The organism is Methylobacterium sp. NPDC080182 (genome assembly GCF_050281105.1).
GTDB lineage: Bacteria > Pseudomonadota > Alphaproteobacteria > Rhizobiales > Beijerinckiaceae > Methylobacterium.
Genome location: NZ_JBNNWO010000001.1, coordinates 273869 through 329109, shown reverse-complemented (window position 1 = coordinate 329109; position 55241 = coordinate 273869). Strand labels below are relative to the sequence as shown.

The following is a 55241-nucleotide window of genomic DNA, read 5'->3' as shown; positions in this document are numbered from 1 at the left end:
AGGTGCGGGACGTCCCGGCCCCACAGGTCGGGCCCGTTCCGGTCGAGGGGCGCGCCGGCGGCCAGGCCCGCCTCCAGCGCCGCCGGGCCGGTCCCGATATCGGCGAGGCTGAGCTGGCCGCACAGGCCCCGCCCGGGCTGGAGCAGGTGCCCGGGCTTGAAGGTCACGAAGGTCACGGTCTCCACTGCCCGGATGGCGGCGCCGCGCACCGCGCCGGTATCGCCGTCGACCCCGCTCGGCACGTCGACGGCGAGCACCGGCATCCCGGTCTCATTCACCGCCTCCACGAGCGCGCGGGCGGCGCCGTCGAGGTCGCGCGACAGGCCGGCGCCGAACAGCGCGTCGATCACGAGGTCGCCGGACGGCAGCGCGCCGCCCTCGGCCGGGTGCACCGGCCCCGTCCAGGCCGCGGCCGCGAGCGCGGCGTCCCCCGTCAGCGCCGACACCGCGCCGAGGCAGAGGAGTTCGACCGCGTAGCCGGCTTCGGCCAGCAGGCGCGCGGCCACGAAGCCGTCGCCGCCGTTGTTGCCCGGCCCGCACAGGACGACGACGCGGCCACCGGCCGGGAGCCTCGCCCGGGCGCGCCCGGCCACGGCGGCCCCGGCCGCCTCCATCAGCGTCAGGCCCGGCACGCCGCCCTCGATTGCCGCGGCATCGACCCGCCTCATCGCCGCGACCGTCAGCAACCGCATATCCGTCTCCGCCTCTGCCCGTGCACCGATCAGCCCTGACTAAAATCGCGCCAGATTCCGGTGAAGCGCTCTAAGGATGTGCGTGCATCGCACAGCAAATAGGCACTATGGTCGGACACGCCGCGAAAACGGCGTGGCGAAGGCGTCACGAGGATGTTAGAAATGCCAGGCACCGCAGCGCAGGCCCGAGCGGCATGAAGAAGATCGAAGCGATCATCAAGCCTTTCAAGCTCGACGAGGTGAAGGAGGCGCTCCAGGAGGTCGGCCTCCAGGGCATCACCGTCATCGAGGCGAAGGGTTTCGGCCGTCAGAAGGGCCACACGGAGCTCTACCGGGGCGCCGAGTACGTGGTCGACTTCCTGCCCAAGGTGAAGCTCGAGATCGTCCTGTCGGACGCCCTGGTCGAGGGCGCCGTGGAGGCGATCCGCAAGTCGGCCCAGACCGGGCGCATCGGCGACGGCAAGATCTTCGTCTCGACGATCGAGGAGGCGATCCGCATCCGCACAGGCGAGACCGGCACGGACGCGATCTGACCCGAGCCCGCCCGCGGTCCAGGACCGCCGGCGGCCGCGCACCGCGCGACACTGCCTAAGATTTCGCACTGCGCGAATGTCCGGCATCGGCGCCTCCGGCCCTGGAGCGCCGCTTCCCGCACCCCACATCATCGGGAACGACCGGCCCGACCGGCCGCTCGAACCGGATGCAGGAGGAAGTGCGATGGCCGCCACGGACCCGCGCGAGACCGCCAAGATCTACGATCTGTCCGCGTTCCGACGCGCGCGCGAGACCGCCCGGGCGGCTCCGGAGGCGAAGCCTTCGCCCGTGCCGAGCTTCGGCGGGGGCGCTTGGTACCACGAGGCCGCCATCCGCGAGGACGAGCGCCCGCGGCGGTCCTGAGGCGGAGGAATTCGGGAGCGATGGCGCCCCTGCGGCCGTCGAGCAGGCCCGACGAGCTCCCTCACCCGACCCACTCATCCTGACGTGCCCGCGCCAGCGGGCCTCGAGAGGGCGCCCGGCGGTCCGCGCGATCCCCGGAGGCCTCCGTCGAGGCCTGCGCCGTGCTCCAACCCCCAGGACGGGGTAGATCGGAAGCCCGTTACCCCGGAAACGGCGAAGCCGGACCCGAGGGCCCGGCTTCGCATCGTCTGTCGAAGCTCCGCGTCTTACGCGGCTGCAGCGGCCTCGGTCGGCACGGAAGCGATCGTCTTCAGCACCTGCGAGGCGATCTGGTAGGGGTCGCCCTGCGAGTTCGGACGGCGGTCCTCCAGGTAGCCCTTGTAGCCGTTGTTCACGAAGGAGTGCGGCACGCGGATCGAGGCGCCGCGGTCGGCCACGCCGTACGAGAACTCGTGGATCGAGGCGGTCTCGTGCTTGCCGGTCAGGCGCATGTGGTTGTCCGGACCGTAGACGGCGATGTGCTCCTCGCGGGCGTTCTTGAACGCCTCCATGAGCTTCTCGAAGTAGGCCTTGCCGCCGTGCTCGCGCATGAACGCGGTCGAGAAGTTGCAGTGCATGCCCGACCCGTTCCAGTCGGTGTCGCCGAGCGGCTTGCAGTGGTACTCGACGTCGATGCCGTACTTCTCGCAGAGGCGCTGCAGGAGGTAGCGGGCCATCCACATCTCGTCGGCGGCCTTCTTGGAGCCCTTGCCGAAGATCTGGAACTCCCACTGGCCCTTGGCCACCTCGGCGTTGATGCCCTCGTGGTTGATGCCGGCGTCGAGGCAGAGGTCGAGGTGCTCCTCGACGATCTTGCGGGCGACGTCGCCGACGTTCGAATAGCCGACGCCGGTGTAGTACGGGCCCTGCGGCGCCGGGTAGCCGGAGGCCGGGAAGCCGAGCGGGCGGCCGTCCTTGTACAGGAAGTACTCCTGCTCGAAGCCGAACCAGGCGCCGGCATCGTCCAGGATGGTGGCGCGCTTGTTGGACTCGTGCGGGGTCACGCCGTCCGGCATCATCACTTCGCACATCACCAGCACGCCGTTCTTGCGGGCCGGGTCGGGGAAGTGGCGCACGGGCTTCAGCATGCAGTCGGAGCTGCCGCCCTCGGCCTGCTTGGTGGACGAGCCGTCGAAGCCCCACATCGGGAGCTGCTCGAGGGTCGGGAAGCTGTCGAATTCCTTGATCTGCGTCTTACCGCGGAGGTTCGGGGTCGGCGTGTACCCGTCGAGCCATATGTACTCGAGCTTGTATTTGGTCATTCCGGTTCTCTCGTCCGTATCGATGCGCGACCTGGGCAACCCGGGAAGACGCGAACGGCTTGCCGCCTCGTCGACGGCTGCGGCCGCATTTGCATGGATCGTGCCAGGAAGGCCATTGCCGGAGAACAACGGTGCCCTAGAAACGGAGCTGCCGATCACGGTTACGAGATCGGGTGCGCGAACGGGCCGATCGTTTCATCCGTCGGCTGATTCCGCTGCCCGGCGGGTGGCAAGGTACGCCCGCGCCGGATATCAAGCGCCGCTTGCCGGCGCGCAACCGCGTGCGGGTGCGCCACGAGAGCCGATTCAGAGATCCCTGGAGGATGCCCACGATGACGACTGCGGCCGAGGTGCTGAAGACGATCCGGGACAACGACGTGCGTTACGTGGACTTCCGGTTCACCGACCCGCGCGGCAAGTGGCAGCACGTCACGTTCGACGTGTCGCTCATCGACGAGGAGATCTTCGACGAGGGCACCATGTTCGACGGCTCCTCGATCGCCGGATGGAAGGCGATCAACGAGTCCGACATGCTGCTGATGCCGGATCCCGTCACCGCCACGCTGGACCCGTTCTTCTCGGCCGCGACCATGTCGATCGTCTGCGACGTGCTGGAGCCGGCCACCGGCGAGCCCTACGGCCGTGACCCGCGCGGCACCGCCAAGCGCGCCGAGGCCTACCTGCAACAGACCGGCATCGGCGACACGATCTACGTCGGCCCCGAGGCCGAGTTCTTCGTGTTCGACGACGTGAAGTTCGGCGCCGACCCGTACCGCACGGGCTTCGAGCTCGACTCCACCGAATTGCCGACCAACGGCTTCACCGATTACGAGGGCGGCAACCTCGGCCACCGGGTCCAGACCAAGGGCGGCTACTTCCCGGTGCCGCCGCAGGACTCGGCGCAGGACATGCGCGGCGAGATGCTCGCGGCCATGCAGTCCATGGGCGTGAAGGTCGAGAAGCACCACCACGAGGTGGCCTCGGCCCAGCACGAACTCGGCATGAAGTTCGACACGCTGACCCTGCTCGCCGACCACATGCAGATCTACAAGTACTGCATCCACAACGTCGCGCAGAGCTACGGCAAGTCCGCGACCTTCATGCCCAAGCCCGTCTACGGCGACAACGGCTCGGGCATGCACGTCCACCAGTCGATCTGGAAGGACGGCAAGCCGGTCTTCGCGGGCGACAAGTATGCCGGCCTGTCCCAGGAGTGCCTCTGGTACATCGGCGGCATCATCAAGCACGCCAAGGCGCTGAACGCCTTCACCAACCCGTCGACCAACTCGTACAAGCGCCTGGTGCCGGGCTACGAGGCGCCGGTGCTGCTCGCCTACTCGGCGCGCAACCGCTCGGCCTCCTGCCGCATCCCGTGGACCAAGAGCCCGAAGGCCAAGCGCGTCGAGGTCCGCTTCCCCGATCCGATGGCGAACCCCTACCTCGCCTTCTCCGCGCTGCTGATGGCCGGCCTCGACGGCATCCGGAACAAGATCGACCCGGGCCCGGCCATGGACAAGGACCTGTACGAGCTGCCGCCGCGGGAGCTGAAGAAGATCCCGACCGTGTGCGGGTCGCTCCGGGAGGCCCTGAACAGCCTCGACAAGGACCGGGCCTTCCTCAAGGAGGGCGGCGTGTTCTCGGACGACCAGATCGACTCGTTCATCGAGCTGAAGATGACCGAGGTGCTGCGCTACGAGATGACGCCGCACCCGATCGAGTTCGTGCAGTACTACTCGCTGTGATGTGAGAGCCGGCCGGGCACGAGGCCCGGCCCGGCACGCACTTCCGGGCCGGGGCCTCTCGCGGGGCCCCGGCCTTTTTCTTGGGGACGCTCAGACGTTACCCCTCGCCGCCTCACCCGAGGCAGCCCGTGAGCGCCGAGACCGGGTCGGGACCGGTGCGGTCCCGGGCATGCCCGGCGGCCGGCTGCATAGGTGCCCGCGCACACGGAGCCCGAACGATGCTCACCCTCGACCACCTCGTCGTCGTCGCGCCCGACCTCGCGGAGGGCGTGGCCCATGTGCGGGACTGCCTCGGCCTCGCCATGCCCGAGGGCGGTCGCCACCGCGAGATGGGCACGCGCAACCACCTGCTGCGCCTCGGCGACGCCCTGTTCCTGGAGGTGATCGCCGTCGATCCGGAGGCGCCGCCGCCGTCGGGCGCCCGTTGGTTCGGCCTCGGCGACGCGGCGCGGGTGCGGGCCGACTGGGATTCGGGCCGGCGGCTGCGCGGCTTCGTCGCCCGCGCGGACGATCTCGACGGCCTCCTCGCCGCACACGGCGCGCTCCTCGGCGCGGCGGCGACGATGACCCGGGGCGACCTGTCCTGGCGCTTCGCGGTGCCCCCGGGCGGGGCGTGGCCGGCGGACGGGGCCGCGCCCTGCGCGATGGCGTGGGGACCGCGCGGCAATCCCGCCGCGACGATGCCGGATCTCGGCGCCGGTCTGGAGGCGCTCGTCCTGACGCACCCGGATCCCGACGCCATCGCGGGGCTTCACGCGGCGCTGGGCCTCGTCGCTCCACCGCAGGTTGTGGCCGGCCGGGGCCCGCGCTGGACCGCCCGGATCAGCACGCCGTCGGGCCCGCGGACCCTGACCTGAGGGCGACGGACCCTCCTCGCCGGCCTGATCGGGTGGGCGACCGGCGAGGAGGGCCTGGCCGGGACTCGGAAGCCCAGGCAGCCACAACCTACCAGCGACTTATCGCGGTGCGGTGACAGGAAAGTCTCACTCCGCACAGGAAGTGTGCAGGCTCCGCCGGACGATCAGGTGTGCGCGAAGATGTCGGTCTCGGGCCAGCCGTCGAGATCGAGGCGCGCCCGCGTCGGCAGGAAGCCAAAGCAGGCGGACGCGAGGTCGGTGCGACCCTCCCGGACCAGCATCGCGTCGAGCCGCTCCCGGGCCGCGTGGAGGTGGAGGACGTCCGAGGCCGCGTAGTCGAGCTGGGCCTGCGACAGGGTCTCGGCGCCCCAGTCCGAGGATTGCTGCTGCTTCGACAGGTCGACGCCGACCAGCTCGCGGACCACGTCCTTCAGCCCGTGGCGATCCGTGTAGGTGCGCGCGAGCTTCGAGGCGATCTTGGTGCAGTAGACCGGGCTCGGCATCACGCCGAGGGCCCTGTACAGAACCGCCACGTCGAACCGCGCGAAGTGGAAGATCTTCAGGATGCCGGGATCGGCCAGGACCCGCTTGAGCACGACCGGCTCTGGCCCGTCCTGCGGGATCTGCACCACGTCGGCCGTGCCGTCGCCGGTGGAGAGCTGCACCACGCAGAGGCGGTCCCGATGCGGGTTGAGACCGAGCGTCTCGGTGTCGATGGCCACCGCCCGCCCCGCGTCGTAGGTGGCGGGCAGGTCGCCGCGGTGGAGACGTACGGTCGGGCTCGGCATCGTTCTCGGACCTTGCGGGTTTTCGGCCGGTAGCATCGGTGCCAAGTGCCGGCAAGCCGCGGACGATCCGCGCGGCCGGGATCGACAGGGAGCTGGACATGACGGCAGCCGAGGTGATCGCGACCCTGGGGTTGAAGCCCCATCCGGAGGGCGGCCATTACCGCGAGACGTTCCGCGATCCACGGACCGTCGACGGCCGTTCGGTCGGCACCGCGATCTACTTCCTGCTCGATCTCGGCGAGGTCTCGGCGTGGCACCGGGTCGACGCCACCGAGATCTGGCACTGGCACGCCGGCGCGCCGCTGGTGATCACCACGAGCCCCAACGGGCACGACGCCGAGGCCCGGCATCTCGGGCCGGACCTCGCCGCCGGGCAGCGCCCGCAATGCGTCGTGCCGGCCGGCCACTGGCAGACCGCCACCAGCCTGGGCGCCTGGACGCTCGTCGGCTGCACGGTCTCGCCGGGCTTCGACTTCGCCGGCTTCGAGATGGCGCCGCCCGACTGGCGGCCGACGCCGCGCGGATGATCCGCGGCTATCATGGCGGCGGCGCGCCGGGGCGTGCGGGGTCACGCCCCTGTCACCGTCCCCCTATACCGGCGGCCTGAAACGGGAGGTTCGCGATGCGTGCGATCATGTTGGGGCTGGGGCTGCTTCTGGGAGCGGGCCCCGCGCTCGCCGGCGAGGCCGCCCAGCTCGGCCCCCGACCCTTCTATCTCGTCGACCATCTGAAGCCCGGCCCGCTCAAGGAGAGGCTCGCCGCCTGCGGCGTCGACCGGACCTACACGCCCCGGACCTTCTCGATCTCGCACCGCGGCGCGCCGCTGATGTTTCCCGAACACACCCGGGAGGGCCTGCTCGCCGCGTACCGGATGGGCGCCGGGATCATCGAGTGCGACGTGGCCTTCACCAAGGACCGCCAGCTCGTCTGCCGCCACAGCCAGTGCGACCTGCACACGACCACCGACATCCTCGCCCGGCCCGAGCTCGCGGCGAAGTGCACGCAGGGCTTCACGCCGGCCGACCCGGCCACCGGGCGGAAGGCCTCGGCCAAGTGCTGCACCAGCGACCTGACGCTGGACGAATTCAAGTCGCTGAACGGGAAGATGGACGCGTCCGACCCGGACGCCACCACGGTGGCGGCCTACATGAACGCTACGCCGCGCTGGCGCACCGACCTCTACGCCGGCACCGGCACGCTGATGTCGCACAAGGAGTACATCGCGCTGGTGAAGGGGATGGGGCGGAAATTCACCCCCGAGCTGAAGGCGCCCCAGGTTCCGATGCCGTTCCAGGGCACCTACACGCAGGACATGTATGCCCAGCAGCTGGTCGACGAGTACCGGGAGGCCGGGATCGCGGCCTCCGACGTCTACCCGCAGAGCTTCCAGCTCCGCGACATCCTCTACTGGTTGGAGAAGGATCCGGAATTCGGCCGCCAGGCGATCTTCCTCGACGACCGGGACGAGACCGCGAAGGGTTTCGACCCGGAGAAGCCCGCCACGTGGCAGCCCGGCATGGCCGAGCTCGCCCGGAAGGGCGTGAAGATCCTGGCGCCGCCGCTGTGGATGCTGGTCCGGCCGGGCCCGGACGGGACGATCGAGCCCTCGACCTACGCCCGGGAGGCCAAGGCGGCCGGGCTGGGGCTGATCGCGTGGTCTCTGGAGCGCTCGGGCCCCCTGAAGGGCGGCGGCGGGTACTATTACCAGTCGATCAAGCCGGTGGTCACCGGCGACGGCGACATCCTGCGGCTGCTCGACGTCCTGCACGGTCAGGTGGGCGTGCTGGGGGTCTTCTCCGACTGGCCCGCGACCACGACCTTCTACGCCAACTGCGTCGGCGCTCCGTAACGCCGCCGCTCAGTCGGCCCAGAGGGCCACGAGGGAGAAGAAGCCGGCCATCACGAAGTTCACGATCAGGAAGCCGGTGATGATGAGGGCGAGCGTCATGGTGGCCTCGGAGGCGGAGCGGTCTGGGGGATGGGGGCGCGGCGCGGCCAGGTCTTCGTGGACCTGCACCGCCCGCCGATGAGCCCCGCGGCGCGTCCGCGGGGCCGTGCGCGGTGTCCGCTTAGTGCGGGCTCAGCACGTGGAGGAGGTTGAACAGGTACTCGCCGCTCAGCGGCTTCCAGCCGAGCCGCCGCCGGATCAGGCCGTAGCCCGCGCAGGTCAGAGCGGCGGAGCCGAGGACCGCGAGCGTGAACCAAGCGAGGCTGGCGGTCGCGAACCCGACGGCGATGCCGATCAGGGCGACGGTCACGAAGATGATCCGGCTCGGGTTGCGCGGGCCGCGCGTCGTCATGTCGGACATGGGGACCTCCCTCGATCCGGATCAGCGGGCGCGGCAGTTCGGGCCGTACCAAGTCATGGTCCGGCGATCCATGCCGCCGTCCGAGGAGGCGCCGCAGACGGGGAACCGCGCGTCGCCGGTGCGCTGCAGGCTCATGACCTTGTAGAGGTCCTGCTGCGCCTCGCGGCGGCGGTTCTGCTCGGCGAGCTGCGCCTGCCAGTACAGGTTGCTGTTGGACTGGGCCACGGCGCGCTGCTGGTGGAGCCCCATCATGCACTCGGCGAAGCCGTCGGTGCCGGGCTCGAAGCCGAAGGCGTAGCACTGGTTCTGATCCAGCGTGTGGCGCTCCTGCGGGGTGACGCAGGCCGCCAGCCCCAGGGCACAGGCCGCCGCGAGCCCGAGCTTCGCGATTGCGGGCAGCGCGGGGCGGCGGGCCGCGGAGCGGTCGTCACGCATCGCGGTCGTGCGGGAAGAACAATTCTGGCTCGCGCCGATAAACTGAACGCCGAATTTACCGTGAAACCAGTTGTTCATGATCCTCGGGACCTCGATTTCTATCGGCAGGACCATCCGTGAGCCGATGGAAGGAGGTCTATACGAGGCCGTTCGAATTGTTCGTGTCTCAGAACACGCGGGCCGGCGGCTCGATCGCTGCCCGCAATGCCCGTTATCCCGCCCGACGCGCGATTCCGCACGCGGGGAAGGACTTTCGTCACGCTTGATGGGTCGGATGGTCCGGGCTCGCGACCACGGCCGGCGGCGCGCGCGGCGCGTGGGCCGAACCGGCGCGGCCCGGGACGGTCGCCGGCAGGTTGGGCCGGCGCGGGGAGCGCCGTCGTCGGGCTCGGCCGCGCGGAGTGTCGGAAGGAACGCTCACCGGACGGAGAGTTGCGCGTCCGGCGCGGTGGGGCGGCTCGCCCACAGGGCGGGCGCGCCGGGTCGAACCGGCGCGCCCGCGGCGATCAGACGAAGTGCTGGCCGCCGTTGATGGTCAGCGTCGAGCCGTTCACGAAGCCGGCCTCGTCGCTCGCCAGATACTCGACCGCGTGGGCGATCTCGTCGGCCTCGCCGAGGCGGCCGGTCGGGATCGTGGAGATGATCTTGTTGCGGATATCCTCCGCCACCGCCATCACCATCTCGGTGGCGATGTAGCCCGGCGCCACCACGTTGACCGTGATGCCCTTCGAGGCGCTCTCCTGCGCGAGCGCCTTGGCGAAGCCGATCACACCGGCCTTGGCGGCCGAGTAGTTGGTCTGCCCGGCCTGGCCCTTCTGGCCGTTAATCGACGAGATGATGATGATGCGGCCGAAGTTGCGGCTGCGCATGCCCTCGATCAGCGGACGGGTGCAGGTGAACATCGAGTCGAGGTTGGTCTTGATGACCGCCTGCCACTTCTCGAACGTCATCTTGTGGAAGGCACCGTCCCGGGTGATGCCGGCGTTGTTCACCAGGATGTCCACCGGGCCGAGCTCGGCCTCGATCGCCTTGATGCCGGCCTCGCAGCTCGCGAGATCGCCCACGTCGAACTTGAAGACGGGGATGCCGGTCTCGGCCTTGAAGGCGTTGGCCGCCTCGTCGTTGCCGGCGTAGTTGGCGGCGACCTTGTAGCCCTTGTCCTTGAGCCGCTTCGAGATCGCCGCGCCGATGCCGCGGGTGCCGCCCGTCACGAGGGCGACGCGTCCTTGAGCCATTGTTTCCTCCTGTTCGCATCACTTGATGCCGCGTGCGGATGGCGTCCGCACGCGATTTTTTCTGACTTCGGCCTTAAGTCTATGTTGTGGGCCGATACTGTCGTGACAGACCGATCAGGTCCGCTCGACGCACATCGCCACGCCCATGCCGCCGCCGATGCAGAGCGTGGCGAGGCCCTTCTTGGCGTCGCGGCGCTTCATCTCGTGGAGCAGGGTGACGAGGACGCGGGCGCCCGAGGCACCGATCGGGTGGCCGATGGCGATGGCGCCGCCGTTGACGTTCACCTTCGCGTCGTCCCAGCCCATATCCTTGTTCACGGCCAGCGCCTGGGCCGCGAAGGCCTCGTTCGCCTCGATCAGGTCGAGGTCAGACGGCTTCCAGCCGGCCTTCTCCAGGGCCTTGCGCGAGGCGGGGATCGGGCCGGTGCCCATCACCTTCGGGTCGACGCCCGCGGTCGCCCAGGACTTGATCCGGGCGAGCGGGGTCAGGCCGCGGCGCTCGGCCTCCGAGGCCGACATCAGCACCAGGGCGGCGGCGCCGTCGTTGAGGCCCGAGGCGTTGGCGGCCGTGACGGTGCCGTCCTTGGTGAAGGCCGGCTTCAGCTTGCCCATCGCCTCCATGGTGGCGCCGTCGCGGATGTACTCGTCGGTGTCGACGACCGTGTCGCCCTTCTTCCCCGGCACCGTGACGGGGACGATCTCGTCCTTGAACCGGCCCTCCTTGCGGGCGGCCTCGGCCTTGTTCTGCGAGCGGGTCGCGAACTGGTCCTGCTGCTCGCGGGTGAGCTGGAAGGCCTGGGCGACGTTCTCGGCGGTCTGGCCCATATGGTAGCCGTTGAAGGCGTCCCAGAGCCCGTCCTTGATCATGGTGTCGACGAGCTTCACGTCGCCCATCTTCTGGCCGCCGCGCAGGTACTGCGCGTGGGGCGACAGCGACATCGATTCCTGGCCGCCGGCCACGATGACCTTGGCGTCGCCGTTGGCGATCTGCTGCATGCCGATCGCGACCGTGCGCAGGCCCGAGCCGCAGACCTGGTTGAGGCCCCAGGCGGTGGCCTTCTCGGGGATGCCGGCCTTGATGGCCGCCTGCCGGGCGGGGTTCTGGCCGGCGCCCGCGGTGAGGACCTGGCCGAAGATCACCTCGTCCACCTCGTCGGGCGAGACCTTGGCGCGCTCCAGGGCGGCCTTGATCGCCGTCGCGCCGAGCTCGTGGGCCGGCACCGCCCCGAAGGCGCCGCCGAACGAGCCGACCGGCGTGCGCGCCGCCCCGACGATGACGATCTCTTCGCTGCCTGCCATGTGAACGTTCTCCTCTCGCGAGCCGGCGCGCCTTCCACGTCCCGGGGCGCGCTCTGTGCCGGCCCTGGGATGAAGGGCCTGAGGTGGGCGAAGTCAAGGTTGTGGATCAACGCGCCAAACGCGCCGATGACGCGACCGCGAGACTGAAATGGCGCGACCGCCCCGACCGCTCTGCATTATTCTGCGTTGAACAGCTGCAGTTTGCTGTTTTCTGCGCCCGGGGAAGGCTTTAAGGATCGTGTTGCGGGCGCGAAGACAGCCCCCGTCAGACAGCACCGCGCGTCTGCAACGCCCCCCGGTCCCGAGTCCAGAAAGGCCGTTCCCGATGGCGGATACCGTCAAGGCCACCCAGACCGTCATCAAGAAGTACGCCAACCGGCGCCTCTATCACACCGGCACCTCGACGTACGTGACGCTGGAGGACCTCGCCACGATGGTGCAGAACGGCGAGGATTTCGTCGTCTACGACGCGCGCACGGGCGACGACATCACCCGCTCGGTCCTGACGCAGATCATCTTCGAGCAGGAGAACAAGGCCGGCGCCGAGAACCTGCTCCCGGTGGCGTTCCTTCGCCAGCTGATCCGCTTCTACGGCGACAGCATGCGCACGATGGTGCCGAGCTTCCTCGAATTCTCGATGGCGAACTTCGCCAAGGACCAGGACGGCCTGCGCGAGAAATTTGCCCAGAGCTTCGGCCCGGCGGCGTTCCAGAACGCCATCGAGCAGCAGGTGCGCACCAACATGAACTTCTTCGGCGATGCCATGAAGATGTTCACGGGCTTCGCCCCGCCCGCGCCGGGAGCCCAGCCGACCGCGCCGGCCGCGACTCAGCCCGCGTCTTACGGGGGCGGCGAGCTGGACGATCTCAAGCGCCAGATGCTGGAGATGCAGCAGCGCCTGGAAGCGCTCGCGAAAAAGTAATTCGGCCGGACCGACCGGACGAAGGGTTGACGATCGGTAAACGTCGGCCCCACCTTTGCGACACGGGCACGGAAACGTGCGGAGAATGTGCGCATGGTGCGTATCGGAACAGTCAGCCGTCTCGGCCCGACACAGGTCCGCTCCACCCGGCGTGCGCCGGTCCGGGACGCGGACACCTCCCCCGAGACGGCGCGGACGGAGGTCCACGCGCTCGCCCTGATCGACGGGGGACTGTCCGAAGCGCCGTCGGGCACCCGGACAGCAGAACGCGCGGCCGCGGGAAGACCCCGCGCCGGCTTCATCGCGCAATTGCTGACGGCCGACGATCCGACGCTGCTGCCGTCGCGCCTGGAACGGACCCGGATGGCCGCCGCGCGCTACGCGGAGGCCGCGCGGCGCCTCGCCTGAGGCGCCGCCCTCGCGAGGCTCAGGCCTCGGCCGACTTCACCTTCAGGACCTGACGGCCGCGGTACATGCCGGTCTTCAGGTCGATGTGGTGCGGACGGCGCAGCTCGCCGGAATCCTTGTCCTCGACGTAGGTCGGCGCCTTGAGGGCGTCGGCCGAGCGGCGCATGCCGCGGCGGGAGGGGGAGGTCTTTCGCTTCGGAACGGCCATGGCTGGATCCTTCGTGACGCCGCGGACAAAGCGGCGCGCGGGCGGCTCCTCGATCGAGGATCGCCACGCACACCGCGGGATACGGATGAGGCCGGGCTTATAGCTCCGGCGCCGGCCCGTGACTAGGGGTGCCGGACCACAACCGTTAAGGGCGGGTTCAAGCGGAGCGGCGCAGATCTGGCCGGACGGCACCGCGGTGCGGGCCGCGCCTCTCGGGAGAACGCCATGGCTTCCTCCACCAAGACCCTCGCCCTCCTCGCCCTCCTGTCGAGCCTCGTCGCGGCCCCGGCCCTGGCGCAGGCGCCGCAGGCGCCGACGACCGCGGCACCGACGGCCCCCGCGAAGCCCGCCGCCCCGAGCGCGCCCGTCGCCGGATCGCCGAACGCCGCCAAGGGGGCGCTGATCGATCTCAACAGCGCCAGCACCGAGGAGCTCGACGCGCTGCCCGGCATCGGCGCGGCGCGCGCGGCCGCGATCATCAAGGGACGGCCGTATCGCGGGAAGGACGATCTCGTCTCCAGGAAGATCATCCCGCAGAACGTCTACGACGGCATCAAGGACAAGGTCATCGCCAAGCAGAAGTAGCCGCTACTCGGCGATCGCCCCCTGAGGCATGGAGAAGCCGGGGGGCGTCTTCGGGGCCGCCGCCGCCTTCGGTGCCGCCTGGCGGGGCGCCTTCTTGCGGGCCTCGGCCTTCGGCACCTTCGGCGCCTTGACGGCGGGCGGCGCCTCGCAGGCGCGGAAGGTCAGCTGCGCCAGGGGCGTCCCCTCCTCGCTCACGATCGCGATCGGGTCGGGGAAGGTCGGCAGCGTCGGCTCCCAGTGGATCGGGCTGCCCAGCATCGCCTCGACACCCGACGCGGCGCCGCCGCGCCGCAGCGTGGTGAAATCGGGCCCGTAGGCCGTGGCGACCTTTCCGGCGATCACGACCTGGAGAACCTCGTTCACCTCGGGCGTGAGCGGCCTGAGCGGGTTCGTCGTGCGGACCTGCCCGGCCCGCGTGATCACCATCTTGAACCCCTTGGCGCTCTCGAAGCGGGCCGCCTGCGTCCCGCAGGGCTGCTCGAGGGTCGGGCCGGCGGCGGGCGTAGGGCTCGCCGCCTGAGGGGCGGCTTGGCCCGGCGGCGCCGTCGCGGCGGGCGCGGCCGGCGCAGGCGCGACTTGCGCGGGCGAAGCCTGGGGAGGCGCGGCCGCCGCCGGCTTGCCGGCGGGCGCGGCCGTCGCCTGCATCGTCGACAGGCAGAGAGGACCGGCGAGCAGCAGCCCGGCCACCCCGCGCGCGCATCGCTTCATCGCCCGGCTCCCGGCGGATCTCCGCGGAGCGCCGCGTCGCGCTGCGTCCGGTCGAGGGCGCGGATCGGCTCCAGTTCGATCGCGTCCAGATCGAGCACGCGCGGGTCGAGCACCTGGGCGCTGCGGTCGATCGGGCTCTTGCGCGGTCCGACCGAGCCGATGACGAGGTCCTCGTCCTCGATGTCGAGTTCGGAACCCATGCGCAGGGGCTCGCGCCGGCCGCGCGCCGCCATCGCGGCCACGGCGACGATGGCGACAGCGATGACCAGAATAGCCAGGATGATGAACAGGCGCTCCATCAGGAGGTCAGCTCTAGCCTGCGGTTCAGGCCGCCGCCACCCCATCCCATCGTCGATATCGCCCCGCCGCGTCGCGGTTGTGTGTCCCCTCACGTCCAACGTCACGTCCCACGTCACGTCCTCGGTCAGTAGCCGGTCAGTCCCGGGTCACGTGCGGAACGCTCCTTGCGTGGGCCGGCGGACCGGGTAGATGCGGGCAGACCGGAGCCGGGACCGACCGATGCAGCACGAGCCGAGCCGCGAGCCCGAGGAACTGGAGGCGCACCTCCTCGGACTGATCGAGGCCGCCCGGGATCAGGCCCGGGAGGACCCGTTCCGCAACCCCGTCCTGGCGGTGACCCTGGCGATCACCCGGCGCTTCGACCGGAACGAGATCTCGACGGGCGACCTGGACGGCCTGTTCGTGCGCCTGCGTGCCGCAGCGCTGGCGGCGCGGGCGGAACGGCTGCGGGCCTATGTCGGGCTCGATGCCGGGCCGGAGGATCCGCAGGCGGCGATCCCCGCGCGGCTCGTGGCGGCGGCACCCGACCGGCCGGACGGCGTCGAGGCCTTCGCGGCCCTGATCCACCGCACCGCCTTCGCGGTGGTGTTCACGGCCCACCCCACCTTCGGCATGCCGCGGGCCGTCGCGAGCCTCCTCGCCGAGGCCGCGAGCCTGCCCGACGCCAGGGACCGCGCCGGGCTGGTCGCGCGCGCGGCGGCCCTGTCGACCCGGCCGGACGCGCCGATCACCCTGGATGTCGAGTTCGAGCAGGCCTGCGCGGCGGCCAATAACGGCCGGCTCGCCCTCGACGCCTTCAACGGCGCCCTGCTCGACGCCGCCCGCGCCCGCTGGCCCGACCGCTGGACCGAGCTGACGCCCCGCCCCTTCGCCATCGCCAGCTGGGTCGGCTGCGACACCGACGGGCGCACCGATATCGGCTGGTGGGACACCCTGCGCTACCGGCTGATCTCGAAGCGCATGCAGTTCGACCGGGTGATGCGCGACCTGCCCGAGATCCCCGCCTGCCGCGAGGTCCGGGCCCTCGCGGAGAACGCCCTGGCGGCCGTGAACCGCCAGCTCACCGTGGCGCCGCGCCTCGGCGACCAGCCGTCCCTGGAGGCGGTGCACCGCTTCGCCCTGGCCCTCATCATCGAGCGGGAGCGCGCCCAGACCGATGCCGGCGTCCTCGTCGCCGCGCTGACCAAGGCCCTGGAGGCCGCCGACGACGCGGCCGACCAGCGCCGGATCGCCGTCCTGCGCGCGGGCGTCGCGACGCACGGCCTGTCGAACGCCCTGCCGCATTTCCGGCTGAACGCCAGCCAGATCCACAACGCGGTGCGGCGGGTGATCGACCTGGAGGGCGAGCCCACCGACGCGGCCCGGCGCCGCTCGCACCTCGCGACGATCCACACGCTGCTGAACGACGTCCGCCCGGTGGCGGTCGATTTCGGGGCGCTCGCGGCCGAGCGGGCCTCGGCCGCGCGGCTGATGATGACGATCGCCCAGATCCTCAAGCACGTGGACGGCACCCATCCGGTGCGCTTCCTCATCGCCGAGACCGAGACCGGCTACACCCTGCTCGCCGCCCTCTGGCTCGCGCGCCACTACGGCATCGCCGACAAGCTCGAGATCACGCCGCTGTTCGAGACGGCGAGCGCGCTGGAGCAGGGCATCCGGGTGCTCGACGACGCCCTGCGCAACCCGCACTGGCGGCAGTACCTGAAGCGCATCGGCCGCCTCACCGTGCAGTTCGGCTACTCCGATTCGGGCCGCTACGTCGGCCAGCTCGCGGCGACCTTCTGGATCGAGCGGCTGCGGCTGCGCATCACCGAGATGCTGGTCCAGAACGGCCTGTCCGACGTCGAGCTCGCGATCTTCGACACGCACGGCGAGTCGATCGGGCGCGGCGCGCATCCGACCTCCCTGCGCGACCGCCTCGCCTACCTCGCCCCGGAGGATGCCCGGGACCGGGCCCGCAAGGCCGGCATCCGGGTCCGGCTCGAATCGAGCTTCCAGGGCACCGACGGCTACCTGCTGTACGGCACCGAGGCGCTGGCGCGCGCCAGCGTCGCCCGCATCGCCGAGCACGTCTACGCGCTCGACGTGACGGAGGAGGATTCGTTCCCGGACTACGCCCTGAACGACCGGCCGAAGGCCTCCGACGGCAAGGTCGACCCGATCTACGCCGAGCCGGATTTCGCCCTCGAATTCTTCACCGCAGCCCGCCAGGACATGGAGTCGCTGGTCGACGACCCGGGCTACGCGGCGCTCCTCGGCACCTTCGGCCCGAGCCTGATCGACCGGACCGGGTCGCGCCCGGTGGCGCGCCAGACCGACAATGGCGGCCCGGCGCGGATCACCCATCCGCGCCAGATGCGGGCGATCCCCAACAACGCGATCCTGCACCAGCTCGGCTTCCTGGCGAACTCCCTCCACGGGATCGGCCGGGCGGCCCAGCGCGGCCCCGACCTGTTCCGCGACATGCGGCGCGATTCGGTACGCTTCTCCCGGGCCTTCCGGCTGGTCCAGCACGCCGCCTCAGTCGGCGACCTCGACGTGCTGCGGGCCTATATCGACACCCTGGACCCGGCCGTGTGGCTGGAGCGGGCGCGGCGCACCCAGAAGGATTTCCGCCGGGACGAGCTGGTGGTGATCTCCGGGGCGCTGGAGCGCCTCGACCTCGCCCCCGCGCTGCGGAACCTGTTCGGACGCCTGACCCGGGACTGGCTCGCCCTGAGCGCTGCCGCCCCGGACCTGCCCGCCATGTCGGCCCGGCTGACGCTGCTCCACGCCCTGCGCCTCGCGCTGATCCACCGGATCTGGTTCCTGGCGGTGCACATCCCGGGCTTCCGGCCGCAGGCGGGCATCTCCCGCGAGCAGCTGCTGGAGCGCTTCCTGCGGCTGGACATCGACGGCTGCCTGAAGCTCCTCGACGCGATCTTCCCGGTCACGCCGGACCCGACGCTGGGCCTGAACTTCGGCGAGCCGGCCGGCCCGCGCGACGTCGGCACCTACGAGGCGGAGCACGCCAACCTGTTCCAGCCGATCCGCCGGATGTTCGATCAGGTGCGGGAGATCTCGGGGATGATCCAGCACGAGGTCGGGGCGTTCGGGTAGGCGCGGTCCTCAGGCCGCCTCCACCCGCAGGACCGTGCCGCCGATCCCGGTGACGCGCACCCGGCGACCGGCGGGCAGGTCGGGCCCCTCGACCCGCCACAGCGTGTCGTCGAAGCGGATCCGGCCCGCGCCCCGCACGATCGGCTCGTCGAGCACGCCCTCGCGCCCGATCAGGCCGCGGTCGGCGCGGTTCAGGTCCGGCCCGGCCCGCCTGCCGCGGTGCTGGAGGCGCGCCGCGAGCGCCACCAGGGCGACGGCGAGACCGGCGAACAGCAGGGTCTGGCCCTGCCAGGGCATGGGCAGCGCCGCGGCCGCGAGGCCGGTCGCGACGGCGGCGAGGCCGAGCCAGATCAGGAACACGCCGGGCAGCAGGATCTCGGCACCGGCGAGCACGAGGCCGGCGATGACCCAGCTCCAGGCCGCCCCGAGGGCCCCGAGGGTTCCGGCGAGGGAATCGAGCGTCACCGGCGTCAGGCCCGCGGCGCCGCGACGTTCGGCGGGGTCCCGGTGCGCCGGGGCGCGGCGCCGCCGTCGCCGAAGACCGAGCGGGTGAGCTCGCCGATGCCGCCGAGCGTGCCGGCCAGGGCCGCCGCCTCGATCGGCACCACCACGACCCGCTGGTTCGGCGCGGTGGCGATCGCCCGCACCGCGTCGACGTACTTCTCGGCCACGAGGAAGTTCGCCGCCGCGATGTCGCCCTCGGCGATCGCCCGGCTGACCATCCCGGTCGCCGCCGCCTCGGCCTCGGCCGAGCGCTCCCGCGCCTCCGCGTCGCGGAACGCGGCCTCGCGCCGGCCCTCCGCCTCCAGGATCGCCGACTGCTTGCGCCCCTCGGCCCGCAGGATCTCGGCGGCGCGCTGCCCCTCCGCCTCCAGGATCGAGGCGCGCTTCTCGCGCTCGGCCTTCATCTGCCGGGCCATCGCCCCGGCGAGGTCGGCCGGGAGCACGATGTCCTTGATCTCGATCCGGTTGATCTTGACGCCCCAGGGCGAGGCCGCCGCGTCCATCACCCGGAGCAGGCGCTCGTTGATCTCGTCGCGGTGGGCGAGGAGCTGGTCGAGATCCATCGAGCCGACCACGGTGCGGATGTTGGTCATGGTCAGGGTCGTGGCCGCGAGGTCGAGGCTCGAGACCTCGTAGGAGGCGCGCGCCGCGTCGAGCACTTGGTAGAACACCACCGCGTCGATGGTGACGCCGGCATTGTCGCGGGTGAAGGCCTGCTGGCTCGGCACGTCGATGACCTGCTCCATCACGTTGACCTTGCGGCCGATCCGCTCGACGAAGGGCGTGATCAGGCCCAGGCCGGCGTCGAGGCTGCGGGCGTAGCGGCCGAAGCGCTCCACCGTGTAGACGTGGCCCTGGGGCACGATCTTCACGCCCGCGGCCAGGGTGATGATCGCCAGCACCGCCAAGCCCACGGCGAACACGCTCAGCCCCAACGGAAGCCCCATCGACACCCCTCCCCTGACGGCGCCACGGCCGGCGCGGCCGCGCAGCCTAACAGGCCGATCGGGGCTCCGCGACCGCGTGTCCGCGGGGCAGCCCGGAGGCGTGCCGCGCCGCGGCGTGAACGGTCACCCGCGGATGTCGATCATCAATGGTTCAGGCCGCCGCGCTTAGGAAGCCGGCAAGCGTCGCGTTCGTCGTCGCTCGGACCCCGTCAACGCAACGCTTGTTGAAGAAATATTCGGCATGATCCCCGCCACCCTCGCTGCGGAAAGAAGTCCTTTCGCGCCGCTGCGGGCGGCAGAAATCCCCACCCAACCGGACTCGGTGCGCGCGTGAAGATCGCTGTCCTCGCACATCTGAAATACCCGATCGGCCAGCCCTACGCCGGCGGCCTGGAGATGCACACGCATCTCCTGACCGTCGCGCTGAAGCGGCACGGGCACGACGTCACGCTGTTCGCGAGCCGCGGGTCCGACCCGGCGCTCGACCCGGTCATGCTCTGCGATCCGACCGGGGACGCGCTCCTCGACCCGGAGCGGGAGGAGGCGATCGACCGGGAGGAGGAGGACGCCTACCGGCGCATGATGGAGATGGTCGCGGCCGGAGGCTTCGATCTCGTCCACAACAACGCGCTGCACGCCCTGCCGCTGCGCGAGAGCGCCCGGCTCGGCCTACCCTGGGTCACCGTGCTGCACACGCCGCCCTTCGACTCCCTGGTCGGCGGCGTCGTCCAGGCCGACCCCGACATGGCCTTCCTGGCGGTGTCCCCGTCGCTGGCGCAGGAATGGGCGCATCTCGTGCCCGGCGCCCAGGTGGTCGACAACGGCGTGGACCTCTCGACCTTCGCGTTCTCACACGCTGCCGACGATACGCCCTTCGCCTTCTGGTCGGGCCGGATCGTGCCCGAGAAGGGGCTGCACCTCGCGATCGACGCGGCCCGCGCCGCCGGGCTACCGCTGACCTTCGCGGGTCCCAAGCTCAATCCCGGCTACTGGGCCGCCGAGATCGCCCCGCGTCTCGGGCCGGACCTGACGCATCTCGGCCATCTCTCCCACCGGGACCTCGCCCATCATCTCGGCCGGGCCCGCGTGGCGATCGTCTCGCCCCGCTGGGAGGAGCCCTTCGGCCTCGTCGTGGCAGAGGCCCTGGCCTGCGGCACGCCGGTCGCCGCCTTCCGGCGCGGCGCCATGCCCGACATCCTGGACGCGTCCTGCGGCCGCCTCGCCCGCCCGGACGACCCGCAGGATCTCTCGGTAGCGATCCGGGAGGCCGCCGGCCTGTCGCGCCGGGCCTGCCGCGACCGCGCCGAGGCGCTCTACGACGCCGCCGCCATGACCGGGCGCTATCTGGAGGCCTACGACGCCGTGATCGCGCGCTGCGCCGAGCGGGCACGGCCGGCCCTGCGCGTCGCCGGAGGACGCGGCTGAACGGCGCGGATCCGCGCGCCGCAATCCGCACCCGAGCCCGGAGCCCGGCGGCATGACGGGCCGCCCCTGACCTCCGCGGCGCACGAGGGTGCCACGGGAGACCTGCCATGACCACCGACGCCGACCATCCGGCCCCACCGCCCTGCGTCGTCTGCATCCCCGCCCGGAACGAGGCCGAGCGCCTGCCGCGCCTGCTCGCCTCCCTGGCCGCGCAGAACGGCGTCTCGGCGCGGGCGCCCCTGCGCGTCGTGGTGCTGGCCAACAACTGCACGGACGGGACCGTCCAGGCGGTGCGGGACGTCGAGGCCTCGGGCATCCTCGCGACCCTGAGCCTCCGGCTGATCGCGGTCGAGCTCGGCGGCGCGGACGCCCATGTCGGCACGGCGCGGCGCATGGCGCTCGATGCCGGTGCCGAGTGGCTGGAGGCGGACGGTGAGCCGGACGGCATCCTCCTGACCACCGACGCGGATGCCCGCCTGCCGGCCGAGTGGGTCGCGGCCAACCTCCGCGCGCTGGAGGCCGCCGACATCGTCGGTGGCCGGCTGGTGATCGACGACGACGGCACGCCGGACCCCGCCCTGACGGACCTGCACGCGCGCATCGAGCGCTACTGGTCCGGCGTCCGGCGCCTGGAGGATCTGCTCGACCCGCCGCCCTACGATCCCGCCCCCCGTCACGGCGACCATACCGGCGCGAGCCTCGCCGTTCCCGCGATCCTGTACCGGGCGGTCGGCGGGCTGCCGGCGCTGCCCTGCGGCGAGGACAACGCCCTCGTCGGGCTGCTGCGCGCCAACGGCGCGCGCCTGCGCCACTGCCCGGACGTGCAGGTTCTGGTCTCGTCCCGCCACCAGGGGCGGGTCTCGGGCGGCATGGCCACCGAGATGCTGCGCCGGACCCGCGTCCTCGACGGGGAGGCCTACCTGCTGCCGGAGGCCGCGCACTGGCAGGCGCTGATCCTGCGCCGCGCGGCCCTGCGCCGGGCCTTCCACCTCGACCCGCAGGCCCGCGCCGCGGCCTGCGCACGGCTCGGTCTCGACGCCGACGACCTCGCCGCCGTCGGGGCCTGCCCGAACGACATCGCCTTCGTGGAGCGGGCCGACCGGATCCTCGAGTCGCGCAGCCCGCCGGCGCGGGACTGCGCCCTCGACCAGGCGGTCGCCGATCTCGACGCCCTCGCGTCGTCCCTGAGGGACGCCGCGTGACCCGCGGCATCGGCTGGTACGTCCATCACCAGGGCGCCGGCCATCTCCAGCGGGCCCGGGCCGTCGCCGGTGCCCTGGACCGGCCCTGCACGATACTCGGAACCCTCGCCGAATTCGACACGTCCGGCCTCGACATCGTCGACCTGCCCGACGACCGCCCCCTCGGCAACGGAGCCTTCGACGGCCGGGACGGCGCGACCGGGCGGCCCGAGGCCCTGCACTACGCGCCGCTCAACCATCCGGGGGTCCGCGCGCGGATGGCGCGCATCGCCGCCTGGGCGGAGCGGGCCGAGCCGGCCCTCCTGGTCGTCGACGTCTCGGTGGAGGTGGCGCTCCTGGCGCGCCTCCTGTCGGTGCCTACCCTGGTGGTGCGGCTCGCGGGGACGCGGACCGACCGGCCGCATCTAGAGGCCTTCCGCGGCGCGACGCGGCTGCTCGCCCCCTTCCCCGCGGCACTCGACGGCGCGGCCGTGCCGGACTGGGTCCGGGCCAAGACGCTCTACGCGGGCTTCCTGGGCGCGCCGGCGCAGGCCCCGATCGAGGCGGGACGCGAGATCGTGGTCGTGTTCGGCCGCGGCGGCGCGGGGGGCGACCTCGGGGATCTCGCCGCGGCCGCGCGGGCGGTGCCGGACCGGCCGTGGCACGTGTTGGGACCGGTATCAGGCTCGGGCGCCGTCCCCGGCAACCTGCACCTGCACGGCTGGGTCCCGGACGTCGAGGCGCGGGTCGCCCAGGCGGCTTTGCTGGTGGGCGGCGGCGGCGACGGCGTGGTCGCCCTGGCGGCCGCGCAGCGGAAGCGCTTCGTCTGCCTCCCGGAGGAGCGTGCCTACGGGGAGCAGACCGAGAAGGCCGAGGCTCTGGCCCGGCTCGGGGCCGCGATCGTTTATCCCGGCTGGCCCGCGGCCGCGGCGTGGCCTGGCCTCATCGCGGCGGCCCTCGCCATCGATCCATCGGTGATCGGCGGCCTGCACGACCCGGACGCGGTCCAGACCTGCGCCGCGACGATCCAGACCCTGATCGCGGATCTCTGAACGGCCGGGCCGCGACGGAGCGGGCGGTCGCCGCGCCGGCGCGGGTGCCTCAGTCCGCACTCATATCCGGACTCATGTCCGGACTCAGGAGATCAGGTCGAGCTTCGCGGCCTCGATCCCGTCGGCGCGGATCGTGTCCGGCAGGGACGAGAAGTCGCGATAGCCCGCCTCGCGCGCCATGGCGTCGAGGGCCGTCTGCTCGTCGTCGGCCGCCCCCGTCCAGAGCACCGCGCCGCTCTTCGTCTGCCTAATCTGGAAAATGCTCATCGACCCCTCCCCGGTCCCGAGAAGACCATCGGCCTATTAACGTCGCTATTCGTGGCTGGTTGCAGGTTGAGCGCCGTGAACGGCCGCGCTCCGGCCGCCCCGATCACCTGCGGCGCGAGGCCCGGCGACGGCCCCGCCGGATGGCGCTATGCTCGACCTCCGGTGGAGTGGCTCGCCATGAAAACGCCGACCTGCCCAGCGAGGGAGAGGCAATACCAGTCCAGCGCCGCTTGCGAGGCCCCCGTCGTGAACTCCGTCCGTTGGCGCGCGCCCCGCCTCAGTCTCCTGTGCGGGCTCGCGATCCTCGCCGGGGCGCCGGCCAGGGCCGTCGAGACCGCCGCCGTTCCCGACGCGGCCGCCATTGCGCCCGCCGTCACCGTGGTCCCGGCCGAGAACCGCGAGATCGTCGAGCGGGCCGTCGTTACCGGCACGCTGGTCCCGCGCGACGAGATCCTCGTCTCCCCCGAGGTCGAGGGCCTGCGCATCACCGATCTCCTCGTCGAGGAGGGCGACCGCGTCACCAAGGGACAGGTTCTCGCCAAGCTGTCGCTGGAGATGATCGTCACCCAGGAGGCGTCGAACGCCGCGGCCATCGCCCGGGCCGAGGCGGCGATCGTCCAGGCCCTGAGCCAGATCGTCCAGGCGGAGGCGGCCAACGTCGAAGCCAAGCAGTCGCTGGAGCGGGCCCAGGCGCTCGCCAAGACCGGGAACGCCACCGCGGCCGTGCTGGAGCAGCGCGTCTCGGCGGCGCAGGGGGCGGAAGGGCGCCTCGCCGCCGCCAGGGGCGGCCTGCAATCGGCCCAGGCCGACCTCGCCACCGCCCGGGCGGCCGGCGCCGAGATCGCCCTGCGGCGTGCCCGCACCGATATCCGGGCGCCGGAGGCCGGCATCGTCAATCGCCGCACCGCCCGGATCGGCGCCACAGCCACCGCGGTGGGCGAGCCGCTGTTCCGGCTGATCGCCCGGGGCGAGATCGAGTTGGAAGGCGAGGTGCCGGAGACGTCGCTGGCGCGCATCCACGTCGGCAACCCGGCGAGCCTCGACCTCGACGACGGCCGCCGCCTCGCCGGCAAGGTGCGCCGGGTCTACCCAGAGGTCGACCGGGCCACGCGGCTCGGCAAGGTGCGCATCCGCCTCGGCGACGATCCGGCCCTGCGCATCGGCGCCTTCGCGCGCGGCAACGTCGAGATCGCGCGCCGCACCGGCGTGGCCGTGCCGGTTTCCAGCCTGCTCTACGCGGCCGACGGCCGCGCCAGCGTGCTCGTGGTGAAGGACGGGCGCGTCGAGGCGCGGTCCGTGACCGCGGGGCTCTCCGCCGACGGCTTCACGGAACTCCGCTCCGGCGTGGCGGCCGGCGAGAGCGTCGTGGCCCGCGCCGGAAGCTTCCTGCGCGACGGCGACCGGGTGCGCGCCGTGCCGGCTCCGACCGGCACGCCGATCGCCGACGCGGCCCCGCGGTAGGACGAGACGAAGGATCCGGCCATGCGCCTCAACGTCTCCGCCTGGGCGATCCGCAGGCCCCTGCCCTCGGTGGTCCTGTTCCTGGTCCTGATGATCCTCGGGCTGGTGAGCTTCCGCGCGCTGCCGATCACCCGGTTCCCCAACATCGACATCCCGATCGTCTCGGTGACGATCACCCAGTCGGGCGCCGCGCCCGCCGAACTCCAGACCCAGGTCACCAAGTGGGTCGAGGATTCGGTCGCCGGCGTGAAGGGCGTCAAGCACATCCTCTCGACGATCACGGAGGGCACCTCCACCACCACGATCGAGTTCCGCCTGGAGGTGAACCAGGATCGGGCGACCAACGACGTCAAAGACGCGATCGCCAAGATCCGCCAGAACCTGCCGCGGACGATCGACGAGCCGATCGTCTCGCGCGTGGAGATCGCCGGCCTGCCGATCATGGTCTACGGCGCCTCAGCGCCCGCCATGACGCCCGAGGACCTGTCGTGGTTCGTGGACGACGTCGTCGCCCGGGGCCTCCAGAGCGTGAAGGGCGTCGGCGGCGTCGAGCGCCTCGGCGGCGTCGCCCGCGAGATCCGCGTCACCCTGAAGCCCGACCGCCTGCTGGCGCTGGGCATCACCGCCGCGGACGTGAACCGGCAGCTGCGCCTGACCTCGGCCGACATGGCCGGCGGCCGGGCCGAGGTCGGCGGCCAGGAGCAGTCCATCCGGGCGCTGGCCGCCTCGGCGAGTCTCGAGACGCTCGCCAAGACCTCCATCGTGGTGCCGGGCAACCGCAAGGTCCGCCTCGACGAGCTCGCGACCCTGTCGGACACCGCCGAGGAGCCCCGCACCTTCGCGCGCTTCAACGGCGAGCCGGTGGTCGCGTTCGCGATCTCCCGCGCCAGCGGCGCCAGCGACGCCGACGTGTCGGTGGGCGTCGCCAAGAAGATCGCGGCGCTCCACGCGGCCAATCCCAACGTGCGGTTCGACCTGATCGACACCAGCGTCGTCAACACGATCGGCAACTACCACTCGGCCATGATGGGCCTGATCGAGGGGGCCCTCCTCGCCGTCGTGGTGGTCCTGCTGTTCCTCCGGGACTGGCGCGCGACCCTGATCGCCGCGGTGGCGCTGCCCCTCTCGGTGCTGCCGACCTTCTGGGTGATGAGCGCCCTGGGCTTCTCGCTCAACGCCGTCAGCCTGCTGGCGATCACGCTCGTCACCGGCATCCTGGTGGACGACGCGATCGTGGAGATCGAGAACATCGTCCGGCACATGCGGATGGGGAAATCGCCCTACCGCGCGTCCCTCGAGGCCGCCGACGAGATCGGCCTCGCGGTCATCGCCATCACGGCGACGATCATCGCGATCTTCTCGCCGGTGTCGTTCATGGGCGGCATCGCCGGCCAGTACTTCAAGCAGTTCGGCCTGACCATCGCGGCCGCGGTGTTCATGTCGCTGCTCGTGGCGCGCCTGATCACGCCGCTGCTCGCCGCCTACTTCCTGCGCGACCACGGGCCGGACCACGAGCGGGACGGCGTCGTCATGCGCGGCTACACCCGCCTCGTGGCGTGGTCGGTCCGGCACAAGTTCATCACGCTGGTGCTCGGCCTCGCGTGCTTCGCCGGTTCCATCGCCTCCACGGGCCTGCTGCCCGCGGGCTTCCTGCCGGCCGAGGACCAGGCCCGCACCCTGTTCGTGGTGGAGCTGCCGCCGGGCGCCCGGCTCCAGGACACGGTCCGGGTCACCGACCGCATCGAGGAGAAGATCCGCGCGCTGCCCGAGGTGAAGAGCGTGTTCGTGGACGGCGGCCGTCAGCTGCCGGCCAAGAAGGAGGTGCGGCTCGCGAGCCTCACCATCAACCTCACGCCGAAGAACAGCCGCGACAAGACGCAGAAGCAGATCGACGCCGAGGTCGCGGCGATCCTCCGGGAGGAGCCGGACCTGCGCTTCTGGGCCCTGCGCGAGGGCGGCCAGCGCGACCTCGCGCTGATCATCGCCGGCCCCGACAAGGCCGTGGTGGCCGAGACGGCGGCCAAGCTCCAGCGCGAGGCCCAGCAGGTCCCGCACCTCGTCAATGTCATGTCGACCGCACCCCTCGACCGGACCGAGGTCCGGATCCGGCCGAAGCCCGCCGTGGCGGCCGATCTCGGCGTCAGCACCGACACCATCGCCGAGACCGTGCGGGTCGGGACGATCGGCGACATCGGCATGAACCTCGCCAAGTTCAACGCCACCGACCGCCAGATCCCGATCCGCGTGCAGCTCCCCGAGAGCGTGCGCGGCCGGCTATCCGACCTCGAGACCCTGAAGGTGCCGGTGAAGGGCGGGACGGCCGTCCCGCTCGCGACCGTGGCCGACATCAGCCTCGGCCAGGGCCCGACCGGCATCGACCGCTACGACCGCGCCGTGCGCGTCGCGCTCGAGGGCGACATGCAGGGCACCGACGCGCTCGCCGCGCTGATCAGCCAGGTCATGAACCTGCCCACCGCCAAGAACCTGCCCCCCGGGGTGACGATCAGCCAGACCGGCGACGCCGAGGTAATGGGCGAGGTCTTCGAGGGCTTCGCGCTGGCCATGGGCGCCGGCCTGATGATGGTCTTCGGCGTGCTGATCCTGCTGTTCGGCAACTTCCTGCAGCCGCTGACCATCCTGTTCTCGCTGCCGCTATCCATCGGCGGCGCGATCCTGGCGCTGCTGATCTGCCACATGCCGATCTCGATGCCGGTGGTGATCGGCATCCTGATGCTGATGGGCGTCGTGACCAAGAACGCCATCATGCTGGTGGACTTCGCCGTCGAGCAGATCCGCGCCGGCGTCGACCGGAACGTCGCGATCGTCGATGCCGGCCGCAAGCGCGCCCGGCCGATCGTGATGACCACCATCGCCATGGCGGCCGGCATGGTCCCCTCCGCGATGGCCTACGGGATCGGCGGCGAGTTCCGCTCGCCCATGGCGGTGGCGGTGATCGGCGGCCTGATCGTCTCGACGGTGCTGTCGCTCGTCTTCGTGCCGGCGATCTTCGTGCTGATGGACGACCTGTCCCGCCTGCTGACGCGGCTGTTCGGCCGCTTCATCGGCGAGCGCGACGATCCGGAGGATGCCCCCGTCTTCGATCCGGCCCATCCGGCCAATGACGGGCACCCGCCGCCGCCGCGGATCGCCGCGGAGTAGAGCGGGTCGGCGCGGAGAGCGGGTGCCGGATCGGCGGCGCGGATTGCGTCGCGGATTGCGTCGCGCGCCGCGATGGGCTGTGACTCGGCCCCGCCGAATCAACGGAGACGAGCGAGACGATGTCGGGTGGTCACGGGGCGGTCGAGGGGTCGAACAAGCGCGTGGCGCTGCTGATCTCGGTGCTGGCGCTGTTCCTCGCGTTCAGCGAGACACTGGGCAAAGCGTCCCAGACGGATTCGATCGGCGCCAACGTCGAGGCCGCGAACCAGTGGGCCTATTTCCAGGCCCGCACGATCCGCGCGACGGTGCTCAAGACCGCCGACGAGGCCCTGGCGCTGGTGCCCCCGGGGCCGAACCAGGAGGCCATCGCCGCCAAGCGCGCCGAGTGGTCGAAGACGCTGGCGCGCTGGGATTCGGAGCCGTCGACCGGCGAGGGCCGCAAGGAGCTGTCCGAGAAGGCCCGCGCCTCGGAGGGCCGGCGCGACCTCGCGCTGCTGCGCTACCACCACTACGAGCTGGCCTCGGCGGCCTTCCAGATCGGGATCGTGCTGGCCTCGGCCGAGGTCATCACCGGGATCAGCCTCCTGGTCTTCGCCGGCGGCTTCCTGGGCCTCGCCGGGGCGGCGCTGCTCGGCTTCGGCTACCTCGCGCCGCACGCCCTGCCGTTCTTCCACTGAGCGGCCCCGGCCGCCGGCAGCGACGTAACGCCACCCCCGATCCCGATCGATCGAGCACAAGCGTCGCCGGGCTGGACGCGCGGTCCGGAAGCTGATCGTCTCGGCGCATTCCAGGGGGGAATGATGTCGGAACACTCAGAAGACCAGGGACGCCTGACGAAGGTCGCCAGCGCGATCTTCCTGCACACCGAGCACGCGATCTACGCGGCGCTCGGCATCCTGCTGGCGCTCACGGCCCTCGTGGCGCTGATCGAGGCCGCCGGCATGACCTGGGAGGCGATGCGGGCGCTGGGCGGCGCGCAGCAGATCCTGGAGGTGATCGACCGGCTCCTCTTCCTGCTGATGCTGATCGAGATCCTGCACACGGTCCGGGTCTCGATGCGGTCGGGGACGCTGACCTGCGAGCCGTTCCTGATCGTCGGGCTGATCGCCTCGATCCGGCGGGTTCTGGTGATCACCCTGCAATCGTCGGAGATCATGCACGCCAAGGACTGGTCGCCGGAGAAGCAGGCGCTGTTCCAGGCCTCGATGATCGAGCTCGGCGTGCTAGCGGGGCTGATCCTCACGATGGTGTTCGCGATCTTCCTGCTGCACCGCGCCCGCGACGACGGCAAGCCGGCCGGCGAGGAGAAGCCCGAGCACGTGTCCTGAGATCCGCGCGCCTTCGCGGCGTTCACGAAGGACCTGCATTGATCCGTACGCCTGACGGTGTCCGGATTGCCCTGACCGTCCTTGCGAGCGCAGCGAAGCAATCCAGTTGCGCCACGCCGACCGAGGTAACGCTGCACTGGGTCGCTTCGCTCGCGATGACGGAAGGAAACCGAACCGGAATCGGAAATCAGTTCATCCGCAGGATCGCGGCGTTGAGGAGCGTCGCGAAGGCGACCCAGGCCGCGTAGGGGACGAGGAGCCACGCCGCGAGCCGGTCGAACCGCCAGGTCAGCCGGATCGTCCAGAGCACCATCACCAGCAGCATCGCGACGACGATCAGGCCGGCGCCGATCGCGTGGGCGGAGAAGAAGACCGGCGTCCAGGCGGCGTTGAGCGCGATCTGCACCACGAACGCCGCGAGGGCGAGCCACCAGCCCTGGCGGCTCGGTCCCGTGCGCGGCATGGCGCCGAGCAGGCGCCAGAGCGAGACCGCGATCATCGTGTAGAGGATCGTCCAGGCGACCGGGAACACCCAGTTCGGCGGGTTGAAGGCCGGCTTGTTCAGGCTCGCGTACCAGCCCGGGATCTCCGCCTGGGTCGACGCCGAGCCGACGGCGGCCGTGGCCGCGACGGGCAGGATCGCGGCGGCGAGGCGCAGCCAGCGCGGCAGGGGCGATCCCTCGGGGACCTGTGTGGCGGCGGTCATGATCGTCTGTCTCCACGGGGCGCGGCATGTGGCGCGGCATGTGGCGCGGCATGTGGCCCGGCATGTGGCGCGGCTTGCCGGCACCCGCGCGCCGTGGCACGCGCCCGTCTCCATCCGCCGAGAATCGCCAGATGTCACAGCCTTACGCGCCGCAGGGTCCGTCGGATACCCGGAGCGACGCCGAGCCGGAATACACGCGCCGGAGCCTCGCCGCCCAGGCCATGGGGCGGATCGAGCCGGAGACGCGGGCGGTCGTGATGCCGCTCCACGTCGCCACCACCTTCATCCGCGATCCCGACAACGGCTACAGCTCCGGCTACAGCTACGCGCGGCCGGACAACGCCACGGTGCGCGAGGCGGAGGCGGTCCTGGCGATGCTGGAGGGCGCCGCCGCCGGCGCGCTGCTGTTCGGCTCGGGGATGGCGGCGGCGACCGCTGTGTTCGGCGCGCTGGAGCCCGGCGACCACGTGGTCGCCGGCACGGTCATGTACTGGGCGCTGAAGCGCTGGCTGCGCGAGGAGGCGCCCCGGCGCGGCCTCACACTGAGTTTCGTGGACACGGACGACGCGGGTGCCCTGCGCGCCGCGATCGAGCCCGGCCGGACCAAGCTCGTCTGGATCGAGACCCCCGGCAACCCGCTCTGGACCGTTACCGACATCGCCGCGGCGGCCGAGATCGCCCACGCGGCGGGGGCGCGGCTCGCCGTCGATTCGACGGCCGCCTCACCGGTGCACACGCGCCCTCTGGAACTCGGCGCCGACATCGTGATGCACTCGGCCACCAAGATCCTGAACGGTCATTCCGACGTGGTTGCGGGCGTGCTGGCGGGGGCGCGGGCCGACGCGTTCTGGGAACGGATCCGGGGGATCCGCGCCGGCAGCGGCGGGATCCTCGGGCCGTTCGAGGCCTACCTGCTGATGCGCTCGCTCCGGACCCTGCACCTGCGGGCGGCCGCGCAGGCGGCGGGCGCCCTGCGCCTCGCCGAGCGCCTGAGCGGGCACCCGCACGTGACACGCGTCCTCTACCCGGGCCTTCCGGACGATCCCGGCCACGCGGTCGCCTGCCGGCAGATGCGGGACGGGTTCGGCTTCATGCTGTCGATCCGGGTCGCCGGCGGCGAGGCCGGCGCCATCGCCACGGCGGCGCGGGTGCGGCTCTGGAAGCGGGCGACCTCGCTCGGCGGCGTCGAGAGCCTCATCGAGCACCGCGCCTCGGTGGAAGGCCCGGGCAGCCCCTGCCCGCCGGACCTGCTGCGCCTGTCCACCGGCATCGAGGACACGGACGACCTGTACGGCGATCTCGACCAGGCCCTGCGCGGCGCCCACGCGGGCTGATCGTCGCGGGCGCTTGGTGCCGAACCGGCTCCTGGCGCGTTGTGCCGGCAGTTCCGGCGGCGCGTTCCGCCACAGATCGCGAGTCTGACGACATGACGACCCGTTCCCGCACGATGGTCCCCGGCACCTTCGCGCTGCTCATCCTGGCTCTCGCGCCGGCCTCCGCCCGGGCCGACGCGGTGCCCGATCTCGACGTCGAGCGGACCTGCCGGTCGGCTCAGGTCGCCAACACGAGCATCAGCGACAAGGCGAATTACGACGGCTGCATCCGCTCCGAGCGCGACGCCAAGAAGGAGGCCGAGCGCCACTGGAGCAGTTACACGCCCGCCGCGAAGAGCCAGTGCCAGAACCAGTTCAAGGCGGGCGGCTTCCCCTCCTACGTCGAGATGGTGACCTGCCTGGAACTGGCGTCCGGCACGGTGCCGACCCAGAGCGCCGAGGGCGGCCGCGCGGTGGGCGGGCCGGGTGCGCCGAAGGACGTCAAGGTGCAGCGGGAGGGCGGCGCCAACCTGACCAAGGAACCGCCCGCGAGCCAGCGCACGGATCCGATCCAGGTGCTGGAGAACAAGTAGGCGGCGCGGGCGCCGTCACGCGCCGCTGTCGGCCATCGTGACGGAGGGGAAGTCGACGGTCTCGCGGCCGGCGCGTTGCCGGGTGCCGGCGATGAGGGCCCGCACCGCCACGGCGACCGCGGGGCGCTCGGCGGCGCGGTGATTCTCCCCCCCCCCTCGTCCGGCATGCCAGCACGGCTTCCGACGGGGCGCGACGCGGCGCGCGGGCGTGCTATGGGCCGAGTCCTCCCCCCGCGCATCAGTCCCCGCTCCCGCCGGCCACGTGAACGCCCTCGCCATCATCGCCCCGATCTTCGGGATCGTCCTGATCGGCTGGGCCGCCGCCCTCGCGGGGCTCCTCTCCGACAAGGTCAGCGACGGGCTGTCGGAATACGTCTTCGCCGTCGCCGTCCCGGCGCTGATCATCGCCACGCTGACCAAGCCCGGGATGAGCGGGACCGTCGCGTGGTCCTACTGGGTCGCGTATTTCGGCGGCGCGGCGATCTCGTGGTCCGTCGGCACGCTGATCGCCCGGCGGCGGGCCGGGATCGAGCGCCGGGGTGCGATCCTCCACGGCTTCGCGGCGAGCCAGTCGAACACGGTGTTCGTGGGCGTCCCGATGATCCTCCAGGCCTACGGAGAGGAGGGCGCCTTCCCGCTGTTCATGCTGCTGGCCGTCCACCTGCCCCTGATGATGGGCAGCGCCACTTTCCTGATCGAGTCCGATTCCGGCCTGCCAGTCCTGGCGCGGATCCGCGGGCTCGCCCTGGTGCTGCTGCGCAACCCGATCTTCGTGGCGCTGCTGATCGGCATGGCCATGAAGGCCCTCAGCCTCGCGCCGGTCGGCATCGCCCAGTCGCTGATCGACGCCTTCGCCGGCACGGCCTCCACCTGCGCCCTGGTGGCGCTGGGCGCCGGCCTGAAGCGCTACCGGGTGCTGTTCGACCTCAAGGGCGCGCTCGTGATCGCGCTCCTGAAGAACCTCCTGCACCCGCTGGCGGTCTGGGTCCTGGCCTTCCACGTCTTCGCGATGCCGGCCGCCTACGCGGGCGTCGCGACCCTGTTCGCCGCCATGCCGGTGGGGATCAACGCCTACCTGCTGGCGGCGCGCTACCGGACCGAGACCGGCATGGTCGCGGCCTCGGTCCTGGTCTCGACGCTGCTGGCGCCGCTCACCACGCTGCTCTGGCTCATGCTCCTCGGCCGGGCGTGACGGCGGCGCCCCGGCGTCACCGCGCGCGTTGGACCGGGCGGCGCGCGGGTCTAGGGTAGGGTCAAGCGCGCGGGCCGCGAAGACCCGCGCCACCCTGCAGGCGAGGAATCTCGATGAACGCTCCGATGCGCCCTCCGGGCAGCGCCTCCCCGTCGGCCCCGGCCTCGGCCCGCTTCGTCTGGGACGATCCCTTCCTGCTGGAGGATCAGCTCACCGAGGACGAGCGGGCGATCCGCGACGTCGCCCAGAGCTTCGCGCAGGAGCAGCTGCTGCCCGGGATCGTGGAGGCCTACGCCTCCGAGAAGACCGATCCCGGCCTGTTCCGGAAGATGGGCGAGCTCGGCCTGCTCGGCGTGACCCTCCCCGAGGAGTACGGCTGCGCGGGCGCCTCCTACGTGGCCTACGGGCTCGTGGCGCGGGCGGTCGAGGCGGTGGATTCCGGCTACCGCTCGATGATGAGCGTGCAATCCTCCCTCGTGATGTACCCGATCCACGCCTACGGCTCGGAGGAGCAGCGCGAGAAGTTCCTGCCGAAGCTCGCCTCGGGCGAGTGGATCGGCTGCTTCGGCCTCACCGAGCCGGATGCCGGCTCGGACCCGGCCGGCATGAAGACCAAGGCCGAGAAGATCGACGGCGGCTACCGGATCTCCGGCGCCAAGATGTGGATCTCGAACGCCCCCTTCGCGGACGTGTTCGTGGTCTGGGCGAAGTCCGACGCGCACGAGGGCGCGATCCGCGGCTTCGTCCTCGAGAAGGGCATGAAGGGCCTGTCCGCCCCGACGCTGAAGGGCAAGCTGTCCCTGCGCGCCTCCACCACCGGCGAGATCGTCATGGAGGGCGTCGAGGTCGGCGAGGACGCGCTGCTGCCGAACGTCTCGGGGCTGAAGGGGCCGTTCGGCTGCCTCAACCGGGCGCGCTACGGCATCTCGTGGGGCGCGATGGGCGCCGCAGAGGATTGCTGGCACCGCGCCCGCACCTACACGCTGGAGCGCAAGCAGTTCGGCCGGCCCCTGGCGCAGACCCAGCTCGTCCAGAAGAAGCTCGCCGACATGCAGACCGAGATCGCGCTGGGCCTCCAGGCCTCGCTCCGGGTCGGGCGGCTGATGGACGAGGGCAAGATGGCGCCCGAGATGATCTCGCTGGTCAAGCGCAACAATTGCGGCAAGGCGCTGGACATCGCCCGCACCGCCCGCGACATGCACGGCGGCAACGGCATCATGGGCGAGTACCACGTGATGCGCCACGCCCAGAACCTCGAGACGGTGAACACCTACGAAGGCACCCACGACGTCCACGCCCTGATCCTGGGCCGGGCCCAGACGGGGCTGCAGGCGTTCTTCTGAGGCGCGGAGGACGCGCCTCCCACCGGGTCACCTCATCCTCAGGTGCGGCGCAGTCGCCTCGAAGAAGTCCCCCGAACCGCGGCGATATCGGGAGGCTTCCTCGAGACCTCCGCTGCGCTTCGGCACCTCAGGATGAGGGCGCGGGCGGGGTTCACTCCCCGCCCTCGTCCCCGGCGAGCGACCACTCGAGCACCCGGGCGAGGTGGTCGTAGGCGCCGTACCGGCTGGCGTATTGCGGGTAGGGCCGCGCCGTGTAGGCCGCCTCGCCGGTCATGAACCGGGCCACCAGCCCCCGGAGCCGCGCGGCGTGCTCGGCCACGATCTGCTCGACCCCGCGCTCCTCGCCCCGGGGCGGCTTCACCGGGATCGGGACGAAGGGCTTCCGGCCGCCCGAGGCGTGGACGTAGAGCAGGTCCGGCGTCGTCTTCACGGCCGGCAGGTCCGCGAAGGCGCCGTGCATCAGCATCGCCGCCTCCAGGGTGAGCTGAGGCGAGAACCCGGAGAAGATCATCTTGCCCGAGGGCGGCGTCCCGGTCTTGTAATCGACGATGCAGGCGGTGCCGTCCGGCCGCAGCTCGATCCGGTCGGCCCGGGCGCGCAGCGTGAAGGTCTCGCGCCCCATCGGGATCGCCCAGCGGCCGGAGACCTCCGGGTAGACCCGGGTCAGGCCGGGCCGGCGCTGGGTCTCCCAGTCCAGATAGGCCGAAGCCATGCGCTCGTAGCGCGGCCACCACTCGGCGTAGAGGTTCGGGTACTCCGCCTCGATGTCGCCGAAGGCGTTCACCGCGAAGTTCAGCAGCCGCTCCGCGGAGTCCGGCGGTAGGTCCTTGGGATGGCGACTGGCGAATTCCGCGAAGACGTCGTGCACCAGGGAGCCGCGGGTGGCGACGCCCGGCGCCGCCGCCAGCGGATCGAGCGGGTCGAGCCCGAGCACGTGGCGGGCGAAGATGCTGTAGGGATCGCGCACCAGCGTCTCGATCTCGGTGACGCTGAGCGAGCGCGGGAACAGGGCCGGGTCCGGCTTCGGTGCGGGGCGCTTCAGCCGCGGCTCCGGCGGCGCCGTGTCCAGCCGCGCGGCGAGGCCCGCGAGCCGGCGCCCCGCGTGCAGGACGGCGTCCCAGCGGGCGTCGCCCGAGAGCGCGCGCAGGCGCTGGATCAGGCGCGACGGCACGGTCGGGGCGCCCTCCCGCTTCAGCGCCCGGGTGATCACCGCGTCGCGGCAGCCGAGCGCCTGCACGAAGTCGTGGGCCATCTGCCCGATCCGCCGCTCGGGCGGGTTGAGGCCGACCCGCTCGCGCATCGGCCGGTTGAGGAACGAGTCGGTCAGCGTGCGCACCGGCCAGACGCCCTCGTCCAGCCCGCCGAGCACCACGCGGTCCACCGACAGGAGGCGCGCCTCCAGCAACCCGAGGATGCGCAGGCGCGGATGCGGCGCGTCGCCCGAGCAGGCGACTTTGCGCTCCCGGGCGAGCGACGTGAAAAAGGTGGCGTAGTCGTCGAACCGCCCCGGCATCAGGCCGGGCTCCGCCATCTCCAGGTCGTCGAACAGGGCGTCCAGGCAGGACAGGGAGCCGTCCGTCTCCTCGGGCGCGTCCTCCGGCCTCGCGATCAGCCGGTCGCACGCCGTCCGGTGCCCGGTGGCGGTGGTGACGAGATCGCAATCGCCCGCCCCGTCCGCGCCCGGGAAATCCCGGAACACCAGATCCAGCCGGTCCAGGAGGTCCGCGGCCAGTTCCCAGTCGACGTCCTTCAGGCGGCGCTTGGCCCGGGGCCGGTGCTCGGGCGGCCCGGCGCGCTCGGCGGCGAGGGCCTTGCGCAGGCCGTCGAAGCCCGGGGCCGGGACGGGGCCGCGCAGCAATCCGATCTCCAGGGCGGCCGCGCCCCGGACCACGTCGGGACGCGGCAGGCCGAGATGGACCATCGGATGGGAGAGCAGCGCGATCAGCCGGGCCGGGATCGCGTCGGCTTGATCGCGGGCGAGGTCGGCGGCGAGTTCCGCCGCGAGCCGGGCGAGCCGCCCGGCCGGGCTCACGGCCAGGGACAGCCCGGCGGAATCCTCGGCCACGATGCCCCAGCGCAGCAGCTCGACGGCGACCCGGCCGGCGAGCCCGCGGTCGGGCGTGATGAGCGCCGCAGTGGCACCGGCGGTCTGCAGGGTCTCGCGCAGCGCCAGCGCCGCGACCAGCGCCTCCTCGCGCTCGTCGGCCGCTTCGGCGAGCGCGAGCCCTTCGAGGCCGAGGCGGGCGACGGTGTCGCGCTCGGCCGGGTCGAGGGCGGCCCACGCGTCGGTGGTATCGGCCGGCCGCAGGGCCTGCGACAGGAGCGCGGCTCGGGCCACCTGGCCGGGGTCGGGCTCGCCGAGGGCGACGACCTCGGCGCGGTCGAGGTTGAGGTTCTCCGGTCCGAGCAACCGGTGCAGCACCGCCTGCGGATGGCCGTGCGCGATCACGCGGGAAAAACCCTCGCCGGTGTCGATGCCGTCCCAGCCGGCCGCGTCGAGGTCGAGATCGAGCCCGGGCAGGACCACGGCGCCGTGGGGCAGCTTGGCCACGGCGGCGATGAGCCGGGCCGTGGCGGGGACGGAGCCCAGCGAGCCGGCGACGATCACCGGGTCCGGCGTCGCGCCGCGCGACAGGCGCCGCTCCTCGGCGAGGACGAGCCCGCGGGCGCGGGCGACGGGATCGGCGAGGCCCCGCTCGGCCAGGAGCTTCGGCCAGTTCTCGGCGGCGATCTTCACGAAGTCGAGGGTCAGGCCGAAGTAGCGGGAATACTCGGCCTCGACGGCCGCGCCGATCTCCGACCAGGGCAGGCCCTCGACGGTGAGCGCGTCCATCAGGCGCTCGAGATCGCCGGCGAGCCCGACCGCGTCGGCGGGGGAGGACGGCACCAAGAACGGCACCTCGGCGTCCAGCGGCAGCAGCGTCCGGTCGACGGTCCTGGCCCAGGCCTGGACGAGGCGGGCCAGGATCAGCCGGCGCTCCAGCGGCGGCATCGGGATGCTCAGGGGGTCGGCGTTCTCCTCCAGCAGCGGCTCGGCGGCGAGGTCGAGCTCGGCCTCGTCGGCCTCGCCGAGCGGCACCATCCGCGGCAGCAGCGTCGCCTGGCCGGGCGCGTCCCGGCCGAGCCTCTCGGCCAGGATCGCGCCGAGCGCCCGGGCCGCGCGGCGGGTCGGCAGGTAGATCGTGACGGAGGCGAGCGCCAGCGGATCGTCCGCCACCGGCCCGACCAGGCGGCCGGAGAGCAGCGCCTCGGCGAGCGTCGGCAGGAACGGGACGCCGCGGGAGATGGTGAAAACGGCCTGTCGGGCGGGCATGGCTGGGCTTCTACGCCTGCGCCGGGGCGGCGGACAGGGGACGATGGGCCGCTGGGGAACGATCGCGCGGCTTCCCTCCCCGCATCGGAGGAGTTCGGTCGCGCTCCGCCGCTGACCTCAGCCCTTCGCCCTCGCGGCGGCGCCGTAGCCGGCGCGGCGGCCGAACACGACGCCGGAGGTCAGCCCCGAGCCGCCGGGATAGCCGTTGAAGAACACGCCACCGACCATCTCGCCGCAGGCGTAGAGGCCGGGAATCGCGCCGCCGTCCGCGCGCTTCACGCCGCCGTCGTCGCCGACCTCGACGCCGCCGTAGGTGAAGGTGATGCCGCCCGTGACCGGGTAGGCCTTGAACGGCCCGGTCTCGATCCTCTGCGCCCAGTTCGACTTCGGCAGGGCGAGCCCCTTCGTGCCGCGCCCGTCCTTCACGGTCGGGTCGAAGGGCACGCTCTCGTCCACGGCGGCGTTGAACGCCGCGATGGTCCGCCGCGCCGCCGCGCGGTCGATGCCCTCGAGCTTGTCGAGGAGCCCGTCCAGGGTGTCGGCCTCGATGAAGTGCGCGTCGTGGAACCGGTACTCGCTGTAGAGCAGGTGATCGACCTTGGCGTCGAAGATCTGCCACGCCACGTGCCCGGGCTGCTCCATGATCGAGCGGCCGAACTGGGCGTAGGTGTAGTTGCGGAAATTCTTGCCCTCGTCGACGAACCGCTCGCCGTTGGCGTTCAGCATGAGGCCCAGGAAGTAGCAGATCTTCCGGTAGTGCTTGCGCTCGCCGTGCGGCAGCTCGAGGTTACCGTAATCGGGGGTGTGCAGGTCCATCGGCGTGGCGTGGCAGCCACCGTAGAAGCCGTGGGCCTTCGCGCCGAGGTCGAGCGCCATCTGCAGCCCGTCGCCCTGGTTGTGGGGTGTGCCGCGCACCCGGGCCTTGTCCCAGCCCTCGCCGATGAAGCGTGTCCGGAGGGCGGCGTTCGCCTCGAAGCCGCCGCAGGCCAGCACCACGGACGTCGCCCGGACCGGACCCTGCGGCGTCTCCACGCCGACGACGCGCCCGTCCTCCACGATCAGGCCCCGGGCCGGGCAGCCGTAGCGGATCTCGCCGCCGGCCCGAGTGAAGGCCTCCAGCTCGGCCCGGGCGAGGCCGAAGCCCTCGTCGTGGGTGGCGAGCGTCAGGCCGCCCCAGAACACGAAGCGCCCGTCCTTCTCGAACGATTGACGGGAGTAGATCGGCTCGAACTTCACCCCCTGCGTCGCCAGCCAGCGCAGGGCCGCGCCGCTCTCGTCGATCAGGATGCGCTGCTCGCGCGAGAGCGGCCGCCCGTCGTTGAAGCCGAGCAGGTCCGCCTCGAATTTCTGTGCCGTGTAGGCACCGAAATCGGTCCGCGGCAGGCGCGGGTCCTCGGGATCGACCAGCAGCGGGATCAGGTCGTCGTTGCCCGCGTAGACGAAGCGCATGGCCCCGGCCGTGTAGGCGGTGTTGCCGCCGGCGAGGTCCCGCTCGGCCTTCTCGATCATCAGCACCGAGGCGCCGCGCTCCAGGGCGGCGAGACCGGCGCTCATGGCGGCGTTGCCCGAGCCAACGACGATCACATCCCACGGCGCATCGTCCGGACGCTGCATGCCTGCCTCCTCTCCAACAGCTGCTCTCGGAGCATTGTATACGTTTGCATGCAATTCTTCGCAAGCGTTTCAGGCGTCACGCTTTCGCGCTATGGCCGAGCCGAGGAGAGCCGGACATGAAGGCCAGCGAAGCGGAGCGCTCCAGCGGCGTCGGCGCCTATGAGCGGCTGCTGCGGGCGATCGAGGAGGGCGAGCTCGCGCCCGGCAGCCGCCTGCGCGAGGCGGAGCTCGCCGAGCGGTTCCAGATCAGCCGCACGCCGGTCCGCGAGGCGCTCGGCCGGCTGGAGGCGCAGGGCCTCGTCGCCCACGAGCCGCACCGGGGCGCCAGCGTGGCGCAGCTCGACTACGGGCAGGTGAGCGAGCTCTACGACCTGCGCGAGGTGCTGGAGGGGACGGCCGCGCGCCTCGCGGCGATCCACGCCAGCACGGTCGAGACCGAGATCCTGGAGGAGATGGTCGCCCGGGACCGGACGCTGCTCGGCGACGCGCCCGCGCTGGCACGGACCAACCGGCTGTTCCACCGCCAGATCCACGGGGCGGCGCGCAACCGCTTCCTGCAGGGCACGCTGGAGACGATGCGCCTGTCCCTGGTGCTGCTCCCGGGCGCCACCACGCTGGCGGCACCCGACCGCGCCGCGGAATCGCTCGCCGAGCACGCGGCGATCGTGGCGGCGATCCGGGCCCACGACGGGGATGCCGCCGAGGCCGCGGCCCGGGCCCATATCCGCGCTGCCTTCAAGGCGCGGATCCGGATCTGGCAGGAGAGCTGAGGGCCCCCCGACCCTCAGGCGTGGGCCGGCACGCGCTCCAGACCGGGCCGGCCGCGGAACAGGGCGAGCGTCGCGACCATGCCGCAGGCGGCCGCCGCCATCAGCCAGTAGCTCGGCGCCGCCCGGTCGCCGGTCTTCTCGATCAGGAAGGTCGAGACCATGGGCGTCGCCGTGCCGAACAGCGCGGTGGCGAGGCTGTAGGCCAGCGAGAAGCCGCTGGCGCGGACATGGGCCGGCACGACTTCCGAGAGCGAGACCACCATCGCGCCGTTGTAGACTCCGAAGAAGAACGAGAACCACAGCTCGACGGCGAGCATCTTGCCGAAGGTCGGGTCGGCCACGAGCCAGTGCAGCGCCGGGTAGGTCGTCAGCAGCGACAGGGTCGAGATCGTCAGCAGCACCGGCTTGCGGCCGATGGCGTCCGACAGGGCTCCGCCCACGGGCAGCCAGACGAAGTTGGTGATCGCCACGAACAGCGTCACGATCAGGCTGTCGGTCTCGGTGAGCTTGAGGACGTTCTTGCCGAAAGTCGGGGTGTAGACGGTGATCATGTAGAACGTCACCGTCGTCATCGTGGTCAGCATCATGCCGAGCAGCACGATCCGCCAGTTGGCGGCCACCGTGGTCAGGATCTCGCGGGTGGTCGGGTGGCGGGTCCGCTTGGCGAATTCCTGCGTCTCCTGGAGCGACCGCCTGATGAAGAAGATGAACGGCACGATCAGGCAGCCAATGAAGAACGGGATGCGCCAGCCGAAATCGCCGAGCTGCTGCTTGGTCAGGAACGCGTTCAGCCCGTAGCCGATCAGGGCGGCGAACATGATCGCCACCTGCTGACTCGCCGACTGGAACGACGTGTAGAAGCCGCGCCGGCCCGGCGTGGCGATCTCGAACAGGTAGATGGAGACGCCGCCGATCTCGACGCCCGCTGAGAAGCCCTGCAGCAGGCGCCCGGCCAGCACGATCAGCGGGGCCGCGACCCCGATCGTGTCGTAGCTCGGGCAGAAGGCGATGAGCACCGTGCCGCTCGCCATGATGGCGAGGGTGATGATCAGGCCCTTCCGGCGGCCGATCCGGTCGATATAGGCGCCGAGCACGATCGCCCCGAGCGGCCGCATCAGCGCCCCGAGCCAGAAGGTGCCGAAGGTCAGGAGCAGCTCGGTGGTCTCGTTGCCCGAGGGGAAGAACGCCCGCGCGATGTAGGTGGCGTAGAACCCGAACAGGAAGAAGTCGAACATTTCCAGGAAGTTGCCGCTCGTCGAGCGGAGGATCGCGCCGATCCGCGACTTGAGCGTGGCCCCGACGGCCCCGGGATCACCGGCCATGACGACGTCCTTTCCGGGTGCCCGTCAGGCACCGATCCACTTCATGGCGACGATCGTGCCGGTCACCGTCAGCGCGCCGCCGATGCGGGTGGCGATCTGCGCGAAGGGCATCAGGGCCATGCGGTTCGCCGCCGTGAGGATCGCCACGTCGCCGGTGCCGCCCTGGCCGCTGTGGCAGGCGTTCACGATGGCGGTCTCGATCGGATACATGCCGAGCCAGCGGCCGACGAAGAAGCCGACCGTCATCAGCGTCACGACGGTCGACACGATCGTGATCAGGTTCACCAGAGTGAAGGCCGCCATCAGCTCGTGCCAGGGCGTCAGCGCGACGCCGATGGCGAAGAGCAGCGGGTAGGTCATCGAGACCTGGACGAACTTGTAGACCACGAAGCCGCCGGCCTGGAGATGGGGCGACACCGCGCTGGCGAGCTTCGCCAGGACGGCGAGGAACAGCATCGCCACCGGCGCCGGCAGGCCGACGAGGTGGTGGGCCATGACGCCGAGCAGGTAGAGGGTGATCGCCGTGAGCCCGGCCGCACCGATCGTGGCGGGGTCGATCTGGCCCTTCGCCGCCTCGGCCTTGGCCTGGGCGTCGCTCGACTTGATGCCGTCCGAGTCGGGCTGGAGGCGGCCCTCGCCGGTGAGGTGCGGGTAGCGCTTGCCGACGGAGTTGAGCGTGCCCGACAGGATGATCGCGGTCAGGGAGCCCAGCATCACCGGCGGCAGCACCTGGGCGAAGACCACGCCCTGCTGAATCCCCAGGATCGCCGCGTAGCCGATGGAGAGCGGGATCGCCCCCTCGCCGACGCCGCCCGCCATGATCGGCACGACGATGAAGAAGAAGGTCTTGTAGGGGCCGAGGCCGAGGAGCGTGCCGACCAGCGTGCCGACCAGGGCCGCCGCCACCGAGCCGAGGGCGAGCGGCGCGAAGATCTTGAGGAAGCCCTTGATCAGGACCTCGCGGTCCATCCCGAGGATCGAGCCGACGATGATCGTGGCGATGTAGATGTAGAGGAAGTTGGTGAACTTGGTGAAATCGGTGATCGCCTTGACCATCTGCGGCGGCACCAGGGCGTAGTAGACCAGCGCCGAGGGGATGAAGGTCGCGAAGATGGCCCCGGCGCCGATGTTCTTCAGGATCGGGATCCGCTTGCCGATCTCCGCGCAGGTGAAGCCGCCCATCACCAGCACGGCGATCATGGTCGGCCCGTCGGGCTTGATCTCGCCCTCCTGGACCAGGACGGTGAGGAGGATCGCCAGCACGACGAAGATCGGGAGCGGTATGATGCCGATCTTGAAGTCGATCAGCCGCCACCAGACGTCCGGCCAGAACCGGGCCGCGCGCCCGTCCTCGGCCCGGCCCTCCGCCGGCGACGGGATCGGGCTCGGTGAAACGGTGCTGGTCATGGCGTCCCCCCGGATCTCTGACCGCTCGCGGGCCGCTTCGCCGCGCCCTCGCGACCGCGCGCCGGGCCGCGATCCATCGGGTCGCGCACGATCTGCGGCGATAAAGTGACATCCGGCGTATCAGCGCGGATGAAGGGCGGCAACGCGATCCAGGGAACAAAGGACGCGACCTGTCCCGTCGGCCGCGATTAAGATCCCGTCTCCGTCGTGATCACAGCTCAGAGAATTGGCCAAGCGGCCGACCGGGCCATGACGGCATCGGCCGGGGAAAGGCGACGGGACCGAGGCCCCGCCGCCGGGATCGTCGATCAGAAGTCGCGCTGGACGCGGAAGCGGACCTGCGAGACCGAGTCCTGCGTCACGGTGCGCGGTACGAACGTGCCGCTGTTGATGCCGGCGACGTTGGCATAGGCGGTGAGACTCTTGTCGGAGTCGATCGCGCGACCGTGCTTCACGCCGATCTGGGTGTAGAAGGCCTCGACGCCGATATCGAGGTCGCGCACGGGCGACCAGATGATGCTGCCGCCCGCGACGAACTGATAGGTGTCGCGCAGCGCTTGGCTCAACTGGTAGAAGCGGGTTCCGGGCGCGCCGACCGCGTTGGAGCCGAGATTGGCGGCGCCGTTGAAGCTCAGGACGTTGTAGAGCGCGCCCTGGGCGAGGCGCGCGTTGCGGGAGAAGTCCTGCTCTCCGTAGGCGCCGAAGACCGCCGAGCGCCATTCCGGCGTCCAGTAATGCAGGAACGACGCGACCGCCGAGAAGGATTGCGATGTCTGCAACTGGCCGGTGAAGGGGTTGACCGTCGCGTCCGAGTAGCTCTGGTAGATCTTCTGGCCCTGGAAGCCGTTGTTGAGCTGCGTGTAGCAGCCGGTGAAGGCGCAGTATCCCGTATACATCTGCGCGCCGTCGGCGTAGGCGCTCTGGAGATAGAGGGCGTCCCCCGGCGCGACGAAGGGGGCGTTGATCTTCAGGCCGCCCTGCACCGCCCAGCCCTCGACGCTCCTGGTGTGCGCGACGCTGACATTGGCGCCCGCCGCGGGCGTCGCCGCGATGTTGCCGACGTTCAGCTCGTGAACCGCGGCGGAGAGCTGTGCCGAGCCCCAGCCCTGATCGACGCGCAGGACGCCGACGACATCGGGCAGCCGCTCGCGCTGGATGCTGTCGACGCCGCTGACCCCGATCGGTGCGCCTCTGAAGTAGCCGACGAAGACCGGGCTGACCGGCGACGCGGTGCCGGCCGGCGCGTAGATCGGGCTGCGCCGGAAGACCGGGTCCTCGACCGACAGCGTGGCCGACAGCCCAGCGCCGGCCGTCACCGTGTAGGCGAGGAGGTTGGTGGAGGAGACGTCCGAGCCCGCGGTCGCGCCGTAGATCTCGAAGTCGTGGGCGTAGAAGTCGAAGAACGACGAGGCGCGACCGGCGGTCAGGCCGGCGAACTGGATGAACGCCTTGTCGACGTTCATGAACTGCTGCGCATGCCCGGCCTGGTCGACGCCGGTGGCGTCGTAGGCCTGCCCGATGCGCGCCTGCGTCCCCGAGCGCGCGTAGCCGGTGCGGGATCCGGCATCGAGGCGGACGAAGGCGCGCAGGGTGCCGTAAGCGGTCTGCGTGCGGGCATCGAGGTTGATGCGCAGACGCGCCTGATAGCCCGCGCTGTCGCCGGCGTTGGTGCCGGCCTGCCGCGTCGACGCCGTCATGTACCCGCCCTCGTACCGGGCGCGGCCCGAGATGCGCAGGCAGGTGTCGGTGCCGGGGATGTAGAAGAAGCCGGCGCCGTACGCGCCGCAGACGCGGACGTACTCGACCGGGACAGCCTTCTTGACCGGCAGGTCGGCGGCGTGCGCAGCGCCCATTGTCGCGAACGCGGCGGCAGTCGCCAGCAGCGATGATCTCAGTAATGTCATCGATGTCTCCGGAATTTGAAGCTCAATTCTCGCAAACGGATGAGCAAGACCGGACACACCAAATATAATCCACGATTTATTCGCAGATCATTGGCATGTTCTCACTCGCCACGGCGGTTTTGAGGCCCATCTGCCCGGCGACGATGTGCAGCGGCCCCACCGCGCGCAACAAAGATTCAGATTTATCTTCAATCTTGCAGATGAACGTTGCGCGTACGCAACAAAATGTTATCCAATAATGCAAAATCGGAGATAATTACTCAGTATATCTATATATTATCAGGTTAGCCGAACGGATGAAATATTGCTAAAACCGGCTCGTTCGAACGACCAGCACCAATCAAGAGGCGATGGCCTGGAAGTCAACTCGGAGCTGTCGTGCGGGCCGTCTCTGACCGGACAGGCGTAGCGGATGCAGTCAGAACCGCCTCGGTGCCCCGCGAACGGCACGCGGTCGCCGGCAAGCGATTCGACGCGCGGGTCCTGCCCGCCCGACGCGTCGGCCGGAGGCTCGGCGCATTTGCGGGATGGCACGTGTCGCACGGCGCGGCGGCGTTTGCCCGGCTCGATGGACGCGGCGCGCGCCCGGAAAGCGGGTCCGAACGAACGATGGCGCGCACCGGCGGCGCCCTGCGCGCGGGGCGGCGCATCGCCGGACCCTATCATGGGTCGGTCAACGGACCCGCCGGGAGCGGGCGGGATCGCGGCGCGCACCGCACGGAGTCGCGTGGCCGACCGCGCGCTGGCGGCCGGAGGCGCTACGGATCCAGAGCGACCCGGCAGAACGAAAAAGGCCCGGCCGAAGCCGAGCCTTGAGGTTCCTGAAGCACGGGGACCGGCGCGGAGGCCGAGGCCCCGGCGCCGGTGGAGTGGCTTAGAAGTCGCGCTGGACGCGGAAGCGGAAGGTGGACACGCTGTCCGCCGTCGTGGTCCGCGGCACGAAGGTGCCGTTGTTGATGCCGGCGACGTTCGCGTAGGCCGTCGGGCTCTTGTCGCGGTCGATCACGCGGCCGTTCTTGACGCCGATCTGGGTGTAGAAGCCCTCGACACCGATATCGAGGTCCTTGACCGGCGACCAGATGATGCTGCCGCCGGCCACGAACTGGTAGGTGTCGCGCAGCGCCTCGCTGAGCTGGTAGAACCGGCTGCCCGGCACGCCGACGCCGTTCACGCCGAAGGAGTTGCCACCGGTGTTGTTCGCCAGCGCGAAGGCCGCGCCCTGGGCCAGACGGGCGCCGCTGCCGTAGCTCATCTCACCGTACGACCCGAAGAAGGCCGAGCGCCACTCCGGCGACCAGTAGTGGAGGTACGAGGCCGTCGCGGTGAAGCTCGTCGACTGCTCCAGCTGACCCGTGAACGGGTTGAGCGTGGCGTCGTTGATGTACTGCGCGAACTTCTGGCCCTGGATGGTGGCCGGGTTCTGCGAGTAGCAGCCGCTGAACGCGCAGTAGCCGGTGTACATCTGGGCACCGGAGCCGTAGGCGCCCTGCAGGTAGAGGGCGTCGCCCGGCGCGATGAACGGCGTGTTGATCTTCAGGCCGCCCTGCACCGCCCAGCCGTACGAGTTGCTGGCGTGCGGGATGCTGATGTTCGAGCCGGTGCCGGTGCCGGCGCCGTTCGCGACGTTGCCGACGTTCAGCTCGTGGACGGCGGCCGAGACCTGAGCCGAACCCCAGGCCTGGTCGAGGCGCAGGGCGCCGACGAAGTCGGGCATGCGCGAGCGCTGGATCACGTCGACGAAGCTGTACCGGGTCGGCACGCCGTTGGTGTAGCCGATGAACACCTCGGCCGGCGACTGAGACTGCGCGAAGTTGGCGAGGTTGGCGTTGACCGTCACGCCGCCCGGGTTGTTGGTCTGCGAGAAGATCACGCTGCGGCGGAAGACCGGGTCTTCGGCCGAGATCGTGGCGGACAGGCCGTTGCCGAGCGTGGCCGTGTAGGCGAGCAGGTTGGTCGAGGCGATGTCGGAGCCGAGCGTGGCGCCGGCGAACTCGAAGTCGTGGGCGTAGAAGTCGAAGAACGACGAGGCGCGACCGGCGGTCATGCCGGCGAACTGGATGAAGGCCTTGTCGACGTTGACGAACTGCTGGGCGCGGCCGAACTGGTCGATGCCGAGGCCCGGGAAGGCCTGGCCGATGCGCTGCTGGGTGCCGGAGGTGCCGACGCCGGAGTAGCCGGTGCGGGAGCCGGCATCGAGGCGGACGAAGGCGCGCAGGGTGCCGTAGGCGGTCTGGGTGCGGGCATCGAGGTTGATGCGCATCCGGCCCTGGTAGCCCGACGTGTCGCCGTTGCTACCCTGCCGCGAGTAGCTGGTCATGTAGCCGCCCTCGAACCGGGCGCGGCCGGAGAGACGCAGGCAGGTGTCGGTGCCGGGGATGTAGAAGAAGCCGGCGCCGTAGGCGCCGCAGACGCGAACGTACTCGATCGGGACCGCCTTCTTGACCGGGAGGTCGGCGGCGTGGGCTGCGCCTACCGCCGCGAACGCAGCAGCAGACCCGAGCAATGAGCTCTTCAAGAGCTTCATAGACATCTCCAAAGCTTCGAGACCCAATGATGCGGACCTGCCCGGTTATCCGGGTCTAGCCGCACGTTCTGTAGGTTTGGCCTGCGTCTTAGGTGGCAGGCTCCTGCGGGCTCTCGCTTGGCGATGCCCCCGTGCACGATCACCATGTGCGAACGGGTTTCCGCGAGCAACGAGGATTCGCGGCTGCCTTGGCAGTTCCAGCGCGATGTTGCGGCCTGGCAACATTCTCGGGGCGCTTTAGTCGGCAACGGTCCGCCGAATGTGCACGAATGCTGTCCTGAGCGGCTGAGCTGCCGCGCCGACGGGCAGCCTTTCGCCCGGCCCCGACCCGGGACCGGGCGGCTCACGCCGTCCCAGCCGATTCGCCGGCGCCGGACGGGCGCCTTACATGGGCGGCGTCAGCCCGTCCTTTCCGACGGCGACGCGCCGCGCCGTGATGCGGCCGTCGTCCCCGCGCGCGGCGATCACGAAGACCTTGGCGCCGGGCGCTACGGCCGCGGCGCTGGCGGGCTCGAAGCTGACGACCGGCGCCTGTGGCGGTACCAGGATCTGCAGCGACTGGCCCTGACCGTAATCGACCGTGAGGGTCCGCTCCGCCCCGCCGCGGCTCGCCTTGACCGTCCCGTTGGTCATCGCGCTCTTCACACGGGGCGCGTCGGGAGCGGTCGAGCGCACGTCCGCCTTCACGGTTCCGTTGGTCATGGCGCTCCGCACCGGCGCCCCGCCCGCGGTGTGGTCGGGGATCATGTCCCAGTCGTAGTGTCCCTCGCCGGTGCCGCGCATCGCCTCGGGGAACAGCACCACCTCCAGGGCCACCGGCGGCTCGCCCTTCGTGGCCGTGCCGATGAAGACCCCGTCCCTGATCGCGTCGAGACTCGACGGGACCACCCAGGAAACCTTGGCGTCGGGGGCGAGCGCCACGGTCTCCGACGCGCCGTCCCGTGTCTTCAGCGTGAAGCCGCCGCCCGCGACCGCCTCGACGGTCCCGCGCAGGCGCTCGACCTTCGGCGCCGCCTGCGCACCGGTGGTGACGGCCAGCAGCCCCATCAGGGCGAGCGTCGTGAGTTTTGCCATGGGGGTTCTCTTCCTGGTGCCGGGATTGTCGCGACCGGCTGGACGTGGGGCGGGATGATGGGATGTCAGCCCACGAGGGCCTGTGACATCGCATCCGGGTTCGCGCCCGTGCCCGGCCCGGTTACGCGTCCCCGGCCTGTCCCAGACAGATCAGGAACGGCGCGGCCGCCGCCTCCGCGGCCGCCTCCACGGCCCGGTAGCGCCGCACCACGTCGGCGCCGAAGGCCGAGAGGCGCGCGCCCCCGCCGGCCCGGCCACCGGTCTGCGCCTCGACCACGGGGCGACCGAAGCCGGTGTTCATCGCCTCGACCAGCAGCCAGGCCCGGCGGTACGACATGCCCAGCGCGCGGCCAGCGCCCGCGATGGAACCGTGCTCGGCGATCATCTCCAGGAGCCGCACCTTGCCGGGGCCGAGGCGGTGCCCCGGCCCGAGATCGATGCGGATGCTCAGCCGGGGCGCCGCGCCCGCGGCCCGGGCGGGGCTCCGGAGCGGGTCGGGTACGGCGCTCAGGCGGGGAGCGCCAGCAGCGCGAGACCGGCCGCGGCGAGGCCGGCACCGAGGGCCGGGGCGGCCCGCGTCGCTCCGATCCGCGACGCCGCGGCGCCGAGTCCGATCCCCGCGGCGTGCAGGAGCGCCGTGGCCGCGAGGAACCCGAGGCCGAAGGACAGGCCGGAGGCGGTCTCGGGCATCTCGGCACCGTGGGCGTAGCCGTGGAACACCGCGAAGACGCCGACCAGGGCAGCCAGCAGGGCCACCGGCGCGCGCAGGCCGACGATGGCGGCGAGGCCGAACACGACGATGGACAGCGCGATCCCGAGCTCGACATGCGGCAGCACCGCGCCGGCCATGCCCAACCCCGCCCCCACGCTCATCAACCCCAGGAACGACAGGGGCAGCGCCCAGAGCGCCCGTCCGCCGCGCAGGCTGGCGAGGAGGCCGACCGCGACCATCGCGAGAACATGATCGGCGCCCAGGAGCGGATGGAGGAACCCCGCCTCCGCGCCCGTCGCGGTGCCGTGCCCCGGATGGGCGAAGGCCGCCTGGGGCAGCAGGGCGAGTGCGGCCGGCAGGAGCGCCAGGGATGTGGCGGAACGGGCGGAGAGCGGTCGCTTCATCGGTGATCCTTCGCTGGACCCGCGAAGTTGTAGCGCCCTTCCGCCGCCTCTGCGAGGGGCGGGTGGCCGATGATCGCCGCTCCGCGGCGGCGCCCGGATCCGCGGGCGGCCCTCAGAGCGACATCGCTTCGTGGACCGCGGACGGCGCGAACGGCTCCGAGAAGGCGGCCCCGACACCGTGGGTGAAGTGGCGCATCACGGTGGCGGTCTTTCGCCCGACGCGGATCATCGCCCCGATCTCCAGCGCGTGGTCGACGAGCAGGGCGACGCCGGAGGCCGAAACGTTGAGGACGTGTCCCTGGAGGGCCTCGCCCGATGCAGTGGTGATCTGGACGATCTTCTGCTTCGGCACGATCCGACGGTGCGCGCGGATCGGTTCGGGTTGCAGGTCCTGGGCCTTTGCCAGCGTCACGAACTGACGGGCAACGTCAGTGAGAGTCGCGCGCCCACCGCGGACACAGACAACGAACTCCTGACCGGCGACGCGGGCGATGCGGGCCTCGAGCGTGCCGATATGGCGGATGCTGCAGGTGAGATGCTCACCCGGCACCAGGAGCGACGAGGAGCGGAACCGGATGCCCTCGGTCGAGACGTCGGCGGTCACGGCGTAGAAATCGCGACGCCGCTGGTTCCAGCACAACGCGGGCAACATGACGATGTGCCGCCGGACCATCACACCCGCATCATCATAAAGAATACATCGGCGACCTTCTGGGGCCGAAGTTTCTTCTGGCCTGTTCAAGCAATGCGTAAAATTGGACTTATCCCGATCTAAGTCGCACCGCAGATCCGGCGCTCACGGAACTGGTCGAAGGCCGATCTCGACCTTGGCGCTGTCGCGCCGTCATCGAACGCCGCCGGCCGGCTCGAAACGGCGGCCTCAGAGGCTCGCGGCGCGGATTGAATAAAAGATGCATCCTGATTGTATGGCATGGATGCTGCCTGGGATTGTGCATGCCAAACGGCCGCGCAACACTGCCGGCCGCCTCCGGAACGGACCGGCCGGTCCGCTCCGCTTCTCCCGCCTCCACCCGGATCGGTCTCATGTTGCGTTACGCCGCCTGTCTCCTCGCCGGGCTCGCCCTCACCGGGCCCGCCGCCGCGCAGACCCTGCGCTACGGCATGATGGAGGATCCGGACGCCCTCGACCCGACGCTCGCCCGGACCTTCGCGAGCCGGATGGTGTTCGCCGCGCTGTGCGACAAGCTCGTGGATATCGGCCCGGACCTGAAACCGGTGCCGCAGCTCGCCACCTCCTGGGAGCTGTCGCCCGACGAGAAGGCGCTGACCATGCACCTGCGTCCGGGCGTGCTGTTCCACGACGGCGAGAAGCTCGACGCCGCCGCCGCCAAGTTCTCGATCGAGCGGCACATGAATATGCCGGGCTCGCAGCGCCGCTCGGAGATCGCGCCGATCGACTCCGTGGACGTGGTCGACGACCTGACCTTCCGCATCAACCTGAAGCAGCCGTTCGCGCCGCTGCTGGCGCAGTTCACCGACCGGGCCGGCATGATGGTCTCGCCCAAGGCCGCCGAGCGGCTCGGCGACAAATTCGCCTCCGCGCCGGTCTGCGCCGGTCCGTACAAGTTCGTCGAGCGGGTGCCGCAGGACCGGATCGTGGTCGAGCGCTTCCCCGACTACTGGAACAAGGACGCGATCCACATCCAGCGGATCGAGTACCGGCCGATCCCTGACGCCACCGTGCGGCTCACCAACCTCCGCGCGGGTCAGCTCGACCTCTTGGAGCGCCTCGCCCCCACCGACGTGGCACAGGTGAAGCGTGACGCCAAGCTGAAGCTCGACTCAACCTACGAGCTCGGCTTCCAGGAGATCCTGTTCAACCCCCACAAGTCCGGTTCGCCGGTCTCCGACCCGAAGGTGCGCGCCGCGTTCGAGGCGGCCATCGACCGCAACGCCATCAATCAGGTGGTCTACAACGGCGAGTTCCTGGCCGGGAACCAGTGGGTCAACCCGAAGAACCCGAACTACGTCGCCGAGTACCCGATCCCGAAGCGGGACGTCGCCAAGGCCAAGGCGCTGCTGGCCGAGGCCGGGAAGCCGAACCCGCAGATCACGCTGACCGTCTACGCCAACAGCGAGTCGCCGCAGGTCGGCCAGGTGATCCAGGCGATGACCAAGGAGGCCGGCTTCGACGTGAAGATCCAGGCCGTGGACTTCACGACCGCGCTCGATGCCGCCGACAAGGGCAACTACGAGGCGCAGCTCTATTCCTGGAGCGGCCGCTCGGACCCGGACGGCAACACGTTCAGCTTCCTGGCCTGCAAGGCGGCGCTGAACTATCCCAAGTACTGCAGCCCGGAAGCCGACGCGGCCCTCCAGGCGGAGCGCGGGACGGTGGATCCGGCCAAGCGCAAGGCTGCCTGGAAGGCCCTGGCCGATCAGGTCCTGAAGGACCGGCCGGGCATCTACATCCTGCACCGCAAGCTGCTCTGGGCCTACAGCCAGAAGATCACGGGTTTCGTGCCCTACCCGGACGGGCTCGTGCGCTTCACCGGGCTGAAGCTGAACTGATGCTGCGGTTTCTGGCACGGCGCCTTGCCCTGGCGGTCCCGACCCTGATCCTCGCCTCGATGATCATCTTCGCCCTGCAGCAATTGCTGCCGGGCGACGTCGCCACGGCGCTCACCGGCGAGGAGCGCGATCCGCAGGTGATCGCGTTCATCCGGGAAAAATACCACCTCGATGAGCCCCTGCCGGTGCGCTACGCCTACTGGGCCGGCGGCGTGCTGCGGGGGGATCTCGGCGAGTCGATCCGGCTGCAGAAGCCGGTCTCCGAGTTGATCGTCGAGAAGCTGCCGGTGACGCTCGAACTCGCCTGCCTCGCCATGCTGGTGGCGCTGGCCATCGGCGTGCCGATGGGCGTGCTCTCGGCGGTCAAGCGCGGGCAGGCCGCCGACACGATCGCCAACGGCGTGGCCCTCTGGGGCCTGTCGGTGCCGAATTTCTGGCTCGGGATCCTGCTGATCCTGCTGTTCTCGGTGGAGCTCGGCTGGCTGCCGGCCTCGGGCTACGTCTCGCCCTTCGAGAGCCTGTCGGAGAACCTCGCCGCCATGGCGATGCCGGCTTTCGTGCTCGGCAACGCCATCGCGGCGGTGATGATGCGCCACACCCGCGCGGCGATGCTCGGCGTGCTCGGCTCCGACTACGTCCGCACCGCGCGCGCCAAGGGCGTCTCGCCGCTGCGGGTCACCCTGCGGCACGCCCTGCCCAACGCCGCGATCCCGATCATCACCCTGGGGGCGCTGGAATTCGGCCAGCTCCTGTCGGGGGCCGTGCTCACCGAGCAGGTCTTCTCCGTGCCGGGCTTCGGCAAGCTGATGGTCGATGCGGTGTTCAACCGGGACTTCGCCACCGTGCAGGGCGTCGTGATCTGCACCGCCGCCACCTACATCGCCCTGAACCTCGCCGCCGACCTGCTCGCGGCGGCCGTGAACCCGAAGCTGAGGCGGGCATGAGCACCGGCAGCGAGATCGCCCGCGCCGAGGCGATCGGCCTGGAGGCCGCCCCGTCCGGCACCCCCGCCCACGCCATCCTGCGAGAGCCCGGCACCCTCGCGGCCTTCTGGCGACGCCTGCGCGCGCGCCGGAGCGCGGTCGTGGGCCTCGTCATCGTCGGCCTGCTGGTGCTGATGGCGGTGTTCGCGCCCTGGATCGCTCCCTACGACCCGACAGCCACCGACTGGGGCAACGTCCGCGGGCCCCCGAGCCTCGCGCACCCGTTCGGCGGCGACGAGGTCGGGCGCGACGTGCTCTCGCGGATCATCTTCGGCACCCGGGCCTCGCTCGGCGCCGGCCTCGTCTCGGTGGCGCTGGCGGTGTCCCTCGGCCTGCCCCTGGGATTGCTCGCCGGCTACGCGGGTGGCTGGATCGACGGCGCGATCTCCCGGCTCACCGACGCGCTGCTGGCGATCCCGTTCCTGATCCTGGCGATCGCGCTCGCCGCCTTCCTGGGCCCGAGCCTCGTCAACGCGATGATCGCGATCGGCCTCTCGGCGACCTCGACCTTCATCCGGCTGACCCGGGCGCAGGTGCGCGCCGTGGCGGCGGAGGAGTTCGTCGAGGCCGCGCGCGCCATGGGCAACCCACCCTGGCGGATCGCCCGGGTCCACATCCTGCCCAACATCGTCCCGGCGATCCTCGTGCAGGCGACGCTGACCATCGCGGCCGCGATCATCGCGGAGGCGAGCCTGTCGTTCCTCGGCCTCGGTCAGCAGCCGCCCGAGCCGTCCTGGGGGGCGATGCTCAACACCGCCAAGAACTTCATGGACGAGGCGCCCTGGATGGCGATCTGGCCCGGCCTGTCGATCTTCCTCGCGGTGCTCGCCTTCAACCTGTTCGGCGACGGCCTGCGGGACGCCCTCGATCCGAGGCAGCGCACATGACGGCCGCGATGACGAAGCCCCTCCTCGACGTCCGCGACCTCGCGGTCGCCTTCGACACCGACGGCGGCGCGGTCCACGCGGTCAACGGCGTGTCCTACACACTGCACGAGGGCGAGACGCTGGGGATCGTCGGCGAGTCCGGCTCCGGCAAGAGCGTGCACGTGCTGGCCATGCTGGGCCTGATCCCGCGCCCGCCCGGCCGCATCACCGGCGGGCAGGTGCTGTTCGAGGGGCGCGACCTCCTCGCCCTGAAGGAGCGGGACCTGCGCAAGATCCGCGGCGGCGCGATCGGCTTCGTGTTCCAGGACCCGATGAGCTCGCTCAATCCCGGCATGACCGTGGCGGCGCAGATCGTCGAGCCGCTGCGCATCCATCTCTGCCTCGACGCCCGCGCGGCCCGCGCCCGGGCCCGGGAGCTGCTCGACCTCGTGCGCATCCCGAACGCGGCCGCGCGCCTCGACCAGTACCCGCACGAGTTCTCCGGCGGCCAGCGCCAGCGCGTGATGATCGCGATCGGCCTGAGCTGCCGGCCGAAGCTTCTGATCGCCGACGAGGCGACCACGGCGCTCGACGTCACCGTCCAGGCCGAGATCGTCGCCCTGGTGCAGGAGCTGAAGCGCGAGCTCGGCATGGCGATCATCTGGATCACCCACGACCTCGGCGTGGTGGCCGGCATCAGCGACACCGTGCAGGTGATGTATGCCGGCCGGATCCTGGAGCGCGGCCCGGTCGACGACATCTTCGCCGATCCCCGCAACGCCTACACGCTCGGCCTGCTGCGGTCCCTGCCGGATCTCTCCGGCGGCCGCGCCGGGCGGCGGCGCCTTCACCAGATCGAGGGCGCGCCGCCGGACATGCGCCATCTCCCGCCGGGCGACCCGTTCGCGCCGCGCAACGCCTTCGCGACGCCGCGCTGCCGGGCCGAGATGCCGCCCCTGGCGCAGGCGCCCGGCGCCGCTCCGGGCCACCTCGTCGCCGCCTGGTACGATTTGCCGAAGCTCCTGGGTGAGGAGGCCGCGCGATGAACGCGTCGCAGCAGCCGGTCGTCTCGGTGCGCGACCTGTCCAAGCATTATCCCCTCCGCTCCTGGTGGGGCGGCAAGGGCGCGGTGTTCCGCGCCGTCGAGGGCGTGAGCTTCGACATCCGCCCCGGCGAGACCCTGGGCCTCGTGGGCGAGTCCGGCTCCGGCAAATCGACCATCGGCCGGGCCGTGACCATGCTCAACCCGCCGACCTCGGGCACGATCGCCTTCGAGGGCACCGACCTCGCCAAGCTCTCGGCGGGCGCCATGCGCAAGATGCGCGCGCGGATCCAGACCGTGTTCCAGGATCCCTACGCGGCCCTCAACCCGCGGATGAGCGCCGGCGAGTATGTCGCGGAGGCGTTCAAGCTGCATCGGCGGGACATGCGCGGCCCGGAGCGGCGGGGGGCGGTCGCGGCCCTGTTCCAGCGGGTCGGGCTCGATCCGCGGTTCATGGGGCGCTACCCGCACCAGTTCTCGGGCGGCCAGCGCCAGCGCATCTGCATCGCCCGGGCGAT

The 55241-nt window shown here is 71.2% G+C and carries 51 protein-coding genes (2 of these 51 running past the window's edge); 27 read left to right on the top strand and 24 right to left on the bottom strand.

Translation table 11 applies throughout. From position 1 onward, the window contains the following. On the bottom strand, positions 1–692 hold the 5' portion of the coding sequence (locus ACQKQD_RS01660; protein ID WP_427507315.1) for an NAD(P)H-hydrate dehydratase. Its footprint begins 811 nt before the window's first position; the window shows 692 of its 1503 coding nt (coding positions 1–692); its start codon is at positions 690–692; its stop codon lies off the left edge, out of view. A 194-nt stretch (positions 693–886) separates the two neighbouring features. Here ACQKQD_RS01660 and ACQKQD_RS01655 point away from each other — a divergent pair, with 194 nt between their 5' ends. After that, positions 887–1225: a P-II family nitrogen regulator gene (locus ACQKQD_RS01655; RefSeq protein WP_003600526.1), complete on the top strand. Its 339-nt coding sequence runs from the start codon at positions 887–889 to the stop codon at positions 1223–1225. A 184-nt stretch (positions 1226–1409) separates the two neighbouring features. Further along, complete coding sequence (locus ACQKQD_RS01650) at positions 1410–1589, top strand: DUF2735 domain-containing protein (protein ID WP_427507314.1); 180 nt, start codon at positions 1410–1412, stop codon at positions 1587–1589. 266 nt (positions 1590–1855) lie between these two features. Here ACQKQD_RS01650 and ACQKQD_RS01645 read toward each other — a convergent pair whose 3' ends face one another. Next, on the bottom strand, positions 1856–2890 hold the full coding sequence (locus ACQKQD_RS01645; RefSeq protein ID WP_012322031.1) for a glutamine synthetase beta-grasp domain-containing protein: 1035 nt from the start codon (positions 2888–2890) through the stop codon (positions 1856–1858). A 332-nt stretch (positions 2891–3222) separates the two neighbouring features. On the opposite strand from ACQKQD_RS01645, the gene glnA reads away from it, so the two are divergent. Both glnA and ACQKQD_RS01635 read left to right on the top strand, forming a co-directional pair. Beyond that, entirely contained in the window at positions 3223–4632 is a 1410-nt protein-coding gene (glnA, locus tag ACQKQD_RS01640) for a type I glutamate--ammonia ligase (protein ID WP_012322030.1), read from the top strand. Between the two features lie 218 nt (positions 4633–4850). Beyond that, positions 4851–5489, top strand: coding sequence for a VOC family protein (locus tag ACQKQD_RS01635; RefSeq protein WP_427507313.1), 639 nt, complete (start codon positions 4851–4853; stop codon positions 5487–5489). A 164-nt stretch (positions 5490–5653) separates the two neighbouring features. Here ACQKQD_RS01635 and ACQKQD_RS01630 read toward each other — a convergent pair whose 3' ends face one another. Continuing rightward, the gene (locus ACQKQD_RS01630) at positions 5654–6277 is read right to left on the bottom strand and encodes a ribonuclease D (RefSeq protein ID WP_427507312.1); all 624 of its coding nucleotides are present in this window, start codon (positions 6275–6277) and stop codon (positions 5654–5656) included. A 98-nt stretch (positions 6278–6375) separates the two neighbouring features. On the opposite strand from ACQKQD_RS01630, the gene ACQKQD_RS01625 reads away from it, so the two are divergent. Both ACQKQD_RS01625 and ACQKQD_RS01620 read left to right on the top strand, forming a co-directional pair. Next, on the top strand, positions 6376–6804 hold the full coding sequence (locus ACQKQD_RS01625) for a cupin domain-containing protein (RefSeq protein ID WP_020090769.1): 429 nt from the start codon (positions 6376–6378) through the stop codon (positions 6802–6804). Between the two features lie 95 nt (positions 6805–6899). After that, positions 6900–8126: a glycerophosphodiester phosphodiesterase family protein gene (locus ACQKQD_RS01620; RefSeq protein ID WP_427507311.1), complete on the top strand. Its 1227-nt coding sequence runs from the start codon at positions 6900–6902 to the stop codon at positions 8124–8126. Between the two features lie 220 nt (positions 8127–8346). On the opposite strand, the gene ACQKQD_RS01615 is transcribed toward ACQKQD_RS01620, so the two are convergent. The 4 genes from ACQKQD_RS01615 to ACQKQD_RS01600 all read right to left on the bottom strand — a co-directional run bounded on the left by ACQKQD_RS01615 (position 8347) and on the right by ACQKQD_RS01600 (position 11555). Beyond that, positions 8347–8586: a hypothetical protein gene (locus tag ACQKQD_RS01615; RefSeq protein ID WP_091676395.1), complete on the bottom strand. Its 240-nt coding sequence runs from the start codon at positions 8584–8586 to the stop codon at positions 8347–8349. A 21-nt stretch (positions 8587–8607) separates the two neighbouring features. Beyond that, complete coding sequence (locus ACQKQD_RS01610) at positions 8608–9021, bottom strand: hypothetical protein (protein ID WP_427507310.1); 414 nt, start codon at positions 9019–9021, stop codon at positions 8608–8610. A gap of 506 nt (positions 9022–9527) precedes the next feature. After that, positions 9528–10256, bottom strand: a complete 729-nt coding sequence (phbB, locus tag ACQKQD_RS01605; protein WP_020090774.1) for an acetoacetyl-CoA reductase — start codon at positions 10254–10256, stop codon at positions 9528–9530. A 114-nt stretch (positions 10257–10370) separates the two neighbouring features. Next, entirely contained in the window at positions 10371–11555 is a 1185-nt protein-coding gene (locus tag ACQKQD_RS01600; RefSeq protein ID WP_427507309.1) for an acetyl-CoA C-acetyltransferase, read from the bottom strand. A gap of 325 nt (positions 11556–11880) precedes the next feature. Here ACQKQD_RS01600 and phaR point away from each other — a divergent pair, with 325 nt between their 5' ends. Together phaR and ACQKQD_RS01590 are read left to right on the top strand one after the other, a co-directional pair. Further along, positions 11881–12477, top strand: a complete 597-nt coding sequence (gene phaR / locus ACQKQD_RS01595; protein WP_427507308.1) for a polyhydroxyalkanoate synthesis repressor PhaR — start codon at positions 11881–11883, stop codon at positions 12475–12477. A 93-nt stretch (positions 12478–12570) separates the two neighbouring features. Then, positions 12571–12885: a hypothetical protein gene (locus ACQKQD_RS01590; RefSeq protein WP_427507307.1), complete on the top strand. Its 315-nt coding sequence runs from the start codon at positions 12571–12573 to the stop codon at positions 12883–12885. A 19-nt stretch (positions 12886–12904) separates the two neighbouring features. Here the strand turns inward: ACQKQD_RS01590 and rpmF are convergent, their stop codons facing one another. Then, complete coding sequence (gene rpmF, locus ACQKQD_RS01585) at positions 12905–13093, bottom strand: 50S ribosomal protein L32 (RefSeq protein WP_003601373.1); 189 nt, start codon at positions 13091–13093, stop codon at positions 12905–12907. A gap of 225 nt (positions 13094–13318) precedes the next feature. On the opposite strand from rpmF, the gene ACQKQD_RS01580 reads away from it, so the two are divergent. Beyond that, complete coding sequence (locus ACQKQD_RS01580) at positions 13319–13678, top strand: helix-hairpin-helix domain-containing protein (protein ID WP_427507306.1); 360 nt, start codon at positions 13319–13321, stop codon at positions 13676–13678. Between the two features lie 3 nt (positions 13679–13681). Here ACQKQD_RS01580 and ACQKQD_RS01575 read toward each other — a convergent pair whose 3' ends face one another. Beyond that, complete coding sequence (locus tag ACQKQD_RS01575) at positions 13682–14386, bottom strand: hypothetical protein (protein ID WP_427507305.1); 705 nt, start codon at positions 14384–14386, stop codon at positions 13682–13684. Beyond that, a complete protein-coding gene (locus tag ACQKQD_RS01570; RefSeq protein ID WP_427507304.1) occupies positions 14383–14802 on the bottom strand; it encodes a hypothetical protein in 420 nt (139 codons plus the stop codon). The genes ACQKQD_RS01575 and ACQKQD_RS01570 overlap by 4 nt, the downstream gene beginning before the upstream one ends. Before the next feature lie 103 nt (positions 14803–14905). Between ACQKQD_RS01570 and ACQKQD_RS01565 the strand changes: the two genes are divergently transcribed. Next, the gene (locus ACQKQD_RS01565) at positions 14906–17785 is read left to right on the top strand and encodes a phosphoenolpyruvate carboxylase (protein WP_427507303.1); all 2880 of its coding nucleotides are present in this window, start codon (positions 14906–14908) and stop codon (positions 17783–17785) included. 9 nt (positions 17786–17794) lie between these two features. On the opposite strand, the gene ACQKQD_RS01560 is transcribed toward ACQKQD_RS01565, so the two are convergent. Next, positions 17795–18250: an NfeD family protein gene (locus tag ACQKQD_RS01560; RefSeq protein ID WP_056531510.1), complete on the bottom strand. Its 456-nt coding sequence runs from the start codon at positions 18248–18250 to the stop codon at positions 17795–17797. Positions 18251–18255: 5 nt separating this feature from the next. Beyond that, positions 18256–19236 carry an SPFH domain-containing protein gene (locus tag ACQKQD_RS01555; protein WP_427507302.1) on the bottom strand — a complete coding sequence of 327 codons (981 nt, stop codon included), beginning with the start codon at positions 19234–19236 and terminating at the stop codon, positions 18256–18258. Between the two features lie 330 nt (positions 19237–19566). Here ACQKQD_RS01555 and ACQKQD_RS01550 point away from each other — a divergent pair, with 330 nt between their 5' ends. The 3 genes from ACQKQD_RS01550 (at position 19567) to ACQKQD_RS01540 (ending at position 22894) form a co-directional block, all read left to right on the top strand. After that, positions 19567–20661 carry a glycosyltransferase family 4 protein gene (locus ACQKQD_RS01550; protein ID WP_020090784.1) on the top strand — a complete coding sequence of 365 codons (1095 nt, stop codon included), beginning with the start codon at positions 19567–19569 and terminating at the stop codon, positions 20659–20661. Positions 20662–20768: 107 nt separating this feature from the next. Beyond that, positions 20769–21863: a glycosyltransferase gene (locus ACQKQD_RS01545; protein WP_427507301.1), complete on the top strand. Its 1095-nt coding sequence runs from the start codon at positions 20769–20771 to the stop codon at positions 21861–21863. Further along, on the top strand, positions 21860–22894 hold the full coding sequence (locus ACQKQD_RS01540; RefSeq protein ID WP_427507300.1) for a glycosyltransferase: 1035 nt from the start codon (positions 21860–21862) through the stop codon (positions 22892–22894). The genes ACQKQD_RS01545 and ACQKQD_RS01540 overlap by 4 nt, the downstream gene beginning before the upstream one ends. An 84-nt stretch (positions 22895–22978) precedes the next feature. Here ACQKQD_RS01540 and ACQKQD_RS01535 read toward each other — a convergent pair whose 3' ends face one another. Then, a complete protein-coding gene (locus ACQKQD_RS01535; RefSeq protein WP_020090787.1) occupies positions 22979–23161 on the bottom strand; it encodes a hypothetical protein in 183 nt (60 codons plus the stop codon). Between the two features lie 177 nt (positions 23162–23338). On the opposite strand from ACQKQD_RS01535, the gene ACQKQD_RS01530 reads away from it, so the two are divergent. From ACQKQD_RS01530 to ACQKQD_RS01515, 4 genes are all read left to right on the top strand, one after another. Then, the gene (locus ACQKQD_RS01530; protein WP_427507299.1) at positions 23339–24622 is read left to right on the top strand and encodes an efflux RND transporter periplasmic adaptor subunit; all 1284 of its coding nucleotides are present in this window, start codon (positions 23339–23341) and stop codon (positions 24620–24622) included. A gap of 21 nt (positions 24623–24643) precedes the next feature. Beyond that, the gene (locus ACQKQD_RS01525; protein ID WP_427507298.1) at positions 24644–27781 is read left to right on the top strand and encodes an efflux RND transporter permease subunit; all 3138 of its coding nucleotides are present in this window, start codon (positions 24644–24646) and stop codon (positions 27779–27781) included. Positions 27782–27900: 119 nt separating this feature from the next. Next, on the top strand, positions 27901–28458 hold the full coding sequence (locus ACQKQD_RS01520; protein WP_020090790.1) for a DUF4337 domain-containing protein: 558 nt from the start codon (positions 27901–27903) through the stop codon (positions 28456–28458). Positions 28459–28581: 123 nt separating this feature from the next. After that, positions 28582–29109, top strand: a complete 528-nt coding sequence (locus ACQKQD_RS01515; protein WP_043712027.1) for a phosphate-starvation-inducible PsiE family protein — start codon at positions 28582–28584, stop codon at positions 29107–29109. A gap of 187 nt (positions 29110–29296) precedes the next feature. On the opposite strand, the gene ACQKQD_RS01510 is transcribed toward ACQKQD_RS01515, so the two are convergent. Then, entirely contained in the window at positions 29297–29815 is a 519-nt protein-coding gene (locus ACQKQD_RS01510; protein ID WP_331299422.1) for a TspO/MBR family protein, read from the bottom strand. Between the two features lie 131 nt (positions 29816–29946). Here ACQKQD_RS01510 and ACQKQD_RS01505 point away from each other — a divergent pair, with 131 nt between their 5' ends. The 4 genes from ACQKQD_RS01505 to ACQKQD_RS01490 all read left to right on the top strand — a co-directional run bounded on the left by ACQKQD_RS01505 (position 29947) and on the right by ACQKQD_RS01490 (position 34256). Then, positions 29947–31149, top strand: a complete 1203-nt coding sequence (locus tag ACQKQD_RS01505; RefSeq protein WP_427507297.1) for a trans-sulfuration enzyme family protein — start codon at positions 29947–29949, stop codon at positions 31147–31149. A gap of 92 nt (positions 31150–31241) precedes the next feature. Beyond that, positions 31242–31721: a hypothetical protein gene (locus tag ACQKQD_RS01500; protein ID WP_056531494.1), complete on the top strand. Its 480-nt coding sequence runs from the start codon at positions 31242–31244 to the stop codon at positions 31719–31721. A 262-nt stretch (positions 31722–31983) separates the two neighbouring features. After that, a complete protein-coding gene (locus ACQKQD_RS01495) occupies positions 31984–32913 on the top strand; it encodes an AEC family transporter (protein WP_427507296.1) in 930 nt (309 codons plus the stop codon). Between the two features lie 113 nt (positions 32914–33026). Continuing rightward, the gene (locus ACQKQD_RS01490; RefSeq protein ID WP_100250576.1) at positions 33027–34256 is read left to right on the top strand and encodes an acyl-CoA dehydrogenase; all 1230 of its coding nucleotides are present in this window, start codon (positions 33027–33029) and stop codon (positions 34254–34256) included. 151 nt (positions 34257–34407) lie between these two features. Here the strand turns inward: ACQKQD_RS01490 and addB are convergent, their stop codons facing one another. Together addB and tcuA are read right to left on the bottom strand one after the other, a co-directional pair. After that, positions 34408–37569: a double-strand break repair protein AddB gene (addB, locus tag ACQKQD_RS01485; protein WP_427507295.1), complete on the bottom strand. Its 3162-nt coding sequence runs from the start codon at positions 37567–37569 to the stop codon at positions 34408–34410. Positions 37570–37686: 117 nt separating this feature from the next. Further along, the gene (gene tcuA, locus ACQKQD_RS01480; RefSeq protein WP_427507294.1) at positions 37687–39183 is read right to left on the bottom strand and encodes an FAD-dependent tricarballylate dehydrogenase TcuA; all 1497 of its coding nucleotides are present in this window, start codon (positions 39181–39183) and stop codon (positions 37687–37689) included. Positions 39184–39299: 116 nt separating this feature from the next. Between tcuA and ACQKQD_RS01475 the strand changes: the two genes are divergently transcribed. Next, entirely contained in the window at positions 39300–39953 is a 654-nt protein-coding gene (locus ACQKQD_RS01475; protein WP_427507293.1) for a GntR family transcriptional regulator, read from the top strand. A gap of 14 nt (positions 39954–39967) precedes the next feature. Here the strand turns inward: ACQKQD_RS01475 and ACQKQD_RS01470 are convergent, their stop codons facing one another. The 8 genes from ACQKQD_RS01470 to ACQKQD_RS01435 form a co-directional block, all read right to left on the bottom strand. Beyond that, positions 39968–41275: an MFS transporter gene (locus ACQKQD_RS01470; protein WP_103984672.1), complete on the bottom strand. Its 1308-nt coding sequence runs from the start codon at positions 41273–41275 to the stop codon at positions 39968–39970. Between the two features lie 24 nt (positions 41276–41299). Further along, entirely contained in the window at positions 41300–42682 is a 1383-nt protein-coding gene (locus ACQKQD_RS01465) for a 2-hydroxycarboxylate transporter family protein (RefSeq protein WP_427507292.1), read from the bottom strand. Between the two features lie 308 nt (positions 42683–42990). Beyond that, complete coding sequence (locus tag ACQKQD_RS01460; RefSeq protein ID WP_427507291.1) at positions 42991–44586, bottom strand: porin; 1596 nt, start codon at positions 44584–44586, stop codon at positions 42991–42993. An 874-nt stretch (positions 44587–45460) separates the two neighbouring features. Next, complete coding sequence (locus tag ACQKQD_RS01455) at positions 45461–47110, bottom strand: porin (protein ID WP_132368113.1); 1650 nt, start codon at positions 47108–47110, stop codon at positions 45461–45463. 384 nt (positions 47111–47494) lie between these two features. After that, a complete protein-coding gene (locus ACQKQD_RS01450) occupies positions 47495–48184 on the bottom strand; it encodes a hypothetical protein (protein WP_056531477.1) in 690 nt (229 codons plus the stop codon). A gap of 121 nt (positions 48185–48305) precedes the next feature. Continuing rightward, a complete protein-coding gene (locus ACQKQD_RS01445) occupies positions 48306–48629 on the bottom strand; it encodes a winged helix-turn-helix domain-containing protein (protein ID WP_210186914.1) in 324 nt (107 codons plus the stop codon). 62 nt (positions 48630–48691) lie between these two features. After that, positions 48692–49300, bottom strand: a complete 609-nt coding sequence (locus tag ACQKQD_RS01440) for a HupE/UreJ family protein (RefSeq protein WP_100250572.1) — start codon at positions 49298–49300, stop codon at positions 48692–48694. Between the two features lie 112 nt (positions 49301–49412). Further along, positions 49413–49952 (bottom strand): pilus assembly protein PilZ, encoded by a 540-nt coding sequence (locus ACQKQD_RS01435; RefSeq protein WP_244526736.1) that lies wholly within the window; start codon positions 49950–49952, stop codon positions 49413–49415. Between the two features lie 392 nt (positions 49953–50344). Between ACQKQD_RS01435 and ACQKQD_RS01430 the strand changes: the two genes are divergently transcribed. The 5 genes in view from ACQKQD_RS01430 to ACQKQD_RS01410 are tightly spaced (each overlapping or abutting the next) and all read left to right on the top strand, a layout consistent with a single transcriptional unit that may run on beyond the window. Beyond that, entirely contained in the window at positions 50345–51832 is a 1488-nt protein-coding gene (locus tag ACQKQD_RS01430; RefSeq protein ID WP_100250571.1) for an ABC transporter substrate-binding protein, read from the top strand. After that, positions 51832–52776 carry an ABC transporter permease gene (locus tag ACQKQD_RS01425; protein WP_091676321.1) on the top strand — a complete coding sequence of 315 codons (945 nt, stop codon included), beginning with the start codon at positions 51832–51834 and terminating at the stop codon, positions 52774–52776. The genes ACQKQD_RS01430 and ACQKQD_RS01425 overlap by 1 nt, the downstream gene beginning before the upstream one ends. Beyond that, positions 52773–53702, top strand: coding sequence for an ABC transporter permease (locus ACQKQD_RS01420; protein ID WP_427507290.1), 930 nt, complete (start codon positions 52773–52775; stop codon positions 53700–53702). Before ACQKQD_RS01425 ends, ACQKQD_RS01420 begins: the two co-directional genes overlap by 4 nt. Further along, the gene (locus tag ACQKQD_RS01415) at positions 53699–54727 is read left to right on the top strand and encodes an ABC transporter ATP-binding protein (protein WP_427507289.1); all 1029 of its coding nucleotides are present in this window, start codon (positions 53699–53701) and stop codon (positions 54725–54727) included. Before ACQKQD_RS01420 ends, ACQKQD_RS01415 begins: the two co-directional genes overlap by 4 nt. Next, on the top strand, positions 54724–55241 hold the 5' portion of the coding sequence (locus ACQKQD_RS01410) for an ABC transporter ATP-binding protein (RefSeq protein ID WP_427507288.1). The gene runs 406 nt beyond the window's last position; only the first 518 of its 924 coding nucleotides appear in the window; its start codon is at positions 54724–54726; the stop codon falls past the right edge of the window. The genes ACQKQD_RS01415 and ACQKQD_RS01410 overlap by 4 nt, the downstream gene beginning before the upstream one ends.

Excerpts from the sequence above, each read along its gene's own strand:
- ACQKQD_RS01655 (WP_003600526.1), top strand. The coding sequence starts at position 887 with ATGAAGAAGATCGAAGCGATCATCAAGCCTTTCAAGCTCGACGAGGTG.
- ACQKQD_RS01650 (WP_427507314.1), top strand. The coding sequence starts at position 1,410 with ATGGCCGCCACGGACCCGCGCGAGACCGCCAAGATCTACGATCTGTCC.
- ACQKQD_RS01645 (WP_012322031.1), bottom strand. The coding sequence starts at position 2,890 with ATGACCAAATACAAGCTCGAGTACATATGGCTCGACGGGTACACGCCG.
- glnA (WP_012322030.1), top strand. The coding sequence starts at position 3,223 with ATGACGACTGCGGCCGAGGTGCTGAAGACGATCCGGGACAACGACGTG.
- ACQKQD_RS01635 (WP_427507313.1), top strand. The coding sequence starts at position 4,851 with ATGCTCACCCTCGACCACCTCGTCGTCGTCGCGCCCGACCTCGCGGAG.
- ACQKQD_RS01630 (WP_427507312.1), bottom strand. The coding sequence starts at position 6,277 with ATGCCGAGCCCGACCGTACGTCTCCACCGCGGCGACCTGCCCGCCACC.
- ACQKQD_RS01625 (WP_020090769.1), top strand. The coding sequence starts at position 6,376 with ATGACGGCAGCCGAGGTGATCGCGACCCTGGGGTTGAAGCCCCATCCG.
- ACQKQD_RS01620 (WP_427507311.1), top strand. The coding sequence starts at position 6,900 with ATGCGTGCGATCATGTTGGGGCTGGGGCTGCTTCTGGGAGCGGGCCCC.
- ACQKQD_RS01615 (WP_091676395.1), bottom strand. The coding sequence starts at position 8,586 with ATGTCCGACATGACGACGCGCGGCCCGCGCAACCCGAGCCGGATCATC.
- ACQKQD_RS01610 (WP_427507310.1), bottom strand. The coding sequence starts at position 9,021 with ATGCGTGACGACCGCTCCGCGGCCCGCCGCCCCGCGCTGCCCGCAATC.
- phbB (WP_020090774.1), bottom strand. The coding sequence starts at position 10,256 with ATGGCTCAAGGACGCGTCGCCCTCGTGACGGGCGGCACCCGCGGCATC.
- ACQKQD_RS01600 (WP_427507309.1), bottom strand. The coding sequence starts at position 11,555 with ATGGCAGGCAGCGAAGAGATCGTCATCGTCGGGGCGGCGCGCACGCCG.
- phaR (WP_427507308.1), top strand. The coding sequence starts at position 11,881 with ATGGCGGATACCGTCAAGGCCACCCAGACCGTCATCAAGAAGTACGCC.
- ACQKQD_RS01590 (WP_427507307.1), top strand. The coding sequence starts at position 12,571 with ATGGTGCGTATCGGAACAGTCAGCCGTCTCGGCCCGACACAGGTCCGC.
- rpmF (WP_003601373.1), bottom strand. The coding sequence starts at position 13,093 with ATGGCCGTTCCGAAGCGAAAGACCTCCCCCTCCCGCCGCGGCATGCGC.
- ACQKQD_RS01580 (WP_427507306.1), top strand. The coding sequence starts at position 13,319 with ATGGCTTCCTCCACCAAGACCCTCGCCCTCCTCGCCCTCCTGTCGAGC.
- ACQKQD_RS01575 (WP_427507305.1), bottom strand. The coding sequence starts at position 14,386 with ATGAAGCGATGCGCGCGCGGGGTGGCCGGGCTGCTGCTCGCCGGTCCT.
- ACQKQD_RS01565 (WP_427507303.1), top strand. The coding sequence starts at position 14,906 with ATGCAGCACGAGCCGAGCCGCGAGCCCGAGGAACTGGAGGCGCACCTC.
- ACQKQD_RS01555 (WP_427507302.1), bottom strand. The coding sequence starts at position 19,236 with ATGGGGCTTCCGTTGGGGCTGAGCGTGTTCGCCGTGGGCTTGGCGGTG.
- ACQKQD_RS01545 (WP_427507301.1), top strand. The coding sequence starts at position 20,769 with ATGACCACCGACGCCGACCATCCGGCCCCACCGCCCTGCGTCGTCTGC.
- ACQKQD_RS01535 (WP_020090787.1), bottom strand. The coding sequence starts at position 23,161 with ATGAGCATTTTCCAGATTAGGCAGACGAAGAGCGGCGCGGTGCTCTGG.
- ACQKQD_RS01530 (WP_427507299.1), top strand. The coding sequence starts at position 23,339 with ATGAAAACGCCGACCTGCCCAGCGAGGGAGAGGCAATACCAGTCCAGC.
- ACQKQD_RS01525 (WP_427507298.1), top strand. The coding sequence starts at position 24,644 with ATGCGCCTCAACGTCTCCGCCTGGGCGATCCGCAGGCCCCTGCCCTCG.
- ACQKQD_RS01520 (WP_020090790.1), top strand. The coding sequence starts at position 27,901 with ATGTCGGGTGGTCACGGGGCGGTCGAGGGGTCGAACAAGCGCGTGGCG.
- ACQKQD_RS01515 (WP_043712027.1), top strand. The coding sequence starts at position 28,582 with ATGTCGGAACACTCAGAAGACCAGGGACGCCTGACGAAGGTCGCCAGC.
- ACQKQD_RS01510 (WP_331299422.1), bottom strand. The coding sequence starts at position 29,815 with ATGACCGCCGCCACACAGGTCCCCGAGGGATCGCCCCTGCCGCGCTGG.
- ACQKQD_RS01505 (WP_427507297.1), top strand. The coding sequence starts at position 29,947 with ATGTCACAGCCTTACGCGCCGCAGGGTCCGTCGGATACCCGGAGCGAC.
- ACQKQD_RS01500 (WP_056531494.1), top strand. The coding sequence starts at position 31,242 with ATGACGACCCGTTCCCGCACGATGGTCCCCGGCACCTTCGCGCTGCTC.
- ACQKQD_RS01490 (WP_100250576.1), top strand. The coding sequence starts at position 33,027 with ATGAACGCTCCGATGCGCCCTCCGGGCAGCGCCTCCCCGTCGGCCCCG.
- addB (WP_427507295.1), bottom strand. The coding sequence starts at position 37,569 with ATGCCCGCCCGACAGGCCGTTTTCACCATCTCCCGCGGCGTCCCGTTC.
- tcuA (WP_427507294.1), bottom strand. The coding sequence starts at position 39,183 with ATGCAGCGTCCGGACGATGCGCCGTGGGATGTGATCGTCGTTGGCTCG.
- ACQKQD_RS01475 (WP_427507293.1), top strand. The coding sequence starts at position 39,300 with ATGAAGGCCAGCGAAGCGGAGCGCTCCAGCGGCGTCGGCGCCTATGAG.
- ACQKQD_RS01470 (WP_103984672.1), bottom strand. The coding sequence starts at position 41,275 with ATGGCCGGTGATCCCGGGGCCGTCGGGGCCACGCTCAAGTCGCGGATC.
- ACQKQD_RS01465 (WP_427507292.1), bottom strand. The coding sequence starts at position 42,682 with ATGACCAGCACCGTTTCACCGAGCCCGATCCCGTCGCCGGCGGAGGGC.
- ACQKQD_RS01460 (WP_427507291.1), bottom strand. The coding sequence starts at position 44,586 with ATGACATTACTGAGATCATCGCTGCTGGCGACTGCCGCCGCGTTCGCG.
- ACQKQD_RS01455 (WP_132368113.1), bottom strand. The coding sequence starts at position 47,110 with ATGAAGCTCTTGAAGAGCTCATTGCTCGGGTCTGCTGCTGCGTTCGCG.
- ACQKQD_RS01450 (WP_056531477.1), bottom strand. The coding sequence starts at position 48,184 with ATGGCAAAACTCACGACGCTCGCCCTGATGGGGCTGCTGGCCGTCACC.
- ACQKQD_RS01440 (WP_100250572.1), bottom strand. The coding sequence starts at position 49,300 with ATGAAGCGACCGCTCTCCGCCCGTTCCGCCACATCCCTGGCGCTCCTG.
- ACQKQD_RS01435 (WP_244526736.1), bottom strand. The coding sequence starts at position 49,952 with ATGTTGCCCGCGTTGTGCTGGAACCAGCGGCGTCGCGATTTCTACGCC.
- ACQKQD_RS01430 (WP_100250571.1), top strand. The coding sequence starts at position 50,345 with ATGTTGCGTTACGCCGCCTGTCTCCTCGCCGGGCTCGCCCTCACCGGG.
- ACQKQD_RS01425 (WP_091676321.1), top strand. The coding sequence starts at position 51,832 with ATGCTGCGGTTTCTGGCACGGCGCCTTGCCCTGGCGGTCCCGACCCTG.
- ACQKQD_RS01420 (WP_427507290.1), top strand. The coding sequence starts at position 52,773 with ATGAGCACCGGCAGCGAGATCGCCCGCGCCGAGGCGATCGGCCTGGAG.
- ACQKQD_RS01415 (WP_427507289.1), top strand. The coding sequence starts at position 53,699 with ATGACGGCCGCGATGACGAAGCCCCTCCTCGACGTCCGCGACCTCGCG.